The sequence below is a fragment of the Enterococcus mundtii genome, from assembly GCF_003957375.1.
Taxonomy (GTDB): Bacteria; Bacillota; Bacilli; order Lactobacillales; family Enterococcaceae; genus Enterococcus_B; species Enterococcus_B spodopteracolus.
Genome location: NZ_CP025473.1, coordinates 1,514,900 through 1,572,570, shown reverse-complemented (window position 1 = coordinate 1,572,570; position 57,671 = coordinate 1,514,900). Strand labels below are relative to the sequence as shown.

The window sequence follows — 57,671 nt, the reverse complement described above, 5'->3', positions numbered from 1 at the left end:
ATCCGTTTCTTTTTCTAATCCATGTGCTGCGATCACTAAGGTTTTTGCACCACGACTTTCAACTTCTTTTAAGTTGCCACGTGTATGAGCCCCTGTGATTTCCTCACTAATAATCCCAATCACTGGTGTGCCTTCTTCAATCAGTGCAATGGTACCGTGTTTCAATTCACCGGCAGCAAAACCTTCTGCTTGTATATAGCTGATTTCTTTTAGTTTCAAAGCAGCTTCTAAAGCGACATCGTGATCATTGCTACGACCGATATAAAAGGCGTTGCGCGTGTCATTCAAGAATTCAGCAGCTAGTTCTTGGAGTTCATCTTTTTGAGTAATTACTGTTTCCATCGCATTCGCTACCAAACTCAATTCGTGTGCTACATCAAATGTCAATGAACGTTTATTGCCTTTTTGATCACCGACTGCTTTTGCAAGTAAAGCCAGTACAGCGATTTGAGCAGTGTATGCTTTAGTTGAAGCAACAGCGATCTCCGGACCTGCATGTAGCAACAGAGTGAAGCCAGCTTCTCTTGATAACGTAGAACCAGCAACGTTCGTGATCGTCAATGAAGGATGACCTAATTGATTGATCTTGACTAACACCTGACGACTATCAGCGGTTTCGCCACTTTGACTTAAAAAGATGAAGAATGGTTTTTTCGATAATAAAGGCATGGTATAACCAAACTCACTGGCCAAATGGACTTCTACTGGAATGTCAGTCATTTGTTCGAAGGAATGCTTGCTCGCTAATCCCGCATGATAACTTGTGCCGCATGCCACGATGTAAATACGGTCACTTGCTAACAGTTCGTCCATCAATTTGTGATCTAAAGGAATTTCATTGTCCTCATTCACATAAGTTTGCGCGATTTTACGCATGATGATCGGCTGTTCGTCGATTTCTTTCAACATATAGTAAGGGTATGTTCCTTTTTCAATGTCAGAAGCATCTACTTGTGCTTCATAAGAATCACGTTCTATGATCGTACCAGTCATTGTTTGGATCGTGATATCTTCTGCTTGAACGATCACCATTTCTTGATCTTCAATTTCAATAAATTCTTTAGTGTAAGCAAGCATCGCCATCGCATCACTTGCGATCACATTGAATCCTTGGCCTTTACCGATCAATAAAGGGCTTTTGTTTTTGGCAACGAAAATTGTTTCAGGAGCTGTGCGATCCATCAAGGCAAAAGCGTAAGAACCTTCGATGACTTCTAGCGCTTTTCTAAATCCTTCTTGTGTCTCTTGCGCTTCTTCCACGAATTTTTCAATCAAATGAACAACGATTTCCGTATCTGTTTCGCCAATGAAATCATCAGTGGCTACGTATTGTTGTTTCAATTCTTCAAAATTTTCAATCACCCCATTATGGACTAAAACAAAACGTCCGCTTTGTGAGTGGTGGGGGTGCGCATTTTTCTCTGCGGGTTCCCCATGAGTTGCCCATCTTGTATGACCGATACCTGCTGTACCAGCTGTTTCTGAAGATAATTTATCTTTAAGGTTTTGGATTCTACCGCGTGCTTTGACTAAATGGTCCTGTTTTCCATTTGAGACAAAGATACCCGCCGAATCATACCCGCGATATTCTAATTTTTCTAAACCATTGATCAACCCTGGTGTCACGTTCTCTAATCCGATCATTCCAACAATTCCGCACATAAAAAAACATCCTACTTTCTGTTATAAACTTGATATTAGCGTTTCCAACTGCGTAAGAAACCTTTTGTTCTACCTTCACAGATAGTTTTTATGTTTCTTTTTAGGGTGCAGTCCCTAGGGCCATCCGCCGAATCCTTCGATCAACCCTTTCCTCGTCATCTGTGAAAACAGACCTGGCGCTATTCCGTATTGGTCTAATTATCCTCCTGTTATTATTTTCTTTGGAAACATCTAAAATCATAACGTTAATGTGTGAGGTTTGTCAATAAAAAAGACAAAAAAATAAATTGGTATATATCTAATTGGAATGAACAAAAGAAAATTATCAAATTCGACTATCATCTTTTCTTGTAGTTCGGTACAATAATTATAGATAGAAGGAGGATGAAAGATGGAAGAGAAGATAGAAATCATGACGTTGGGTATGTTAAAAAAACAAATTGCAGCATTTGAAAAAACAGAACACGTGACGGATGACACTAAAATCTTTTTGGATACCGGATGGGACAGTATTCAAGAAATCGCCCCTGATGCGTTCGAAATCGAACATGCGCAACAGTTTGTTGTTGAAGATGAATTGACCCACGAACAGTTTACTGGTTACACCCTTGAAGAAAAAGCAGGAAAGATGAATGCGATACCTGGTTCTGAAACGGTGATCGTGATTAGAAATCTATATTAGGAGAGTGTAAAATGAATAAGAAACGTTGGATAGCAGTACTGATTGCTGCCGGCTTATTGGTTATTTCGTTGGTATCATCAAGTTTGACGCAACCGCAAGAAGAGGTGCAGATGGGGAGCATCAATAGTTGGTTATATGGGGACGATGAAATGTCACCAGTGGTACTTGAAGAAGGCAGTGGCATGGAAAGAATCGCAAAATTGTCCGTTGATGGTGCCATAGCTAGCGGAGGCTCTTCTGGTTTATTTGCTACTGAGAGTTATAATCATGAAGATTTCTTGAAACAAATTGAAGCGATCGAGGCCGATGAACGCGTAAGTGGGATTTTATTGGAAGTCAATTCTCCGGGTGGCGGAGTTTATGAAAGTGCAGAAATTGCCAATTTACTCAACGAGGTCCGAACAGAACGTGATCTACCGATGTATGTCAGTATGAAAAATATGGCTGCCAGTGGTGGTTACTATATTTCCGCACAAGCAGATAAAATCTTTGCAACGGAAGAAACAGTGACTGGTTCAATCGGTGTGATCATGTCCGGACTCAACTATTCGGGCTTACTTGAAAAAATCGGTGTCGAAGATACAACAGTAAAGAGTGGCGCACTAAAAGATATGGGATCGGCTACTCGACCTGAAACTGAGCAAGATCATGCAGTATTACAAGCTTACATCGATAACGCCTATAATCGTTTTGTTAAAGTAGTTAGTGAAGGAAGAAACAAATCAGAAGATGAAGTGAAAAAAGTCGCAGATGGCCGTATTTACGATGGTGTACAAGCGAAAGAAGCAGGATTGGTGGACGAAATCGGCTATCCAACAGATGCTTTAGCTGCGATGAGAGAAGATCTTGATCTACAAGATGCTGAGTTGGTCGAATACTCAACTAGTTCTACTGGATTTGGCAATACTTGGTTTGGTGCAAAATTAGCAGAATTACAAGGGTTGCAAGCTTCTGAAACAAGTCAGATCTTGTCATTTCTTGAAAGTCTAGGGACAGCAGAATCTCCAAGAGCAATGTATCTATATGGAGGTGAGTAAGCATGAACGAGAAATCAACGAACGCGTCAACACCCGAAGAACGATCAAAGATCAATGAGGAACCGAAAGTAGCTGAACGTACGGAGATATCATCTAAACAAGTTTTTAAGGTAGAAGAAAATAAATTAGTAGATCCTACTAGTAGAAAACAAGATACAGTAGATGCTTCAGTTGCTACTAAAGACGAAATCACAGCTGACAAAAACACAAGTAGCTCGTTGGAAGAACTTGGGTTTGTAACACAAGCAAAAAATGACCAACCGGCTGTAGGACCAGATCCGGGATTTTCTCAAAAGGTGCTAAGTTCCTTTGAAGAAAAACCACTGTCAGAAACTGAGATCAAAGAAAATCAGAAAAAATGGAAAAAATATACAGAACAGAAAACCGATGAACCAAGTATCAATCGCTTTCCTTATTATTTCTTTGCCGGTTTTTGGGTTCGTTTTGCTGCGTTTTTAGTTGATCTGATTTGTATTGGGTCCATTACTCGCTTAACGTTAGGCATCGCAGTGAACCTAGGATGGCTTCAAGTTTCTGATTCATATTTGAGTATCTATGGTAGTTTGTCATTGGTCGCCTATTTAGCTTATTTTATTTTATTGACGAAATGGAATCACGGCCAGACGATCGGGAAAATGATTTTTGGTATTCGAGTGATCAGTTTTGATGAAGAGGAACTTTCATGGAGTACAGTATTAGTCCGTGAGGGCGCTTGTCGCTTCATTTTGAGATTTCCGTTACTTTATATCGGCTATCTCCCGGTCATCTTTAGTAAGAAAAAACAACACATCGGTGATTATTTTTCGAATACGAGTGTAGTAACCATCAATATGATCAAAGCATTTAATCAAGAGATGAATGCTTGATTCTTTAAATAGAGAAAATGGCTGAATATGGTTATTGTTCAATAAGTCGTGTCAGACAAATGATAAAACAGTGAAGGGAAGAACCTAAGTGAGACCGATCGATTTTCCTGATAAATACGACAATTTGATGCGTATTGGCCAACAGGCATTAACAGATCATCAGTACAGTCAAGCAAAAGAGCTGTTTGAACGTGCATATGAACTTGAAGCAACATTTGAAGCGAATACGTTATACGTGTTGGCACTATCAGAATTGGATATGTGGGAAGAGGCACTTCATCAAGCACTTTTGCATGAAAAACAGTATTTGATGAATGAAGAATTGGCTACTTTTTACTTTGATCTACTGATTACAGCAAAAGATTTTTTATATGCACGAAAATTGATTGCAAGTGCTGATTTCCCCGATGATTTTGAGCAAGCAGTTTTGTTGAAAATCCAACAATCAGAAGAATTAGTCGGACAGATGCGAAGACAGAAGATTCGTGAAATCTATCAACTGGTAGAAAAATTACCTTTTGAAAAACCAACTACCCAGTTGAGTTATATCCAAGAAATCGAACAACTGCCTTACCACGAATTTATCCAGACCGCTAGAAAGTTGCTCGTTTTAAAAACGGTCCATGTTCTTGTAAGGGCCAAGTTGCTTGAGTCGCTCGTTCAAGTCAAAGAAGCAGCACCAGTTGCATACTTGACGATCGAGGAAGAGTTGATCGAAGTGATACCAAAGAAAATGGTGCGTCCAGAAGAGCAAACTTCCTATCGACGAATCAAACAAATGGCGGAAGCGTATGAGCGAGAAGACGCCTTGATGAGTAAGAATTTAAAAGAAGAGTTTGCGATGCAATCGGCGATCGTTTATCCGATCTATGATAGCTACATTGGAAATCTTGACAAGTGGTTCAAACAAACAGTAGCAACCTATACGAATCAGCCGTGTGAGGATTTTTTGGCATCTGAACAACACGAATTCACTGAAAAAAGAAATAAAATAATGACAGAACTATTATTATTCAATACGTAAAAAAACAGAGGAAAAGATAAAAAAGTCATGAAAAACGTGGATTCCCCTCGTTCAATATGTTTACAATTTGGAAGGGTTAGTGTACTATTTAAAGGTATGCATGAAACGTTTTTGATGTATCAAAATGAATTTCTAAACTCGGAGGGAAATAAATGACTGCAACATTCGAAAAAAAAGGCACAAATGATGGTGTTTTAACATTTACGATCGGGCAAGATCAAATCCAAAAAGGATTGACAACTGCCTTTAATAAAGTAAAAGGAAACTTGAACGTTCCTGGATTCCGTAAAGGAAAAGTATCTCGTCAAGTATTCAACCGTATGTACGGAGAAGAAGCATTGTACGAAGATGCATTGAACGCTGTCTTACCTGAAGCATATGAAGCAGCTGTTAAAGAAGCAGCAATCGATCCGGTTTCTCAACCTAAGATTGATGTAGCAAGCATGGAAAAAGGTCAAGACTGGACGATCACAGCAGAAGTAACTGTAAAACCTGAAGTAAAATTAGGTGATTACAAAGACTTAGTGGTTGAAAAACAAGACCGTGAAGTAACAGAAGCAGACGTTGAAGAACGCATTAAACGTGAACAAGAAGCGCAAGCTGAATTAGTCATCAAAGAAGATGCTGCAGCTGAAAATGGCGACACTGTTGTCATCGATTTTGAAGGTTTCATCAACGATGAAGCATTCGAAAGTGGAAAAGGCGAAAACCATTCACTTGAATTAGGATCAGGTTCATTCATTCCTGGTTTTGAAGACCAATTAGTTGGCCATAAATCAGGTGAAAACTTAGATGTTACTGTGACATTCCCAGAAGATTATCAAGCAGAAGATCTTGCAGGTAAAGAAGCAGTCTTCAAAGTAACGATCCACGAAGTGAAAACAAAAGAAGTACCTGAACTAGATGATGAGTTCGCAAAAGATGTAGACGATGAAGTATCTACATTAGCAGAATTAAAAGAAAAATACATGAAAGAATTGACTGAAACGAAAGAAAAAGCTGCAGAAGATGCAAAAGATGAAGCAGCAATCAAATTGGCAGTCGAAAATGCGGAAATCGTTGATCTTCCACATGTCATGGTCCATGATGAAGTTCACCGTTCAATGGACGAATTCTTAAACAACATGCAACGTCAAGGGATCTCACCAGAAATGTACTACCAATTAACTGGTTCAACAGAAGAAGATTTGCACAAACAGTTTGAAGAAGAAGCAGAAATGCGTACAAAAACAAACCTTGTGATCGAAGCTGTAGCAGCTGCTGAAAACTTAGATGCAACAGAAGAAGAAATCACTGCAGAGATCCAAGAATTAGCAGAAACTTACAATATGCCGATTGACCAAATCAAACGTGTATTGACAGAAGATATGTTAAAACATGATGTGATCATGAAAAAAGCAATCGAATTGATTACAAGTACAGCAAAAGAAGCAGAATAAACGAATAGAATTATTGATCTGCATCTATATGAAAGAGTCCAGGCGCCTAGATGAAGCCTAGACTCTTTCGTTTTGTTTTAAACTTCTTTGATACTTTTGCTTTTTTTTAAATTATGGTATGATAGGGAAAGACTGTAAAGTCTTTGATAGTTTCTTGCGAATCAACGCAAGTTAAGGGGTGAAGACCATGTATGATAATCCAAGTGGTAATGAGACTGTACGCTGTTCTTTTTGTGGTAAAACACAAGAAGAAGTGAAGAAAATCGTAGCAGGTCCGGGGTCTACATCTGTAACGAATGTATCGACCTATGTAAAGAAATCATTGATGAAGAATTCTATGAAGAAGCAGTACGAGAGTTTACTGAAGTACCAAAACCTTCTGAGATTCTTGAAGTATTGGATAATTATGTGATTGGACAAGAACGTGCAAAACGTTCATTGGCTGTAGCTGTATACAATCACTATAAACGTGTCAATCAAGGAGCACAAGACAGTGATGATGTCGAATTGCAAAAAAGTAATATCTGCCTGATCGGTCCAACTGGTTCCGGTAAAACATTCTTAGCGCAAACATTAGCAAAAACATTGAATGTACCATTTGCCATTGCTGATGCAACAAGTTTGACAGAAGCTGGTTATGTAGGTGAAGATGTAGAAAATATCTTATTGAAACTTTTGCAATCTGCTGATTACAATGTTGAACGTGCGGAAAAAGGAATCATCTACATTGATGAGATCGACAAAATTGCACGTAAAAGCGAAAATGTATCGATCACACGCGATGTATCAGGGGAAGGCGTACAACAAGCCTTACTGAAAATCTTGGAAGGAACAGTTGCCAGTGTGCCGCCACAAGGTGGACGCAAACATCCTCATCAAGAATTCATCCAAATCGATACGACGAATGTGTTGTTCATTGTCGGTGGTGCGTTTGATGGTATCGAAACAATTGTAAAAAATCGTATGGGCGAGAAAACAATTGGTTTCGGTACACAAAACCAAAAGCTTTCAGAAAATGAAAGTGTCATGCAACATATCATTCCTGAAGATCTATTGAAGTTCGGCTTGATCCCAGAGTTTATCGGACGCTTACCTGTAATGGCTGCGTTAGAAAAACTAACAACCGACGATTTAGTTCGTATCTTGACGGAACCAAAAAATGCATTAGTGAAACAATACCAAAAATTACTTTCACTAGATGACACTGCTTTAGAATTTGAACCAGAAGCACTAAAAGCCATTGCGAAAAAAGCAATTGAGCGCAATACTGGTGCACGTGGGTTGCGTTCGATCATCGAAGAAATCATGATGGATGTCATGTTTGATATTCCTTCTGATGAAACGATCGAAAAAGTGATCATTACAAAAGAAGCTGCCGAACTTACCGGCAAACCAACAGTTATTTACAAAGACTCAGAAAAAAAAGCGGGATAAAATGAAAGGAGCAGTCGTGAAAGTTTTAGCAGCTTTTTCGACTACTCCTTTTTATTCTGTCGAAGAAAGTGGAGAGGGATTGAGCCACTTTACCGTTTTGAAGGAGAGAGAGCATATGAAAGTCCATCATGCGGATATTGTGATCAGTGCTGTGGCACCGAAACAATATCCAGAAACAGATCTACCAGAGATTGCCTTAGCAGGTCGCTCAAATGTCGGGAAATCTTCCTTTATCAATACGCTGATCGATCGAAAGAATCTCGCCCGTACATCAGGTAAACCCGGGAAAACACAAACCCTGAATTTTTATCTGATCGAAAATGCGCTGCATTTTGTCGATGTTCCAGGTTATGGTTACGCGAAAGTTTCTAAAACTGAGCGTGCGAAATGGGGAAAGATGATCGAAACTTATTTGACATCTAGAGAACAATTAAAAGCAGTGGTATCACTGGTGGATGTTCGCCATAAACCATCGCAAGAAGATATCCAAATGTATGAATTCTTAAAATACTATGATATCCCAGTGATCGTTGTTGCGACAAAAGCAGATAAGATCCCTCGTGGAAAATGGAACAAACACGAAAGCGAAATTAAAAAAGCGTTGAATTTCGATCGCAATGACACATTCATTTTATTTTCTTCTGTAACGAAACAAGGAAAAGAAGAAGCATGGAAAGCCATCGAAGAAGCGATCAGCGAGTAAACAAATAGACTTGATACTTAGGTTGAAAGGCAAACTTTCAAAAGCTAAGGTATCAAGTCTTTTTTGTTTATTTCTTTTTTTTGTCTTTTTTTGGGTCGCTTTTTGGTTTTAAAAAGCGATCAATGTCTTCTTTTGGAGCAACGGTCTTTTCCGGATCAACGCCAAAAGATTCAAATAGTTTGTCGAAATTATCTGTACGCTCAAATTTCAATCCCATGTTTCTCACCTCTTCCTTTATTTTAACATGCTACCCCACAATCCGTGGCATAAGACGAAAAGTTTTAGTTTTTTTTTATTATTCGTTATAATTTGATTATAAATAGATTTGAGAGAGGTGAGAAATATGGTGTCGAAAGAAAAAATGATGTTCCGTCTTGTCTTGACCAGAGATCGTACGAACGAAAAAGAAGAAGCCTATGATTGGTCCATGCTTACTCGTATCTTGCTTGCCCCTGACTTTTTTCAATCCTCTCGTCATACGAAAGAACCATATACCTTAAATGCACTAAAAAAAGCCTTAGAAGAAATCTCTGATGAAGAGATCGGTTGGTTTGAAATTTATCAGAATAAGCTTACTTGCCGTTTGGAATTTGGCTATCATCATCTCCAAATTGATTATCAGTTTTTGTGGCAGGTATTTCAAAAAAATGAATCGGTGATTCGAAACTATCTTCAAACAAAAATGCAAAAAAATGGTATTTTTGCTTATATGAGAAGTGTCGAAGAATATTTATATCATAATACGAAAGAAATCGAAAAGCGTTTATCCTTTGAATCTGCCGAGAACATCGAAAAGTTGCCTAAAATCAAAGGGCAAAATGGGCAGATTGTGGTAGATTGTAACCAGTTTCCCGGTTATGATCTAATCGTAGAAGGGCGTTGTTTTACTTCTTGTTGGGAAATGTATTATAGTCAATATTATTATCGACTGATCCCTAAAGAGATTTTTTTGGAAATGCAACAGGTGGAGGAAATCATCCAATACGAGAATCAAGTAATTGGTATCCAGTTGTATCGCGATCCATTTCGTTGGCAAAGTGAAGCGAATTTAAAATTTCAACAATACTATCGAGATCAATTAGGCTTTGATCATTTGTCGTGGGACAACGGCGTTGGTTTACTGAAAGAGCCATTTGTCGAATATGCCTATACCCAAGACTCCTTGCAAGCGGTCCAGTATCAAAATCATTTGATGCAACCAACAGAAAAGAAGAAAGCAACATTTTTCGTAACAAGAAGCTATGATTTTGCTACTTACGATTATAAAGAAAAAAGAGCGAGAGGTGTCCTTAATCGTCAAGCATTTTTTCCTTGGATTGATGAAAGCCATAGCCAGTTGATCTGTTATAAAGTGATCGATCCAACATTCATGTTAGACAAGGGAATCGATGCTTATAGTTATTATATTAATGAATACTTGAATGTCGAAGCCCCCGATGAAATGTACCAAGACTATTTGACCTCATTGCGCATTTACTTGCCGATTAAGTTTTTAGCTGATTTTCCTATCGAGGAGATCCGCAATCGATTATCAGAGATTCAATTCAAACGAATACGCAAGAGAAGAGGACGTTTAAGCTTTGATGCAGTTCAAGGAAAAAAACGTCTCCGGGTCGTCTTGATAGATCAAGCTGAATTGTCTGGTAATCTATTGATGCAGAAAAATTAGCTGATGTCAATCATTTCAAGAAAAGCTGGATCATACGGAGATGATCGGAAAAGTGAAATGGTAAAGTAGTTCAAAATCTAAAATATCAGAAGGCATCCACAAAAATTGAAGTATGATTTTGTGGATGCTTTCATACTTGTAGTTGAAGTTACGTGTGTATTCAAGATTTTTATCGTTTTTGAATGTTTTTGAATGAATATTGTTGAATGTTATATAAAAATATGCTAGAATCTATCGTGAGGTGATCGTGGAAATGCTTACAGAAGAACGTAAACAGAAAATTCTACAACTATTGGAACAACATAAAATTGTCAAATCCCAAGAGTTAGTAGTCTTGTTAGATGCTTCTGAATCAACGATTAGACGGGATCTTCAAGAGTTAGAAGATGAAGGTTTATTGCAACGTATCCATGGAGGAGCAAAAAAAGAGGATCTTTTAGGTTTTGAACAAAACATGAGTGAAAAAACGCTCAAAAACGTTCATGAAAAGCAGATGATTGCACGATTAGCAGCAGAACTGGTGAACGATGAAGAAGTCATTTATCTTGATGCAGGATCAACCACGTTAGAGATGATCCCTTTTTTAAAAGGTAAACAGATCACTGTTGTAACCAATTCAGTGAAACATGCTGCCGTGCTAGTTGATCTACAAATCTCAACGATCGTTTTAGGGGGGCAAGTGAAACTCTCAACGAATGCAGTATTAGGAGCTAATACACTTAGCCAATTACAGGATTACCATTTTAATAAAGCATTTATGGGAATGAATGGCGTTCATCTTGAACGTGGATTCACTACCCCAGATCCAGAAGAAGCTGCGGTCAAACGCTTAGCAATTAGAAATGCACAAGATAGTTATGTTTTACTTGACCATACGAAGTTCAATAAGCAAACCTTTGTTTCTGTTGCACCACTGCAAGATGCCACGATCATAACCGAGCGTTGTCCACTAGAATTTCTTGACGACTACAGTGAACGGACGACAATTAAGGAGGCAAATCAATGATTTATACAGTAACGCTTAATCCATCAATCGATTTTATCGTACGAGTAGATGGATTAAAACTCGGTGATTTAAATCGAATGACCGAAGATTTCAAAGTCCCTGGAGGAAAAGGGATTAATGTTTCCCGTATTTTGAAGCGCATCGATTCTGATTCGACCGCTTTAGGATTTCTTGGTGGTTTCACTGGGGATTTTATTTCTGACTGGTTGAAAGAAGAACAAATCGCAACAGCTTTCACACAAGTGGAAGAAGATACTCGGATCAACATCAAATTAAAATCTGATTCTGAAACAGAGATCAATGGACAAGGACCAACAATCTCAGATCAAGCCATTGAACGTTTGAAAGCAGAATTAGCGACAGTTGGAGCAGACGATATCGTGGTATTATCAGGAAGCGCACCTGCGAGTTTACGTGCTGGATTCTATCAAGAATTGATTGAGATCATCCGCGAAAAAGGTGCTGAGTTTGTGATCGATACTACCGGCGATGATTTGAAAGAAGCATTAAAAAAAGAACCGTTGTTGATCAAACCAAACAATCACGAATTAGCTGAATTGTATGATGTGACATTCCATTCCGTTGAAGATATCATTCCTTACGGCAAGAAATTATTGGCAACAGGAGTAAAAAATGTGTTGATTTCAATGGCTGGGGATGGTGCTTTATTGTTCACAAAAGAAGGAACCTACCGTTCCAATGTATTAGTTCGACCATTGAAAAATTCAGTGGGTGCCGGAGACTCGATGATTGCTGGTTTTATCGGTTCATATAGCAAACATAGAGATGCGGTAGAAGCGTTCAAGTGGGGCGTGGCATGTGGAAGTGCAACTGCTTTTTCGGATGATTTAGCGGTTCGCCCATTCATTGATGAATTGTTACCAGAAGTAGAAATAACAAAAATTGATTAATATCGTGGGGGATAAATCATGGAAATCAAAGACTTAATGATCAAAGATGCGATGATCATGGATCTACAGGCAACTGATAAAAAAGGCGCCATCGATGAAATGGTCCAAAAAATGTATGATGCAGGTCGTATCTCAGATATCGAAACTTATAAAAAAGGGATCTTAGCGCGTGAAGCTCAAACATCCACTGGGCTAGGTGATGGCATTGCAATGCCACATGCGAAGAATGCTGCTGTCAAAGAAGCAACAGTTTTGTTTGCGAAAAGCAATAAAGGCGTAGATTATGAAGCACTAGATGGTCAACCAACTTTCTTATTCTTTATGATCGCCGCACCAGAAGGAGCAAACGACACACATTTACAAGCATTAGCTGCCTTATCACGTTTATTGATCGATCCAGATTTTGTTGGAAAATTAAAAGAAGCAGGAACACCGGAAGAAGTCCAAGAATTGTTCCAAACAGCTGAACAACAAAAAGAAGCTGAAGCGGTAGCGGAACAAGAAGAAGCAGCACAAACAGCGACTTCTTCTAATAAAAAATTTGTTGTTGCAGTTACTGCATGTCCGACAGGGATTGCCCATACTTATATGGCTGAAGATGCGCTGAAGAAAAAAGCCAAAGAGATGGGTGTTGAGATCAAAGTTGAAACAAATGGTTCAGAAGGGATCAAAAACCGTTTAACTGCGGAGGATATTGCTCGTGCAGATGGCGTCATCATTGCGGCTGATAAAAAAGTCGAAATGAATCGTTTTGACGGGAAAGAATTAGTCAATCGTCCAGTAAGTGACGGTATTCGAAAAACTGAAGAATTGATCAACTTAGCTGTCAGCGGTTCAGCACCAGTTTTCCATGGTGATGGAAAAGAAAATTCTTCTGATGAAGGAAATGCAGATGGAACGATCGGCCAACGAATCTATAAAGATTTGATGAACGGTGTTTCTCACATGTTACCATTCGTTATCGGTGGTGGGATTGCCATTGCATTATCATTCATGGTCGACCAATTCATGGGTGTACCACAAGATCAATTAGCAAACCTTGGGAATTACAATCAAGCAGCAAGCTGGTTCAATCAAATTGGACAAGCCGCGTTTGGCTTTATGTTACCAGTTTTAGCAGGATTCATTGCTTCAAGTATTGGTGACCGTCCTGGGTTGATCGTTGGTTTTGCAGCGGGAGCATTAGCAAATGCTGGCGGTGCTGGGTTCTTAGGTGCCTTGATCGGTGGATTCTTAGCAGGTTATGTGATCGTCTTCTTGCGTAAATTGTTTAAAAACTTGCCTAAGTCACTGGAAGGAATCAAAACGATTCTATTCTATCCTGTTTTTGGATTGTTGATTACCGGTTTCTTGATGTTGATGGTCAATGTACCGATGAAAGCACTAAACGATGGTTTGAATAGCTTCTTATCTGGACTTAGCGGTTCAAATGCTGCATTATTAGGTGCGCTACTTGCTGGTATGATGGCTGCCGATCTTGGTGGACCAATCAATAAAGCAGCATATGTGTTCGGTACAGCAACATTAGCAACCACAGTTGCAACTGGTGGTAGTGTTGTGATGGCTTCCGTTATGGCGGGAGGAATGGTTCCACCATTAGCTATCTTCGTTGCAACACGTTTGTTTAAAAATAAATTCAGTAAAACAGACCAAGATGCTGGCTTGACAAACATTGTTATGGGGCTCTCCTTCGTAACCGAAGGATCAATTCCATTTGCCGCAGCTGATCCAATCAGAGCAATTCCAAGTTTCATTATTGGTTCTGCATTGACAGGTGGTTTAGTGGGAGCATTTGGTATCAAATTGCTAGCACCACATGGCGGGATTTTCGTTGTCTTCTTACTAAGTCATCCGATTATGTATCTTGTATTCATTGCAATTGGTGCAATTGTTTCTGGAGTAATTTATGGTGCTTTAAGAAAATCACCAGATGCAGTTGAAGTAGCCTAATCTTTAATAAAAATATAAAACATACTAAGATTAGTGGGTAAGGTATTCGACGGAATATCTTACCCACTATTTTCTTGTAATCAAGTATAGTGAGAGTGGAAGGAAGCGGGAACATGACCTCATGGACTTGAAGTCCGTGTAAGGGAAAGTCGAATCGGAATGAATCAGTGAAGATTTTTCAATCAAATAGTGAAGGAGGTTGGGACGGAAGGGTTTAGCCTTATTTCCGAAGAGGGGACTTTTGTTCCCGCCGTTTATTCGGTTATAGGCGTGGGGGAGAACTAATGTCCCACTCCTCTTTTTTTTACTTGTGTTAGTAGATAATCAAATCTGATTCTCTAAGATGTAATTGGTCTGGTATTCTCAATAGGTTGAAAAATTATTTCTAGTGACTGAAGAATAGTATCGCAAAAACGTTAAGTGACCCTTCATGTTGTCTCAAATTCTGGCTTTTTGCTGAAGTGATTCAACCATGCGTTAGACTAATCTTGAATCAATGACTAATGTGATGTTGAAGACGTTTTACAAGAAGATTCCCTTTATCGAATAGGGGGTTAATGCTATAATTAGAAGGATTGATAATAGAAAGGATGTTGTGAATGTCATCCAAAGAAAACTTATTAAAGGGAATGAACCCTCGTCAAAAAGAAGCGGTTCTACATACAGATGGCCCGCTTTTATTAATGGCTGGTGCCGGTAGTGGGAAAACACGTGTTTTGACTCATCGAATCGCTTATTTGATTGAAGAAAAAGAAGTGAATCCATGGAATATCTTGGCGATCACCTTTACCAATAAAGCGGCGAAGGAAATGAAAGAACGGGTCAATGCCATTTTAGAAACAGGTGGCGAAGATGTCTGGGTCTCTACCTTTCACTCGATGTGTGTCCGTATTTTAAGACGAGATGTGGATTATATCGGCTACAATCGAAACTTTACGATCATTGATTCTTCGGAACAATTATCATTGATGAAACGAATTTTGAAAGACTTGAATATCGATCCTAAAAAATACGATCCAAGAAGCTTGTTAGGATCGATCTCGCAAGCAAAAAATAGTTTGTTGTCACCAGAGGTTTTTGCCAAGATGCAAGGCAGTTACTATGAAGAAATTGTTGCAAAATGTTATGCAGCGTACCAGAAGGAACTCCTATACAACCAATGTATGGATTTTGATGATCTGATCATGAATACGATCCGTTTATTTGACGAGCATCCAGATTCATTGACGTATTATCAAAATAAATTCCATTACATCCATGTAGATGAATATCAAGATACGAACCACGCACAATATACGCTAGTTAATCTATTAGCTGGACGGTTCAGAAATCTTTGTGTAGTTGGGGATGCAGATCAAAGTATTTACGGCTGGCGTGGAGCAGATATGCAAAACATCTTGGATTTTGAAAAAGATTATCCAGATGCTGCGGTGATCTTGTTAGAACAAAATTATCGCTCGACGAAAACGATCTTGAATGCAGCGAATCAAGTCATCGAAAACAACCGCAATCGAAAACCCAAAAATCTTTGGACAGAAAACCAAGACGGTAATAAAATCACGTACTATCGAGCAGACAATGAACGTGACGAAACACGTTTTATTGTAGAAAGAATGCAAGAAGAGATCCAGACGAATCGTCGCAATTATGGAGACTTTGCTATTCTTTATCGAACAAATGCCCAATCGCGTGTCATGGAAGAAACCTTACTAAAAGCCAATATTCCGTACAAAATGGTTGGAGGTCACAAATTCTATGATCGAAAAGAAATCAAGGATGTTTTGGCGTATCTTAATGTGATGGCAAATCCTCAAGATTCATTGAGTTTTGAGCGGATCGTCAACTCACCAAAACGTGGGATTGGACCAGGATCGGTGGAAAAACTTCGTAGCTTTGCCACGATGCACGAATGGCCGTTGCTAGAGGCTGCAAGAAATGTTGAGTTAGCGAACATCGGCGGAAAAGCAGGAACACAGTTAGGCTCTTTTGGCGAGATGATGCATCAATTGACTGAAATGATCCCTTATTTGACCGTTACAGAGTTAACCAAAGAAGTCTTAGAACGTAGTGGCTATTTGGATGATCTAAAAATCCAAAATACGTTAGAATCCCAAGCACGTATAGAAAACTTGGAAGAGTTTTTGACGGTGACTCAAGAATTTGATAAACAATTTGAAAAAGAGGGGCTAGAGAGTGCTGATTCGCCAGAGGACAAACTGGTCGTCTTTTTAAATGACCTTGCACTTGTATCAGATATCGATAGCTTAGAAGAAGAAACGAAGCAAGTGACATTGATGACCTTACATGCTGCTAAGGGTCTAGAGTTTCCAGTCGTTTTTTTGATTGGTCTAGAAGAAGGTGTCTTTCCACTTTCTCGTGCATTGATGGAGGAAAGTGAACTGGAAGAGGAACGCCGTTTGGCCTATGTAGGGATCACTAGGGCGGAAGAAGCATTATTTATGACCAATGCTTTTTCACGGACCTTATATGGTCGTACGCAATATAATCGACCTTCACGATTTTTAGAAGAAATCGATCAAGAATTATTAGATATCCATGGAATGCGTCCAAGCTCCAATACCTCTCAACCGTCGCCTTTTCGTGCGAATAATGCGACACCTAAGTACCAACAACCGACAAAAGCAGGCGTATCAGCAAAAGTCGCTACAGGTGGCGAAACAGGTGGTTGGAAGCCAGGAGATAAAGTCAAACATAAAAAATGGGGACCTGGTACAGTAGTTAGAGTTAGTGGTGATGCAAAAGACCTTGAGCTTGATATTGCATTTCCAAGTCAAGGAGTCAAGCGTGTATTAGCTGCTTTTGCACCAATCGAAAAAGTTTAGTTCAATAGGGGGAGAAAAAGATGGAACACGAAATGACGATCGATGAAGCGACAAAAAAAGCAGAAGAACTCAGAATGCAGTTAGATCGTTGGTCTCGTGAGTATTATGTGTTGGACCAGCCAACGGTAGAAGATTATATCTACGACAAAACCTATGCCGAATTAGTGGCGATCGAAGAACAATATCCAGATCTGATCACCGCAGATTCACCGACCCAACGAGTAGGTGGAAAGATTCTTTCCTCATTTGAAAAAGTCACACATGACATTCCATTATATAGTTTGAACGATGTCTTCAATAAAGAAGAACTGTTAGCATTTGATCAACGCGTCCAAAAAGCAATCGGCCGTCCAGTCGATTATTGTTGTGAATTGAAAATCGATGGTTTATCAGTATCTTTGCGATATGAGAATGGTGAGTTTGTACGGGGAGCGACTCGGGGAGATGGTTCGGTCGGCGAAAATATCACAGAAAACTTAAAAACGGTGCGTTCTGTTCCAATCAAATTAAAAGAACCGATGAGTATCGAAGTACGTGGTGAATGTTTTATGCCGAAACGTTCATTCGTTAAATTGAACCAAAAAAATGAAGAAGAAGGCAAACCAGTTTTTGCCAATCCACGTAATGCTGCAGCAGGTTCATTGCGCCAGTTAGATTCCAAGATCACAGCGAAAAGAAATCTTGATACGTTCTTATATACCGTAGCAGATTTTGGACCGATGCAAGCCTCTACGCAATACGAAGCGTTAGAAGAATTAGACAAGATCGGTTTCCATACGAACCATGAAAAACGTCTTTGTCATTCAATCGACGAAGTTTGGGCGTTCATTGAAGAATACCATGAAAAACGAAAAGATTTGCCTTACGAGATTGATGGGATCGTTATTAAAGTCAATGATTTTTCATTGCAAGACCAATTAGGTTTTACGGTCAAAGCCCCACGTTGGGCGACTGCCTATAAGTTTCCGCCTGAAGAAGTAGAGACGGTCATCGAAGAAATCGAATGGACGGTCGGCAGAACGGGTGTAGTGACACCGACAGCGATCATGACACCGGTACGTGTCGCTGGAACGACAGTCAGTCGCGCCAGTTTGCATAATGGCGATTATATCCAAATGAAAGATATCCGCTTGAATGATACTGTCCAAATCTACAAGGCAGGGGATATCATCCCTGAAGTCGCACAAGTCATTTTAGATAAACGTCCAAAAGACAGCGAGCCTTATAAAATGCCTAAACATTGCCCTGTCTGTCACAGTGAGTTGGTTCATTTAGATGAAGAAGTTGCCTTGCGTTGCATCAATCCGAAGTGTCCCGCACAAATGAAAGAAGGACTGAATCATTTCGTTTCTCGAAATGCGATGAACATCGATGGCTTAGGCCCAAGAGTCTTGGAACAGATGTACGAGAAGAAACTAGTCGCGGATGTTGCTGATCTCTATAAACTAACAGAAGAAGAATTATTGACGTTAGATAAAATCAAAGAAAAATCAGCGAATAATATTTTAACAGCGATCGACAAAAGCAAAGAGAACTCGGTAGAACGTTTGATCTTTGGTTTAGGTATCCGTCACGTTGGTGCAAAAGCAGCGAAAATCTTAGCGGAGCATTTTGGCGATTTAGAAACGTTGAGTCGCAGTGATTTTGAATCGATCATCCAATTAGATACAATCGGTGATATCATTGCAGATAGTGTAGTGACTTATTTTGATAACGAAGAAGTCCACGAGTTGATGGAAGAACTTAAACAAGCAGGTGTCAATCTTGAATACAAAGGCATTCGTTCGACACAGCTGAAAGAAGTAGAATCGCCGTTCAAAAACAAGACGATCGTGTTAACGGGGAAACTAACTCGATTCACAAGAGAAGAAGCCAAAGAAACGATTGAAAACCTTGGTGGGAAAGTCACTGGCAGCGTCTCTAAAAAAACGGATATCGTTGTCGCTGGCGAAGATGCCGGTAGTAAATTAACGAAAGCCCAAGAGTTAGGGGTCGAGGTTTGGACGGAAGATCAGATGGCTGAAGCGTTAGCAGAGAGTCATCCTGCCCAAGAAACAGAATAATTTTTCAGATAAATTTCAAGAAAGAATTTCAGAATGCGAATTTCTTATGTTAAAATAAGAAGCAAAGTTTTCATTTAGGAAAGAAGGGGTACTATGGCGATTAGTGAAGAACAAGTAAAACATGTAGCGAAGTTAGCCAAATTGAAATTTGGCGACGAAGAGCGCGCAGGTTTTACTGATCAATTAGGAAAAATCATTGACATGGTAGAAATGCTGGAAGAAGTAGACACAGAAGGCGTACCATTTACATCAAACGTCGTTGAGACTGTCAACGTCATGCGACAAGACCGTGCACAACTAGGTTGGAGCAGAGAAGAATTATTAAAAAATGTACCTGAAAAAGAAGATGGTTTCATCAAAGTACCAGCAATCATCGATAATGGGGAGGCTGGCGCATAATGACAGAATTATACAATCGTTCATTAGAAGAACTACACGATTTATTAGTGTCAAAAGAAATCACTGCACAAGACTTAGTGAGAGCTACATTTGATCGCATCAAGGAAACAGAACCCGCGATCGATGCATTCATCACATTAAATCAAGAGAAAGCTTTAGCCCAAGCAAAAGCTTTAGATGAAAAAGGCATCGATGAGAATAATGTCCTCTCTGGTATCCCAATCGGTATCAAAGACAACATCGTGACAAAAGATCTTTTAACGACAGCAGCTTCAAAGATCCTTTATAATTTTGAACCGATCTACGATGCGACAGTCATGGAAAAAGTATACGAAGCAGACATGATCCCTGTTGGTAAATTGAACATGGATGAATTTGCAATGGGCGGAAGTACCGAAACTTCTTACTTCAAAAAAACAAAGAATGCTTGGGATCAAACAAAAGTTCCTGGTGGATCTTCTGGTGGTTCAGCAGCTGCAGTTGCCTCAGGCCAAGTTCCAGTTTCTCTAGGTAGTGACACTGGTGGAAGTATCCGTCAACCAGCCGCTTTCAATGGAATCGTAGGAATGAAACCAACTTATGGTCGTGTTTCCCGTTTCGGTTTGATTGCATTTGCTTCATCATTAGACCAAATCGGTCCAATGACTCGGACAGTCAAAGATAACGCATTAGCATTGACCGCAATCAGTGGCTACGACGAAAAAGACGGCACTTCATCTGGCGTATCTGTCCCTAACTTTGCAGAAGGCTTGTCTGGCGATATTAAAGGAATGAAGATTGCTTTACCTAAAGAATACTTAGGTGAAGGTGTCGATGAAGGCGTGAAAGAATCAATTCTTAAAGCAGCTGAAACATTTCGTTCATTAGGTGCAACAGTTGAAGAAGTCAGCTTACCTCATTCAAAATATGGCGTGGCTGTCTACTATATCATTGCTTCATCTGAAGCAAGTTCGAACTTGCAACGTTTTGACGGTATTCGTTATGGGTATCGTTCAGAAGATATCAAGAACCTGGATGACGTTTATGTCAATTCACGTTCTGAAGGTTTCGGAGAAGAAGTAAAACGCCGGATCATGTTAGGAACGTTCTCATTGAGTGCAGGTTACTATGACGCGCATTTCAAAAAAGCAGGCCAAGTCCGTACCTTGATCAAGCGTGACTTTGAAAAAGTTTTTGCGGATTATGATTTGATCATCGGTCCTTCTTCACCCACAGTGGCGTTCGGTCTTGGTGAAAATATCAACGACCCAATCACGATGTATATGAGTGATATCTTGACGATCCCAGTGAACTTGGCAGGACTACCTGGTATGTCAGTGCCTGCAGGCTTATCGGAAGGGTTACCAGTTGGCTTACAGATTATCGGTAATTATTTCGAAGAGAAAACAATGTATCAAGCAGCTTATGCGTTTGAGCAAGCGACAGAGTTCCATCGTCAACGACCAGCTATTTTAGGAGGGAAAGCCGAATGAATTTTGAAACAGTCATTGGACTTGAAGTCCATGTGGAATTAAAAACCAACTCAAAAATTTTCTCTCCAGCTCCTGCGCATTTTGGTGCTGAACCAAACAGCAACACCAATGTGATCGACTGGGGATACCCTGGAGTTTTACCAGTAATGAATAAAGCAGCGCTAGAATTTGGGATGCGTGCAGCGTTAGCATTGAATTGCGAAATTTCGAAAGATACTCATTTTGACCGCAAAAACTATTTCTATCCAGACAATCCCAAAGCTTACCAAATCTCACAATTCGATCAACCAATCGGTCATGACGGCTGGATCGAGATCGAAGTTGAAGGTAAAAAGAAAAAAATTCGCATTGAACGTGTGCATTTAGAAGAAGATGCAGGGAAAAACATGCACGGCATCGGTGGTTACTCTTATGTCGATCTAAACAGACAAGGAACACCATTGATCGAGATTGTTTCAGAAGCAGACATGCGTTCACCAGAAGAAGCGTATGCTTATTTAGAAGCTTTACGTTCTGTGATCCAATTTACTGAAGTCAGTGACGTGAAATTAGAAGAAGGTTCAATGCGTTGTGATGCGAACATTTCTTTACGCCCTTATGGACAGGAAGAATTTGGGACAAAAGCAGAATTGAAAAACTTGAACTCCCTTTCTTTTGTCAAAAAAGGTTTAGCATTTGAAGAAAAACGCCAAGCAAAAGTATTGTTATCTGGTGGAGAGATCCAACAAGAAACTCGTCGCTTTGATGAAACGACAAATAAGACGATCTTGATGCGTGTCAAAGAAGGGTCAAGTGACTATCGTTACTTCCCAGAACCTGATATTCCAAGATTCGTGATCGATGACGAATGGATCCAACGAGTGAAAGCAAGCTTACCAGAAATGCCAGCTTCTCGTCGTGTACGCTACATCAGCGAATTAGGCTTACCAGAGTATGATGCGAAAGTATTGACGCTATCAAAAGAAATGTCTGATTTCTTTGAAGCGACATTGGAAAACGGAGCAGATGCGAAACAAGCTTCCAACTGGTTGATGGGCGAAGTATCAGCATACTTAAACAGTGAGAAATTGGAATTAGCTGAAACGAAGCTAACACCTGAAAACTTAGCGGGTATGATTCTTTTAATCGCAGATGGTACGATCAGCTCTAAAATTGCGAAAAAAGTCTTTCGTGAGTTGATCATGAATGGCGGAGATGCACAAAGTGTTGTTGAAGCAAACGGTTGGGTACAATTATCTGACCCAGCGAAGTTATTACCGATCATCAATGAAATCTTAGATAACAATCAACAATCTGTTGATGATTTTAAAAACGGAAAAGACCGTGCAGTCGGTTTCTTAGTTGGACAAATCATGAAAGCTACTAAAGGACAAGCAAACCCAGGTGTGGTCAACAAATTGCTAAATGAAGAATTAGCGAAACGATAGAGGGATGCTATGAAAAAAGCGCGTGTGATCTATAATCCGGTCTCAGGTAAAGAATTGTTAAAACGTAATCTTGCCGACATCCTCCAAGCTTTGGAGGAGTCGGGCTATGAAGCAAGTGCTTATGCAACGACTCCGGAAGAGGACTCGGCAAAAAATGAAGCACGACGAGTCGCTGAGTTAGGTTTTGATCTTGTCGTTGCTGCTGGTGGCGATGGGACCATCAATGAAGTCGTTAATGGTATCGCCTCATTGAAAGTTAGACCTAAAATGGCGATCATTCCAGCGGGAACGACCAATGACTATGCTCGCGCCTTGAAGATTCCTCGAGATAATATCAAGGCAGCAGCAGAAGTCATCAAAAAGAATCAAACAGTCAAAATGGATATCGGTCAATCTGATAATAGCTATTTCATCAATATTGCAGCTGGTGGCTACTTGACAGAATTGACCTACGAAGTTCCTTCCGAATTGAAAAGTATTTTTGGCTATCTTGCATATTTGGCAAAAGGAGCAGAAATGTTACCACGTGTCAAACCGATCAAGATGCGCTTGAAGTATGACGAAGGAGAATATAATGGCAATGCTTCGATGTTCTTTTTAGGGTTGACGAATTCCGTTGGTGGGTTTGAACAAATTGCGCCTGATGCAAAGCTAGATGATGGAAAATTCTCTTTGATCATCGTCAAAACGGCGAATATTTTTGAGATTCTACACATTGCTGCCCTAATGCTCAATGGCGGGAAGCATGTCGATGATCCAAGGGTCATCTATACGAAAACAAGTTCTCTTTATGTTGAAACCGAAGACAATGCGAATCGCCCTGTCATGATCAATTTAGATGGCGAATACGGTGGGAATGCTCCGATGCATTTTCAAAATCTTCATCAGCATATCGAATTTTATGCAAACACAGATCAAATTCCAGATGAGGCAATCACTGGTTTTGAGGAAGAAGAACTAGAAGAAGTTAGCAAAGAATTCGTCAAAGAAGTAGAACGCTTGACGGATGAAGATATCGATGGCGATGGTAAAATTGCTGACAAGGATCAGAACTGAGCAGGATTGGACGACTATTCGAAGGAAAAAGCAAAGATCATAGAATTACTTGTTTTTTTCAATAGACTGAAGAAAAAAGGGCTGGGAATGAATGGATCTCCCAGCTCTTTCCTTTGTTGAACGGACAAAATTAGAAACCATTCAAAAGAATAGGAGTAATGAAATGACACAAACAATTAATAAAAATGAACGGTATACTGTTGATATCATCGATTTAAGTTACGAGGGGTTAGGTGTTGCGAAAATTGATGGCTATCCATTATTTATTGAAAATGCTTTGCCAGGTGAACAAGTGGAGATCCTTGTCGTAAAAGCAGGCAATAAATTTGGCTATGGTAAGGTTGAAAACTGGTTGACGACGTCACCAGACCGTCAAGAAATCACTAGTAATGTTTTATTGCGTACAGGAATCGCTCCTTTAGCTCATTTAAGTTATGAGCAACAATTAATATTCAAACAAAAACAAGTCGAACATGTCTTAGCTAAAATCGCTAAAATGCCTGAAGTCACGGTGCAACCAACGATCGGTATGGAAGAGCCTACAGGATATCGGAATAAAGCACAGATTCCTGTTCGTCGCGTCGAAGGCGAATTGGTGACTGGTTTTTACAAGAAAAATAGTCATGACTTAGTGGAAATAGAAGATTTCTTCATCCAAGACCCACAAATCGATCAAGCCATCATTAAAGTAAGAGACATCTTGCAACGTTTCCGAGTGCGTGGCTACAATGAAGAAAAAAATGAAGGACAAATTCGTCATATCATTGTTCGTAGAGGTCATTACACGCATCAAATGATGGTGGTTTTAGTCACTCGAAAAGAAAAATTCTTCAAATCGAAAGAAATCGCTGAAGCCATCCATGAAGCTTTGCCGGAAGTAGTGTCAGTGATCCAAAATATCAACGAAGAAAAAACGAATGTCATTTTAGGAGAAAAAGAAAAAGTTCTTTTTGGCCAATCGTATATTGAAGACCAGTTACTTGGTAAGACCTATCGTATTTCTTCTAAATCCTTTTATCAGGTCAATACATTACAAACCGAAGTATTGTATCAAAAAGCGATTGAATTTGCTGAATTGAAAAAAGACGATGTCGTGATTGATGCGTATTCAGGAATTGGAACGATTGGTTTATCTATAGCGGATCAAGTAGGAAATGTTTATGGAATGGAAATCGTACCAGCAGCGATTGAAGATGCGCAGTTCAACGCATTGACAAATAAAATCGAAAATGCGTATTATGAAGTTGGAAAAGCTGAAATAGTCATGAAAAAATGGCAAGAAAAAGGAATCAAACCAACTGTTTTAGTTGTCGATCCTCCAAGAAAAGGCTTAGATGCACGCTTTATTGATTCAGCAATCGAGATGGCTCCTGAACGAATCGTTTATATCTCCTGCAATCCTGCAACCTTTGCTAGGGATGTGAAGTTGTTTGCAGAACATGGTTATAAGTTGGAAAAAGTTCAACCGGTTGATTTATTCCCGCAAACACATCATGTGGAATGTGTCGGGTTACTGCGTAAAAATTAATTCAGAGTAAAAGACGTTTCTGTCATAGTAAGCGTCTTTTTCTTTATTTATAAAGTATTTAAAAGAGTATAACAATAGTTAAAGATAGTTATCATAAAAATAACATCTATCTTTTAAGATTCTTCCTGTAAAATATATATTTTGTAAAAAAAGAAAATAATTTTTAATTCAACTATCCACTATAAAAGAACATGAAATAACACGGAGCGCATGTTTAAGCAAACATCCAAGAGAAGTACCCTAATAATTGTATTGTACAAAATTCGGAAACAGAGAATCCTACTGCTAGCAATAATGAGCGACGTATAAGTCATAAAGCATTTTATCTTAGAAGAAATGGCTATCAAGAAGACCATCGCATTGTAAGGATGGGTGGAGAAAAGTTAGGGATTCTTTCTACAAAATAGATGTTTGATTTTGAAAAATATGAAAAGATTTTCAAAAAATTTTTGGGACCAATCTTTTATCTGGTGGCAAGGCCGAAATTTGATAAAAAGTGATATCTTTTAATGTTATTTTTTCTTAAAGTGAGTTGCAACATGGTAAGTAAAATACCTATATTTATTTACTAAAATATATTCGTAAGAAAATTTTATAGGTAGAGTTAATTAAATTTTTCTATCCGTAATCAATTCCAATGTAAAAACTTCACAAAAATATTAAATGAGAGCGACTATATCTGTTAAAACCATAAAGAAATCGATAAAGTTGAAAATATCAAGAAAAAATATGTTACAATAACCAAGTGTTTATCACGCTAGCGAAATAGTGAATAGAGTAAATGAGGGAAACTGATGAATTCAAAAGAAAAAATGCTTGAGATAATCAAGAAAAAGCAAGGTGGCGGCAGAGTGGAGAAAATGGCAGAGCCAAAGAATGATCGCCGTAATATGCGAAAAGGACCGAAAATTTATAACAAATAATCGCATTTCTTAAAAAACGATGTGTGCAACAGTTCGAACCACATGGTCAACCGATGAGCGTCAAAAGCCGAAAATCGCTTTTGACGCTTATTTTTTGCTGAACTTTGTTCTATTGGATATATCTTTCAAAATAGTAAAAATCAAAAGAGGGAATGATGGATGGAGCGTTCAATCAATTGTTTTTGTAAAAACAACCATTCTTCTTTGGTAGGCACTTGAGCGATTTGGATTACGTCGCACGATAACGTTCCATCCAAGTCATAGTTACTGACGACAAGAGATGCATGTAACTCACTGATCTTTAACTGTGTAACTACTTGATCAATTAGAAAATGAGCATCGTATTGTTTTGGTAGCCATTTTTGGATCATCGTGATCAAAAAATTATCATAGCCAGCATCACCATGGAAAGCAAAAATGATTTGTTGTTTCTTTGTTTCTTTTTGGGACTGAGTAGAAAATTGGATTAGACTCAAAGATAATGCAACCTCTTTTGTGTGAGTGAGTGGAAGGAGTTCTTGCCAGTCCCACTGAATCAAGCGATTTTCCCATGAGAGGTGAAGATTTTGAAAACGGTGATCCACCAAATGATTGATAGATAGAGAATACTTTTCAAATTGGTCTGTAAGGTTTCTTAGCAAGTGGAGATTGGCTAAATAGGCGCTCATCTGCTCGATGCCTTCGCTATTTGTCCCATAAATAAGTGGTTCTTCCAATAATCGTTGCTTGATCAAGCTTTTCATTTCTGCTTCTTCTTGATAGTGAAGCGCTGTGCGAGTCGTTGATTCGCGCCACTGTGATGAGCTGTAGGAAATACAATGCAAAACAATTAAATAGATCCAAGCAAGTTCGTTCGTAGAAAGCTGTTGGATACCAAGCATCTTTTTTAAAAATGGCCCGATCTTTTTTTCAAATTTTTTGAAACTTTTTCTAGACTGGATCGTAGTCAAGGTATTCTCAGGAATCTCCCCTTTTTTTCTGCGTAACCAGCGTTCTTTTAAGATGGACAACCATAACATTGCACGAAAATTACTAATATGTAAGTGAGATTGAAATGCTTGTTGCAATTCAGCAAACATGACCTTATGTGTTGCTGGAGAGAATATATATGTATGATCGGCGATAATGCTTCGGCGAAAGCACATGTAGAAATAAAAAAAGAAGAAGCGAATATCATTTTCTTTGCCGAGTAAATCCCCATTTTTAGGCGAAAATTGTATTCGATAATTGATTAATCCAAGATTCATGTGTCGGATGATTTTCCGTAAGGCAGAACTTGATAAATGATACTCTAAGCGCATTGCTTCAAACGATTGAAGAGAACCACGAAAGCTACGATCAATCAGCTTATAAGTAATCGTTTCTCTAGCAAGAAATAAAAGAAAAGTATCCAATGTTTCTCCATCAGAAATCTTTAACTGATAACCGATCATTTTGATTGACAGCAATTTAATCGTCGGCGGTAGCTTAGTACGTAAGGCCTGAATATCTGTACGTAGGGTGGGAGGTGTACAGCCTATTTCTTGAGCTAATTCTGTTATTGAAATAATCTCATTTCTTTTTCTTAAATACGCAAGAATCTTGATTTGGCGATGCAATTGTTTACTTTCATGTAGCTTAAAAAAAATGTCCATTCGGTACTCCTTTCGTATGCATGATTCTCATTTGATTGTTTTATTTTAACTTGCTTGTTTAGTAAAGACAAACCTCTTTTCAAATTTTTTTTTCAAAAAAAAAAAATAAAAAATTTTCTATGCTGAAATAAGTTAGTATTTAGTTAGATGTTTTTTTATCTTTCTAAATTAAAGGAGTTGAATAAGCAATGGACCACAGAAAAATATTAAAAGTGACAGCTTCGATGTTATTACTCATGAACGTATCCCAACAGAGTATCCTCACATTTGCTGATCACTTAGATAGTGGACAAATAACAGAAGAGGTAGCCAGTTCGTCGCTTGAAGAACAAGCAGAAGACATCACTATGGAAGCAACAGAAAGTGAAGAGATGAAAGAACAGCAAGCAACTGAACTCCAAGAATCCTCAAGCTCTGTTCCGTCAGAAATTCCTACAGAACCAACGACGGAAGCGACAACAGATGTAACCACCGAGACAGAGCAATCGACTACGGATTCAACTGTTGAAGAAGAAGTCACTGAAGCTTCGAATGAAGCAGTAAACCCAGATCCAGATGCTCGCACAGTTTGCGAGATACAGGAGGTAGATGATCAAGTTGTCTCTGGCGTATTCGGTACCAGCCAATGGCGGATCGACCAAGAAGGTATATTGTACATAGACTCAGGAACTTTAGGGGAAACAACGATGGCTGCTCGAGCACCTTGGTTTTCTAACCGCTCACTCATCAAAAAAGTTATTTTTACAGGGCCAGTAGTTGCAAATGCTGAGTCATTAGGGTTATTTTTTGACTTGAATCAGCTAACGACGATCGAAAATCTATCTTATTTAGATACTAGTCAAGTTATGAATATGGATTATTTCTTTGCATGGTGTCACCAACTGACCTCATTAGATCTCTCCAATTTCAATACGCAAAATGTTCGCTCAATGAATTATATGTTCAATGGCTTGTCATCTATGACGACATTGGATTTGATTAGTTTTAATACAGCGAATGTTAGTGATATGAGTCATATGTTTTATGGTATGTCTGCATTGACTTCATTAGATTTATCCAGCTTTGCTACGTCGAATGTTACGAACATGAGTTACATGTTTTACGATTGTTCTGCTTTAACGACACTAGATGTGAAAGGCTTTCAAACAGAAAGCGTGACGAATTTCGGTCATATGTTTCGTGGCTGCTCTAAATTGAGCCAACTTGATTTGTCGAGTTTTGTGACGAGTCAAGCGACAGATATGTCATTTATGTTTCATGGCTGTTCAGGATTACAGACATTGGATGTGAGTCATTTTGATACGAGCAATGTGGTATTCATGCATTATATGTTCCATGGCTGTTCCGGTTTGGCGGCATTAGATGTCAGTCAATTCAATACGGAGAACGTGACTTCCATGTATTATCTGTTCTTTGGCTGTTCCGGTTTGACAGAATTAGACGTTTCAAACTTTTCGACCATCAATGTGACGACGATGAGTTTTATGTTTGCAGAATGTCTCAATTTGCGGGCAATCGATGTGAGTGGTTTCGATACAGAAAATATCCAATTCATGCGAGGAATGTTTAGAAATTGTCAAAATATCACTGAGCTAGATTTATCACATTTTAAAACTGGCAAGGTGCAATGGCAGCAAGAGATGTTTGCTGGTGCCAATTCATTGTCTAAAATTTCTTTAGGTCTCCAATTTTATTCTCTAAATGATACCAATATCCCAGAGTTGTTAGCAACGGATGATTATACAGGTTATTGGCAAAATGTGGGCACTGGTACAGAAGAGATACCATTAGGTGACCATATATTAAGTTCCTCTTCATTGATGACGACTTATCAAAATAGTATGGCAGATACCTATGTATGGCAACCGATCGCTAGTGAATCGATCCGAGTGATCGACTCAACGATCTATGTCGGTGACAACTGGGAGCCAATCGACAACTTTGTATTAGCTACAGACGAAATTGGTGAATCAATCCCATTCGATGAAATCATGGTCAGCGGCTCAGTCGATACCAAAACAGCAGGTATCTATCCGGTGATTTATACCAATGGTTCTGCTAGTCAAGAAATCAATGTCACGGTTGAAGAAAATCAGGAATCTCTTCAAGTCGTTGATTCAACGATCATCGTTGGCGATAGTTGGAATCCAAGTGATAATTTTGTCTCAGCGACTGATAAAGCTGGGACTAATGTTCCTTTTGATGAAAGTATGGTCAGTGGCTCAGTTGATACGACTCAAGAAGGTGAATACAAGATCACCTATACACATGGGACGATCAGCCATGTGATCACCGTGATAGTCGTTGCGAGCCAAGAAGCGATCAACGCAACTGATTCAAGAATACATACAGGTGATGTTTGGCATCCTCGCGATAATTTTGTTTCAGCAACGAACAGAGCCGGTGAGAATTTGCCATTTGACGAAAGTATGGTGTCAGGCACCGTTGACACTGGAAGAACAGGAAACTTTGTCATTACCTATACGAATGGAGAAGCCTCTCAACGAATCACAGTAACCGTCGTTGAAAATCGAGAAACGATTCAAGCACAAAACGGTAGCATCTATGTTGGCGATACATGGGATCCAAGTGATCAATTTGTGTCTGCCACGAATAAAGACGGTGAGACGCTCACTTTTGAAAAAAGGATGGTGACTGGTACTGTTGATACAACAAAGGCAGGCGATTATCCACTTACCTATACCAACGGTCGAGCGACAGAGGAAGTAATGGTCGTTGTGAAAGAAAACGGAGAAACGATGGTGACAAAAGACCTCCAGCTATATGTCGGTGATACATGGAAGCCGATCGATGGTTTCGTTTCTGCGACAAATCGTGCAGGTTTCACCCTTGCATTTGATGAAAGCATGGTAACAGGATCCGTTGATACCAACAAAGAAGGAACGTACACGATCACTTATACGAATGGTTCAGTTTCAGAAACCAGTCAAGTGACAGTGAGTAAACGAGGAACTGCAGGAGAAAATGCCAACACAGGCGGAGGGAATACTCAGCAAAAGAAAACAGCCACTACCTCTGCGACACAACAAAAACAAGCCCAAGGAAATGCAGCAAAAAGCTTGCCAAAAACGGGTGAGATCCAATCTAGTGCAGCGGTTCTTGGCTTAGCCCTCGTTGGTGGGGCAATTGGAACTTTTATCTACAATAAAAAGAAAAATCGTAAAGATTGATTATTCTATAAGAGAAAAAAGCCAACTTAGTTTCGGAATGAAGCTAAGTTGGCTTTTTTCTGGCTCAACTATTTTGAAATTGGCTATTGTATAAGCTTGCATAAAGTGTCGGTTTTTGCAGTAGTTCTGTATGCGTACCTGTTTCAATGATGTCTCCATTTTGCATCACTATGATCATATCCGCATGTTCGATCGTTGACAGACGATGGGCAATCACGAAGCTGGTCCGGTTTTTAGTTAAAGCATCCATAGCTTCTTGGATCAACGCTTCCGTACGTGTATCGACACTTGATGTTGCTTCATCTAAAATGACGACTGCAGGATTAGCTAAAATGACTCGTGCAATGGTTAAGAGCTGTTGTTGTCCTTGAGAGATTGCCCCATTTTCGCTTGAAATAATGGTGTCATAACTTTGTGGCAATGTACGGATAAAATGATCACATTGAGCAATTTTAGCTGCTTGAATGATTTCATCTCTGGTTGCCTCTTTTTTGCCGTAAGCAATATTTTCTGCAACAGTACCTTCGAATAACCAAGTATTTTGAAGTACCATACCAAATAGATTCCGTAATTCTTGGCGTGGCAAATCGGTGATGTTATGACCGTCGAACAAAATCTGTCCGTCATTGATTTCATAAAAGCGCATTAAAAGATTGACAAGTGTTGTTTTTCCAGCTCCAGTTGGCCCTACGATAGCAATAGTTTGTTGTGGCTTGACGGAAAAATTAACATCTTTCATTAACGGTTTTTCTGGTGTATAACCAAAACGAACATGTTTGAATTCAATAGCTCCTTGGGGGCAATAATTGGATTTTCTATTGCACGATCAATGGCTTCTTCTGGCTCATCCATGATCTCGAAAATTCGTTCGATGGACGCCATGGCAGATTGTACGGAGTTAATGACATATGACGCAGTGGAGATGGGTTCTGAGATTTGATTGATATACTGCAAATATGCCTGCAAGAAACCAATCGTGATACCTCCAGACAAAACGGATATTGCCCCAATGACTGCACTAGCGATAAACGCTAATTGATTGATCAAACGGATCGCTGGATAAATTGCAAAATTCATGAATTGTGCTTTTTTGAAAGCTTTCGATTGCTTTTCATTCACTTTATTGACTTCTTCAATCGCTAGTGCTTGTTGATTGAAGGCTTTGATCACCAAATTACCAGTCAAGTATTCTTCCGCTTTATTGTTCATATCTCCCAGTTCTTCTTGATTATTGTCAGAAATTTGTTTATTTTTGTTTGCAAATTTTGTTGTGACAACTGTGCTGATCGTAATTAAAACAAGAACAAGTAAAGTCAATTTTATATCGATATAAAACAACATGATACCAGCTAAGAGGATCGTTACTAGAGAAGTGAAAAATTGGTTGATCCCAGTTAACAATACTTGGGACAATTGATTCAACCCAGTAGTTGTGCGACTAATGATATCGCCGACTTGATGGCGGTCATAAAAAGCCATCGGTAGAGCTTTGAATTTTTTCGTGACTTCTTTTCGGACATGTAAGGTCACTCGTTCACTTAATGAAGCCATCGCTCGTTCTTGGATAAAGGAAGTGATACTACTTAATAATGAAAAGAGTATCAACAGGATCACAGGTAAAAGTAAGGTTTCTCTTACATCTGTTATTGTCATGTTGCTAAGTCCGACATCTTTGATCCGTCCGAGTAGTTGATCGATCCCAATCCCCATGACTAGCGGCATAGCAACGACTAATGTATTACCGATCAAGCTACAAAGTAAGGAACCATAAAATATCTTATGTTCGGATTGGATCATTCGCCAGAAACGTTTCAAGCCTTGTTTTTTTGTCGTTGTTTTAGTCATTTCCATGGAATTCCTCCTTTAACACACCTTGTGATTTCGCAAATTCTTGATACGAACGATTATTTTTTAATAATTCTTCATGAGTGCCTTGTCCCACGATCCGCCCTTCATCTAAAACGATAATATTGTCAGCATTTATGATGGTACTAAGACGTTGTGCAATGATAATCAGTGTTTTATCTGCCATTTCTCGATGTAGCGCACGGCGTAAATTAGCATCTGTCCGATAATCCAATGCAGAGAAACTATCGTCAAAGACATAAATTTCAGCAGGTTTGACTAACGCTCTAGCGATACACATCCTTTGTTTTTGTCCGCCAGAATAATTCTCTCCCCCTTGTGCAACAAAGCTGTCCATTTGATCCGGTAGATTTTCTAAGACTTCATTCAATTGTGCGACACGAACTGCTTTGGCTAATTCTTCATCTGTCGCATGCTCATTACCCATCAGTAGATTACTACGAATCGTTCCACTAAATAGAAAAGCTTTCTGAGGAACATAACTAATATAACTTCGAAGTGTTTCTTGGTTCATTTGTGTGATGGGGATACCTGCGAATTTGATTTGTCCACTTGACACATCATTTAAACGTAGCAGTAATTTCGCAATCGTGCTTTTTCCTGAACCTGTTCCACCAACAATAGCTGTGGTTTTTCCTTTTGGGACGACAAAATCAATGTTTTCTAACACTGGATCAGCGTTTTTGTTATAACGAAACGTGACATTCTTAAAGGATAGGAAAGTATCATCGACTGAATCGAAGGATAAAATTTCTGGTTGGTCGGGATCTTTGATTTCGATTTCAGCGTGTAATACTTCTTCAATCCGTTCAAGACAAGCAATTGATTTTGGTACGATAACAAAAACCATTGCGGCAATCATTAAATAGGCAAGTGTCAACATCGAATATTCCACAATGGCAGTTACTGTACCGATTTGTAAGCTACCATTAGCCACCAAATCGCCGCCAAACCACAAAATTGAAGCATAAACGATGCCCATCAATAAAAAGGCAATGGGTGTGACCCAAGCAAAGATCCGATTGACACGAATCATCTGTTGCGCATAATTTTCAAAGGTCTCATTTGTTCTTTTTTCTTCATAGTCCTGATTGTTGAAGGCACGAATCATATTGACACCTGTAAAGAATTCGCGCAACGTTGTCGTGACACGATCCATCTTTGGTTGGATACTCAAAGATAAAGGTGTTCCTTTTTTCATCAAATAATACGTGATTAGAGCATAGACGAAGATCGATCCTAACGTAATCAATGTCAACTTGACGGAATGCTCCAACATCATCAGAATCGTAAATAATGAAATAATAGGTGCTGGGATGATCATCTGACAAAACATGACGATCATTTGTTGGACGTTATCTACGTCATTGGTTATTCTAGTCAAAAGAGATCCAGTGTTAAATTGATCAACATCTTTCATTGATAATTGTTGGAATTTTTGAAAAAAACTTGCTCGTGTCTGATAGCCAAATCGAGAAGCTAACAAAGCAGAACAGTAGCTTGAGGCAACTGCGGCAAAAGATCCTAATAAGGCAACGATCAACATTTGAATTCCGATTTGTCGGATTTCTTTCACTTCGCCACTTGCAATCCCTGTGTCTATGAGATCAGCTACTAACTTTGGCACACCAAGTGTCCCTAGAAGTTGTAAACAGATGAATAAAAAAGTAAGTAAGGTAACTCGTTTATTATTTTTTATAGATCTTTTTAATAATGTCATAGTGTTTCCTCCTTTTCCCGACAAATACGCATTCTACACCTTAAAGTTACTTGAAGGTCAAGGGGAAAAAGCTTAAACTAAAGTTGAGGTGAAATCTATGAAAACAATGTATTCAATTGGAGAAGTAGCAGAATTATTAGATATCCCTAGATCAACGATTCGTTATTGGGATGCAGAAGGGTTAATCCATACAGCGCGAGAAGAGGAAAACGGGTATCGTTTGTTTGATATCGATGCCATCTTTCAAGTATATGACATCAATTTTTATCGAAAGTTAGGTATTCCCATCAAGCAGATGAAAAATCTATATAGTAAATCATTAAATGAGTTGTATCATACTTTAAATGAAACGGAGCAGCGATTGGATCATGAGAAAAAAATTTTGGAACAAAAGCATAAAGAAGTATTATCAAGAAAAAATCAACTGAAAGAAATGATCGATAGTCCGCCAAATAAATTTCCTGAAGAAGAAATTCCCTTCCAAAAAATCGTCGTGGCAGCATCTGATGATATTTTATATTCGAAGGAGTATCTAAAAAATTATTCAAGTTTTGTGATATATTTTCCAGAAAATACGCAGAACGGTATTTATGGCTTCTGTACGGAGGAACACACAAAAGAACTTCCAGGCTCACAGACAATCTGGCAGAATGATCTTACGAAAAAATACGTGCGATTTCTATTAAAAGTACAAGTAAACTACACAGAGAATAATAATCTATCTGAAGTAAAAGACAGGTTGCAGGAGCAAGGCTACCGATTAGGACAAACGATTGGTCAATACTTGTTGACCCATACGACAAAAGAAAATGTCTCCTTTGAATATTATCGAACATGGATCGAAGTAAGTCAGGGTGAGTAGAATCAGTTGACATTCTAAAGTAAACATGGGATAGTAATTGACAATATCAAAGCGTAGAAGAGAAGAGTAACTAATGGTGGAAGGTAAAAAGAGACTCCGGAGGGTGAAAAAGGAGACCTAAAACCTTAGTGAAGATGAACTTGGAGCTTGTTTTACTAGTAAGTGAGTAAAACCGGATCGCGACCGTTAACTCGCCGGATATCTGATGGTATCGTTGAGGCATTATTTGTGAGGATAATGCAAATAAGGGTGGTAACACGACGCATTCGTCCCTTTTGTCAAGACTTGGCAAAAGAGATGAGTGTTTTTTTGTTTTCATCTGACTCTTATCAACTACGTAATCGAAGGAGGAATTTATTATGACTACTCAAACAACATCCCTATTCCGCTATGACATCGTCGGCAGTTTCTTGAGGCCTGAGAAACTGAAACAAGCACGAAAAGCGTATAATGAATCGATTATTTCTGCTACTGATTTGAAAAAGATAGAAGATGAAACCATTATCGATCTGATCAAAAAACAAGAAGCTGCTGGCTTACATGCGGTGACAGATGGGGAGTTTCGTCGGAGTTGGTGGCATTTGGACTTTTTCTTTGGTTTACAAGGTATCGAATTTTTTGTACCTGAGCGTGGTTACCAGTTTCACGGAGAAGAGACACGTCCAGGAACGGTCATTGTAACAGAAAAAATTACAGGAAAGAGTCATCCTTTTGTGGACCATTTTCGGTTTACACGTACCCATACGACCGAGGGCATTGAAGTAAAGCAAACCATTCCAGCCCCAGCTCAATTGTTAGTGGAGTTGTTACGTCCAGACATTTTGCCTCATGTTCGTACCATCTATCCGACAAACGAAGAACTTTTTCAAGATATTGTAACAGCTTATCGGCAAGTGATTGCGGATTTATATGAAGCAGGCGCCAGAACGATCCAATTGGATGATTGTACGTGGGGCGTACTCGTTGCACCATTACCAGAAGGTTTTTTGGCTGATATTGAGAAAGAAGAAAGTGAGGTACGGCAAGATTTAGCACAGATCTATGTACAGATCAATAATGCCGTTCTAGATAAACAACCTCAGGATCTGATTTTGAATACGCATGTCTGTCGTGGTAATTATCACTCCACTTGGGCGGCAGCTGGCGGATATGATGCTGTAGCTGAACCACTATTTACGGAAGAAAATGTTAATGCCTATTATTTAGAATATGACAACGAACGTTCAGGAGGTTTTGAACCACTGGCGAAAGTTAGCGGGGAAAAACTTGTAGTATTAGGATTGATAACCTCAAAATCTGGCGTACTTGAAGATCGTCAAAAAATCATTGAGCGAATTTATGAAGCCACTCGTTACATTCCTTTAGATCGATTGTTTCTAAGCCCGCAATGCGGGTTCGCCTCCACTGAAGAAGGGAATATCTTGACAGAAGAAGCACAATGGCAGAAAATCGCGTTGATCAAGAGCATAGCCGAAGAGGTCTGGAATTAAGTAATCACCGACAAACCAAGTATTCAGAAAAACCATTAAGAACAACTCAGTTGTTCTTAATGGTTTTTTTTGCTGAAAAAAACGATTATGAGAGCTGATATTCAACACTAAGCAAAAAAATCTAAAAATATGAAGCGCTATTTTCCAATTTTCTATCTTACTGCTCAGGTCAAAGCGCTTTTTTCACAACCTCTTTGGCACAAAGCTTTCTCTTACCACTAACCGGGTGGGATAGGTTAGGATGATTGGTTCGTTGCGAATTTGATCGATTCTTTCGACAGCTAAGCGAACGGCGGCTTTACCGATGGATTTGGCATTGATTTGTACGGTGGTTAATCCGGGAGTTAATTTACTGGCTGCTTCAATGTTATCGAAACTTGCAATCACGATGTCTTTACCGATATCAACTTGATTTTTTTTCATCGTGCGATAAACTCCGATCGCCATTGGATCGCTTCCAACAAGTAGAGCGGTTGGAAGCGGATCGTCACTTTGGATCAATTCTTCTGCTAAACGTTCGCCGTCTTCTTCTGTCCAATTTCCGAGATAGTGCGTACTGTAGTCTTGTAGCTGATGATCGGCCATGAAATGTAAATAGGCACGTACTCGTTTTTCATCTTGATTGATTGTTTTACCTCCTCGTTCATCCATATCGACTTGATAGCCTCCGATATAAGCAATTCGTCGGTGGCCATTTTCTAAAAATAGTTCTAAAACAGCTTTAGTCATTCGTTCCAGATCGCCATAAACCATATCAACTTCTTGTTGGATATCGGGATTATCAACAACAATCAAATGCTGATTTTGTGCCAATAGATCAGTGATCGATTGCTTCGTCACTGTTCCAACTACGATGATCGCTCCTAGTTGATCTAAGTCTTTCCATTCCTTGGGATTGTCAGAGAGATTGTAGATGCGATTCATGCCAATATGCAGGCGGTTTGCTTCTTCTTCTAATCCCATACGTAATTCTTTGTAATAGACATCTTGGGCTTCACTTGCCTTACTGATCGTCGAGATCACACCGATCGATGGCATTCGTTTTTTGATATATTTTCGTTTATTGATATCATAGTTCAATTTTTCTGCAACTTCAAAAATCCGTTTCTTTGTTTCTGGTGCGACATGGATTGTCTTATCTTGATTCAATACGCGTGAAACAGTTGCAGGAGAGACATTCGCTTTTCGAGCGACATCACGAATCCCTACCATAAAATCACTCCTTTAAGAAATATTAAAAAAGTTATTGACAAATATGTTTAGTAAACAGTATACAGGAGTTAGTTAAAAAGTAAACGGTTTCTAAAAATTTGTGAGGTGAAGAAATGAAAAGACAATCGTTGATTGCATTCGATTCGGAAACAAATGTTTTTCATTTGTCGAATCCATTGATTTCTTATGTGATGAAAATTGAAGAATCTGGTGTGTTGACCCATGTTCATTTTGGTAAAAAAGTGAATAACTATACCGATAACAAAAAATATCCAAGAAGAGATCGCGGTTTTTCAGGAAATGTTCCTTTGCATGATGAGCGAGCATTTTCAAAAGATACGCTACCACAAGAATTTTCGGGACACGGAAGTATGGATTATCGCATTCCAGCTACGATCATCACACGTGAGAATGGCTCTAGCTTGCTTGATTTAAGATATGAAACATATCAAATCATCCAAGGTAAACCAAAGCTTTCAGGATTACCACAAACCTATATATTGAAGGAACAGGAAGCACAAACGTTGTGTATCACCTTGAAAGACCGAGTTTTACCGATCTATGTGGATCTTTTTTATACGATTTACGAAAAACGAGGGGTCATTATCCGCTCCGCTAAGTATCGTAATCAAACGAAGCAAATGATCTTGTTAGATAAAGCAGCTTCTTTTCAATTAGATTTGACGAATTCGGGCAGATTTACTGAAGTGATCGCCTTACCTGGAGCCCATGCTAGAGAGCGTTTGATTTCGAGACAACGGATCACTGAGGGGGTGAAATCATTTGAAAGTCGACGAGGAAGCAGTAGTCACCAAATGAATAATTTTATCGCTTTGACACATACACATACGACGGAAAGTCTTGGAGAAGCCATCGGTCTACAGTTTATCTATTCTGGCAATCATGCGTTCGAGATCGAAAAAGATCAAATCGATCAACTAAGAATCGTTGGTGGCATCAATGCGTATCAGTTCCAATGGCAACTTTCAACCGATGAAGCGTTTCAAACGCCAGAAATGATCCTTTCTTATTCAGACGAAGGATTAAATGGCATGAGCCACATACATCATGAGCTGTTGCGAGAACGTGTGGCACGTGGGAAGTATCAGTACGAACCACGTCCGATCTTGGTCAATAATTGGGAAGCGACTTATTTTGACTTTACTAGCAAAAAAATCGAAGCACTGATCGATGAAGCAGCAGCGTTAGGTATGGAAATGTTCGTCTTAGATGACGGCTGGTTTGGGAAAAGAGATGCAGATACTTCTTCTTTAGGAGACTGGTTTGAATATGAAGGGAAATTGGCGAATGGATTGAAGGGAATTGCAGAGTATGCTCATGAAAGAGGCCTCAAATTTGGGCTATGGGTGGAGCCTGAAATGATTTCGATCGATTCTGAATTGTATCGTCAGGCGTCTGATTATTTGATGCAAGAACCAGCACGCACGCCTGCAGCATCTCGGTCGCAATTTGTTTTGGATTTTACACGAAAAGAAGTGCGAGATTCGATCAGTCAGCAATTACGAAAGATTTTGGATAAGGTACCGATCGATTATGTGAAATGGGATATGAATCGCTCCTTATCAGATGTTTACTCTGCTTACGTGGAGAATCAAGGAGAGGTCTATCACCGGTATGTTTTAGGATTATATAACCTTTTAGAAGAGTTGATCACAGCTTACCCAGATATCTTATGGGAAGGATGCTCAGGTGGGGGTGGCCGTTTTGACGCAGGAATTCTTTACTATATGCCACAATCCTGGACAAGTGACAATACCGATGCAATGGAACGGATCGACATCCAATATGGCACGAGTCTCGGCTATCCCATCTCATCCATGGGTGCCCATGTCTCTGCATCGCCTAACCATCAAAGTGGACGTGTGACAGATTTAAAGACACGCGGGGATGTAGCGATGAGCGGGGTATTTGGTTATGAACTAGATTTGACCGCATTAGACGAACAAGAAAAGAAAATCATCAAAGAACAGATCAGCACGTATAAAGAAATTCGTCAAACAATCCAACAAGGAAAATTTGACCGCTTAGAAAATCCCTTTGAACAAAACATTGCGGCGTGGCAATTTGTTTCTCCAAATAAAAAGGAGATCGTGGTCTTTATGGCACGACGATTAACTTCTGGACAACCGCCTTTTCATGAGATCCGCTTGATTGGTTTGGAGGAAGGGATGTATCGTGAACGTAAAAGTTCATTGATTTATTCAGGCTCGGAGTTAATGACGATGGGGTTTTATCTCCCTGATTTTCACGGAGATTTTCAAACAGAAATTTTTCACTTTGAGAAAATAGTTACAGGAGAGGAAGAAGAACATGCAGGCATCAATTGATTGGTTAGATGATCCACAAGTTTTTCGTGTGAATCAGCGAAAGGCACACAGTGATCATACGGTCTACGGTTCAAAAGAAGAAATAAGAAGTCAAAGTTCCCGACTACAGTCGCTAAATGGTGAATGGCGCTTTTGTTTTTCTGAAAATGCAGAAAAGCGCCCCAAAGAGTTTTTTGAACAAGATTTTGATGATCGTTCATTCGACACGATCCATGTGCCTGGCCACATTGAACTAAGTGATTTTGATAAGATCCATTACATCAACACGATGTATCCTTGGGAAGGTCATGAGTTTCGTCGTCCCGCTTATACAACTGCTTCAGAAAAGGAAATGGCAGGGATGTTCTCTCAAGCTGAAGAAAATCCAGTAGGGTCCTATGTCACGACTTTCCAATTAGCAGAGGGATTGAAGGGAAAAGATGTCACGATTCGTTTTGAAGGTGTCGAACAAGCCATGTATGTGTGGTTGAATGGTCATTTCGTCGGTTATGCAGAAGATTCATTTACACCGTCCGAATTTGATTTGTCCCCTTATCTTGAAGAAGAGAATCGTTTGGCAGTCGAAGTCCACAAACGTAGCACAGCTGCCTTTTTAGAAGACCAAGATTTTTTCCGTTTCTTTGGGATTTTTCGAAATGTCGTCTTAGTTGCTCGTGGCAAGAATCATTTAGAAGACTTGTGGTTACGTCCTCAATTAGATGACACGTACCAAAAAGGAAAATTGGATGTGTCCTTATCTTTTGAAAATCTTACAGCTGAAAGCGACTTACAGGTACGGGTCCTTGATTTAGACAGACAAACGATCTATGAAGAAAAGCAAGCGATAGGCGAAACAGTGCAGCTCAGTATTGATTTAGGTGAAGTGGTATTATGGGATCATTTTGCGCCGAATCTCTATACGTTTGAAATTGAAACCAGGGACCGTGACGGAGTGACTGAATATGTCGAGTATCCATTCGGGTTTCGCAAGATCGAGTTAAAAGATAAAGTGATGTATCTGAATGGAAAACGCTTGATCATCAATGGAGTCAATCGTCATGAGTGGAGTGAAAAAACAGGACGTGCGATCACCTTAGATGACATGGAAAAGGATTTGGCAGTGATTAAAAATGCCAATATCAATGGCGTCCGGACCTCACATTATCCCAACCAGATTCCTTGGTATTTCCTCTGCGATCGAGCAGGTATCCACGTGATGGCAGAAACCAATTTAGAATCACATGGGTCATGGCAAAAAATGGGTGCTTTTGAGCCATCCTATAATGTACCAAGAGGCATTCTGCAATGGCGAGAAGTGGTGCTAGATCGAGCAAAAACCCATTTTGAAACGTTCAAGAACCATACAAGTATCTTGTTCTGGTCCTTAGGCAATGAGTCCTATGTAGGGGAGAATATTCGGTTGATGAATGAATACTTCAAGAAGGTTGATCCAGACCGGTTTGTTCACTATGAGGGGAATTATGTTGATCCCACATTTGAAGCTTCTGTTTCGGATATGAAAAGTAGTATGTACGCAACACCTGCGGCGGTCGCTGATTATCTAGAGAATCAGGCAGATAAACCATATATCTTGTGCGAGTACATGCACGATATGGGAAATTCTTTAGGTGGATTAGGTTCTTATATGGCATTATTAGATGAATACGAGATGTATCAAGGCGGATATATTTGGGATTTTAAAGATCAAGCACTTGAGGTACTTGATCCAGTGACCAATCGAAAAGTCATGCGTTACGGCGGGGATTTTGATGATCGTCCAAGTGATTATGAGTTTTCCGGAAACGGCATCGTTTTTGCAAATGGACAAGAAAAACCAGCATTACAGGAGGTAAGATACTATTATGGCAAATACAGATCCTAAATTGAGAATCATTTATGGCGACTGCACTTTAGGAATCAAAACAAAAGAAAAACATTATATTTTCTCTTATACCAGAGGTGGTTTGGAATCACTCAAAAAGAATGGAAAAGAATGGCTTTATCGTGAAACGCAACCGACTTTTTGGCGAGCATTGACAGATAATGATCGAGGAAATGGCTTTGGGTATCGCTCTAGTATGTGGCTTGGCGCAGGGTTGTATCTAAAAGTGGAAGCAATCCATGTTGCAATAAACGACCAAGCCATCGAACTGCCGATCGCACCAGTCAACAATCGTTATAGTAACCAAGAGTATGCAAATACAGTCGAGATCACTTTCACATTGGCAGTCAACACAACCCCACAAACGACCGTCGATATGACGTATCGTGTCAACGAACAAGGGGATCTACACGTGAACATGTACTATCATGGCAAGCAAGGATTACCCGAGCTGCCAGTATTAGGATTTCGCATGATCATGCCAACAAAAGCCACTCATTTCGATTATGAAGGCCTGTCAGGTGAAACTTATCCGGATCGTAAAGCTGGTGGCGCACCAGGGGTCTATCATGTGGAGGGCTTGCCAATCCCACCTTATTTAGTGCCACAAGATTGTGGCGTCCATATGGATACCAAGTGGTTAGAGATTACGCGCAAGACAACCTTGAATAATGCAGATAAAAGTCAGGAAGAGTTTTCCTTAAGATTTGAACAAAAGGATTCGCCATTTGCTTTTGCGGCATTACCATTCAAAGCAGAAGAATTAGAACAGGCGACACACATGGAGGAACTACCACCGGAACGGCGAACGGTTGTCACGATGTTGGCGAAAGTCCGAGGAGTCGGAGGTATTGATTCATGGGGAGCGGATGTAGAAGAAGCCTATCATATTAGTGGTGAAGAAGACCACGAATTTAGTTTTATCATTAAATAATGTAAATTGGAACATCAAAAATAGGACCCACGAAAGATCCGCAGAATGGATTTTTAGTGGGTTCTATGAGTTGCGGTTGATACTTAAAGGTCATGAAAGAAGTAGTTCGCCTGATTTTCTGAATGGATTGTTTCTGTCTCCACGTTCATTCAGTATTACTCTCTTTTTTTTATGATCGGTAACGTAATCGTTACCGATGTACCCACACCAACTACTGAATCAATGTGTAAGCCATAATCTTCACCATAAAGTAATTGGATTCGTTCATGAACATTTTTGCTACCGATACCTGAAAAATAGTCTCTGTTTTTCGTTGGCTGTTCCGTATCAAAGCCATCACCTGTATCCATGACTTCAAACGTCAATTTATTTTCTCGGATCATCCCATACAAAGTGATGTAGCCAGTTTTCTTCGTTTGGAACGCATGCAAATAAGCATTTTCGATGATCGGTTGGATAATCATATTGGGCATATATAAAGAATAAAGTTCCTCTGGTACCATGATTTTGGTTGAGATCGCATCACCGTAACGCAGTGTCAAGATCGCAATATAACTTCTCACACTGTTCAGTTCTTCTTCTACAGGGATAATTTCATTTTTATTGCCAATCGTACTGCGCAAAAGGTCGATAAAACTATCGATGCCTGCGACTGCTTTTTCATTTTCTTGTTGCCACACTAAAAATTTGAGGCTAGTTAACGTATTATATATAAAATGAGGCTGGATCTGTGCTTGCATCGCTTGTATCTCTAATGTCCGTTTTTTCTTTTCATTTTGTAAAGATTGCGTATGATTGTCACTGATCGTTGTTAGCAGCTGATTGATCGTAGTAGCGAGTGTTCGGATCTCATATGTTCCTTGGATCGGAACAGTAGCTGCTACTGGTTCTTTGATTTGGTTCAATGAATCTACTAATTGATAGATGGAGCGAGTGTTGCGATTTAAATAGATCGCCACTAAGATACCGCCTAAAATCAGCGTTCCAATATTATAAAGGATGATCGGAATAATGACATTCATTTGATCGGCGATCGAGTGGACATTGACCTCACTGACCAAAGCCGAGTTTTGTCGGTAAAGTGGTAAACGAGTGATCCGCTGATTGGCTTTGGTCAACGTCTCGTGTTCGACTAACTCATCAAATGAATCAAACGTCGTTCCGATCCGGTTCTGAACATTTGAAGCAAAGATTTTTTTCTCATCTGTCACAAAATCGATTTGCGTGATTTCCGGATCGACCGATTGGCTGAATATTTTTGCCAACTCATCAGAAGTGATGGCTACGACAGCGTAACCATAAGTTTGGTTCAAAGTAGATCTAAGCTTTTTGATAAACAAGACACTTGGTGAATGTTTATCGCGTTTCGTCAGTCCGAACTGAGTAAAGACCATTTGTGTCGCTGTTGGATTCTCATTGACTTTCTGGATCAACTCTAATTGGAAAAAGTCATCAGCAGTGAGATCACTCACCATGTCATTACTAATGAACATCCGACCATTTTCCCCAAAAAGAAAAATATCATCTTTGATGTTTGGAAAGATCGGTGCCAATGAATCATTCATTTTTTGCACCGTACGTAGTTGATTGATTTTCTCCAAAGTCGTTTGTTGGCCTTCTTTGAAATACCCCTCTACAGCAGAGCTTTCAGCCAATAATGTCAACGTGTTCTCTATATTGTCATTCAATGTTTCAAAATCATGTTGGATCTTTTGTAAGGTCATTCGATTGGATTGATCGAATTGTTGGATGTAGGCGTCTCTTGAGCGTTGATAAATAAACAAAGAAATCGTCGCTGCTTGAGTGAATAAAGCAATAAAAAGAATGATCAAAAGTTTGGTCAAAAGCTCGTGTTCTCTCAGCTTTTTAATCATACGGTCAGTATTCCTTTACGATATTGTGAAGGAGTCAATCCAGTTTCTTCTTTGAATACCCGAGAAAAATAACCAAGTTCAGTAAATCCAGTTTGCTGACCAATATCACTTAACGAAAGATTCGATTCTTTCAACAATAGTTTTGCCTGGTTTATACGGACTTTTTTTAAGTACTTCGTAAAATTGATCCCATACTTTTCTGTAAAGATCGTTGATAAATAACTATAAGAAAAATGATATTTTTCGGATAGCGTTTGTAGACTGATGTCTTGATGATAATTCTCTTGGACATACTCATAGATCAACGTCAACACATCTGAGTTGTCTTTTCTGAATGTAGTGGTGACTTCACGTAATAACTTCGTCGTGTTATTGACGATCAAAACCAGATCATCCCACCGTTCTGTTTGCGTGATCTGTGCTGGAATTGTGATTTTTAGTGTCATGATTTCTTCTCTTTTTTCATGTTCGTCCGCGATCGCATTGATCAAGGCATAGAGTCGATTGATGATCTCGTGTTTCAGATAGCTTGGTTGCAAACGTTGATCAAGCACCTTACTCATGTAATTGTCCAATTCTTCGATGGCAGACGTAAAATCTTTGTTCATGATCTTGGTCAAATAACTTTTTGTTTGTTGTTCATAAGAAGAGAGTAGGGAAGATAATAGCTTTTCACAAATAACGCAGTGATCTGTCAGATAAAAGTGCTGTCCGCTACTTTTTTGCTTTAATGTAAGGAATTCAGAATAAAAGTTTTCAAAATCCAGAACATCAGATAGAACATAGAGACAAGAATCTGTCTGGTGTTCTTGCTGAAATCGTTCAATCAGCTGATCGAATGCCTTCTTCGAAGCGACATTGATAAAATAACCAATATCATTTGCTGTCGTAGAAAAAGGGAAGACAGAGGCGAGCTGATTTGTATATTGTGGTGCTTCTGCAATCAATTGTTCACTTCGACGCAGTTTTTCCGATTGCTTTTCTTCACAATAGACTAAATAAAAGTAGTCATGTGGGAATTGTTTGCGTGATATACCTAAATCAAGAGAAGTTCCGGACAAATAATTGCTGAGTAGCTGACTCATTTTTTCGAGTTCTGTCAAACGTGGTTTCTTTACTTCTGTAGATTGTTCCACCAGACTCTTTAAAGAAGCTAAAAACTCACTAGGATTCAATTTTGGCTTAAGTAAATAATCTGAAACGCCTTCTTTGAATGAATCTTTGACCAATTGAAAGTCATCATAGCTAGATAAAACTAAGATTTTTGCTTCAGGTTGTTCCTTCTTGATCAATCGAGAAAGTTCGATACCATTTAAATCTGGCATCATCAAATCCGTTACGACGATATCAAGAGGCTGATGCTTAATAAATTCGAGCGCTTCTAGTGGTTTTGAAAAGGCCCCTTTGAGATGGAAGTCGTGCGCTGGCCAATCGATCAGGGTACTTAGACCAGAGAGAATGGTCTGTTCATCATCGATCAATACGATATTTTTCAATGTTTTTCCCCCTATTCCTTTGTTACGTAAGTTAAAAATACTGGGAAACGTTTACAAATGCAAGTCTAAAATTTCATTTACTAAATCAAAAGATGACAAAATTGTACTTTTTTCTTATTTTAGGATATTTTTCTTGAGAACGATCATCAATGAAGAAAACGTTTGCAAGTCTGTTATGATAAGCATGTAAGAAAAAAACAAACACTAAAAAGGGTGGGTATAAAAATGAAAATAAAACAAATTTTAGCTAGTGCTTTCGTCCTAACAGCAGCAGTTACACTTTTTGCCGGGTGTGGCAATTCTTCCAGTGATGCTTCGGGAAACGAAGATAAAGTAACGGTCTGGGCATGGGATGAAGCCTTTAATATCAAAGCCGTCAATGAAGCCAAAGAGTTTTACGAAAATGAGGATGTTGACGTAGAAGTAGTAACGATGTCTCAAGATGATATCGTACAAAAACTGAATACGGCATTAGCTAGCGGAAATACCGATGGTTTACCAAATGTTGTGTTGATCGAAGACTACCGTATCCAAGGGTATCTGACCTCTTACCCAGATGCGTTTGCTGATTTGACAGGTATTGTGGATGAAAATAACTTTGCCGCATATAAATTTGCAGTCAACAAAGTTGACGATAAAATTTACGGTGTACCTTTTGACTCAGGTGTGACAGCCAATTTCTATCGGACAGATATCTTAGAAGAAGCTGGTTATTCAGAGGAAGATATAAAGAACTTAACATGGGATGATTATTTACAAGTTGCACGAGATGTCAAAGAAAAAACAGGAAAAAAAATCTCTGAAGTCAATCCTTCCGATTTAGGTCGTGTGCGCATGATCATGCAACAAGCCGGAGAATGGTATACCTCGGAAGATGGAGAAACAGTGACGATCGAAAATAATGAATCATTAAAATATGGGTTAGAACTCTTTGCTACCTTGCTTAAAGAAGATCTAGTCGAACAAACATCTGACTGGAATGCTGGGGTTACGGCGGTTCAATCAGGAGCTGTTGCTTCTACACCAACTGGTGCTTGGTATTCTTCAACCATTCAAGGGGCAGAAGATCAATCAGGTAAGTGGAAGATCGCACCGATTCCAGCTCTACCTGCTAACATGCAAAAAGCACAAGCTTCCAACTTGGGTGGTGCCGGCTGGTATGTGATCAAGGGCGTAGCTGGTGAAGAAAATGCGAAAGATTTCTTGGAAAAGACATTCGCAACGAATGAAGAATTGATGGGCAAATTAGCAGAAGAGATCGGTTTAGTATCGACTATGTTGAGCGCGAATGACCAAGAAGCTTATCAACAGCCGTCTGAGTTCTATAGTAATCAAAAAGTATTCGATGACTTTTCAAAATGGACAGCAGAAATCCCTGAAGTGAACTATGGTCATGAAACTTATGCCATTGAATCTGTTGTGGCGGAATCCTTGAGCCGAATCATCAATGGTGAATCAGCAGACAAAGTTTTGGCAGATACGCAAAAACAAGTCGAAGCTCAATTAGCCAATTAAGTCATATCCAGCGTCAACAGTAAACCTATGATGAATGGAATAACAAAGAAATAAGTGGCGATCTCTTCAAACGGATCAACGAGAGTATTGTTCTTTCGTTTGAAGGTATCGTTTATAGAATAAGCAATTAATTGAAATGTCGATAGGGGACATTCGCACCGTTAGCTATCCTGTATAACTTTAGCAATGGTATTCGAAAAAATAAGAAGTTCCACTCGTTTGCTATTCTCTGTCCGATGGAACTAATCATTGAGGCAGTGGTAAAAAGCTTAGAAGAAAATAACTAGCAATTTTGTCTGACTTTCTGTGAGGCATGTATTTCTTCAACATATGTGTAATGAAAGTAGGGAATAATATGAAACAAAAGGATTTATTTAAAAATGGCAACGCGTTTTTAGTCCTTCCAGTGATCATGATCTCAATTTTAGTTTTTATACCAATGGGGTTAGCGCTGATCACCTCTTTTCAAAGTGGACCTCCGGTAAACATGACATTCAACGGATTAGGAAATTATCAACGAATGTTAGGAGATTCAACTTTCCGTAAAGCATTTTTCAATACCTTTTTATACTTATTAGTACAGGTTCCTGTCATGTTGTTTTTGGCATTGTTTATTTCCAATCTATTGAATGATAAAAAATTGAAGTTCAAAGGATTGTTCAGAACAGCGATCTTCTTGCCATGTATTACCTCAATGGTCAGCTATTCTTTGATCATGAAAAGTTTATTTTCCCAATCAGGTTTAATCAATAACCTTTTAGTTGGAATTGGCTTGATTGATAACCCGATCGGTTGGTTGACTCATCCATTCTGGGCAAAAGTATTGATCATTATTTCCATCACATGGCGTTGGACAGGGTATAATATGATTTTCTTTTTATCTGGTATGCAAAACATCGATCCAGAAATATACGAAGCTGCTGATATTGATGGCGCATCAAGGTGGCAACAGTTCATTAAAATCACGATACCTAACTTGAAACCAATCATTTTGTTTACGTCGATCACTTCAACGATCGGTACCTTGCAATTATTTGATGAGGTACAAAATATCACTGGTGGTGGGCCAGCAAATGCAACAACGACATTGTCACAATATATCTATAATTTGAGTTATAAATTCACCCCGAATTTTGGTTATGCCGCAGCTGTTTCTTTCGTTATCGTACTATTTATTGTCTTGTTATCAGTGATTCAAACTAAAATAGGGAGTGAGAGCAAATGAGAGAAATGACAAGTAGTCAACCCCGGTCAATTACAAAAAAGCAAGTGAGTATCGGACAGTTACTCTTAAGCATTTTTAAATATACCTCTTTAGTCATCGTTTCCTTTATTTCAATTTTCCCGTTTGTTTGGATGATTTTAGGGATGACAAATACAGCAGTCGATATTAGTTCAGGTAAACTGATGATCGGTGAAAATTTAGTGATCAATTTCCAAAATCTCTTTTCGAATGACTTGAATTTTTCACGCTCTCTACTTAATTCTGCAATGATCGCTGTGGTTACAACGATTTTTGCTTTATTGATCTCCTCCATGGCAGGTTATGGCTTTGAGATCTATAAGAGTAAAAGAAAAGAAGTCGTCTTTAATATTTTGTTATTATCGATGATGGTCCCTTTTGCGGCATTGATGATCCCGCTATATCGGATGTTTTCACAATTGAATGGTACGATATTAGGAATCAATAGTTTTCTAGTCGTCATCTTACCTTCAGTAAGTACCGCTTTTTTGATTTTCTTTTTCCGCCAAAACGCGAAATCCTTTCCTAAGGACCTAGTAGAGGCGGCACGTTTAGACGGTCTTAAAGAATTAAGTATTTTCTTTCGTGTCTATTTACCAACAGCTAAAAATACGTATGCCGCAGCGGCGATCATCACGTTTATGAGTAGTTGGAACAATTACCTCTGGCCTTTAGTGGCGTTACAATCTCCAGATAAACGAACAGTTCCATTAGTATTATCAGCCATGGGGGCATCCTATACACCAGACTATGGTATGATCATGAGTGGACTGGTGATTGCGACCTTACCAACTGCACTCGTGTTTTTCGTTTTACAAAAACAATTTGTTCAAGGGATGATTGGTTCTGTCAAATAGACAGACATAAGCCTGAAATTTCATGTTCAGGTACTATCGCTTGAATGATCAAAAATATGAAAAACGTCACCTTCAGATTTACAATATGAGGATAACTTTTGTTATAAAATAAACTTATTTAAAATAAGCGGTAAAAGCCAGAAATAGTTTATCTATTTCTGGCTTTTATTGCTTATATCATGTATTTTAGCCTTTTTTTGCATAGATATAAAACAATATTTGTCGATTTTTTTTGATGCTCTAGTTAGTTTTTTTGCTGTTTTTTTTCCCGTTTTTACATAAAAATGGTATCGCTTACTGTTTTTCCTCGTAAACTTACTTTTAATCAGGTAAACTAGAAGTAAAGGAGGAGGATACATGAGAAAAAATTTTAAAGAAGTAATCATTGCGATCATGCCCATGACGATATTGATCGTTATCCTGACCTTTGTATTTGCACCATTAGATGTTGAAAGTATGGGAAGATTCATTTTAGGAGCAATCATGATGATGGTTGGTATGAGTCTCTTTTTGTTTGGTGCGGATTATTCGATGATGGAAGTTGGTGATTTAGTCGGTAAATATATGATCAAAAAGAAAAGTCTACCAATCGTTATTAGTTTGGGTTTTCTGATTGGAATCGTGATCACGATTGCCGAACCGTCTGTACAAGTATTAGGTCAACAAGTATTTGATATTTCGGATGGAGAGATTGGTCGAGTCTTATTGATCGGTATAGTCAGTGTGGGAACTGGTGTATTTTTAGCTTTTGCCTTACTAAGAGTCGTATTTAAACTGTCGTATTATCGATTGATGGTGATCGGTTATCTTGCGGTACTCATCGCTTCCTTTTTCACAAGTAACGAATTTATGCCGATTGCTTTTGATGCAGGTGGAGTCACAACCGGCCCAGTGACTGTTCCGTTTATTCTAGCCTTGGCTGGTGGAATGACAAGCATGATCCGCCAAGGGAAAAATGAAAATGATAGCTTTGGAATGGTTGGTATTGCCTCACTTGGTCCTATCTTGGCTGTCATGATCTTGGGGGTGATCTTCCAATGAATTTTTTGGTCACTTTTTTTACAGGTATTGGACAAGTCGGATATGAAGTCATCCTTGCGGTGGCACCAATCGTGATCTTATTTGTACTGATGAACTTTCTTTCATTTAAATTAAGAAAAAAACGTTTTTTTGATATCATGAAAGGTTTTTTGATCACAACTATCGGATTAATTCTATTTTTACATGGTGTAAATATTGCTTATGTACCAGTGGGACAACACCTGGGGAGTGCAATTGCTTCTTTAGCGAATAATCAGATCCTGATTCCTTTAGGGTTTGTTATGGGATTTTTAGTAGGTTTTGCAGAGCCAGCCATCCATGTGATGGTCAAACAAGTCGAAGAATTAAGTGAAGGTCGGATTCATGCAAAAGTAATGTTAGCAGTGATCTCGATTGGGATCGGTTTAGCAGTCGGTCTGTCCATGTGGCGCTTATTAGCTGGTTTTTCTCTTTATTATTTCTTGGTCCCTGGATATGGTTTAGCATTTGTCTTAGGTGCAAAAGTTGACAAGATTTTTCTATCGATGGCTTTTGATAACGGTGGCGTCGCCACAGGACCGATGTGTTCTACCTTTATTTTGTCTATGAGTGTGGCAATCGCCACACAGATCGACGGTCGAGATCCAATTATTGATGGATTTGGTGTGGTGGCAATGATCGCATTGACACCGATACTATCGACATTAGTCTTAGGGTTCATATATAAACAAAAAGGCAAAAAAGATCAGAAAAACAAAGAAAAATTACAACAAATGGAGGAACAACAATGAATGATTTAGTCGCACTAAATCTCGAGATGATCGTCACGATCGTGGATGGTGGTATTGGGGAAGATGTGATCGATTACTCAAAGAAGGCTGGCGCATCTGGGGGACGATTTTACATGGACGTGGTTCTGGAGTCCATGACACAGGAAAATTCTTAGGGTTGGATATCTCACCGGAAAAGGATATCGTTCTGACATTAGTACCAGATACTTTGACAAATGAAGTGATGGATGCGATCGGAAAAGGTATCAAGATCGATGTTCCGGGCAATGGTATTTGTTTTAGTATTGATATCGATAAAGTGATTGGTATTACGAAAATCCATCAATATCGCGAAGTCGTTGACATGAAAGATTTGTTAGAAGATAATTGAAACTCATCCAAATGCAAGTTGCTAAATTCGGAATAGCACTTACCTTGAAATATACTAAAATTTGATAATCTTATTTTGACAATAAGTCGAAAAAAACAAAATAGACCTTGTGCTATTTTAAGTTTTTTACGGCTTTTTCTTTTACCAAAAATCCTTGTCTATTTTGCTGGATCAGTATTTTTTAGGTTATAACTTAAAATTATGAATAAAGAAAGTTTTGATTAGATAAACTTTAGATGATTTGGGATTGATGATTTCAGAGACAGGTAGAACCTATATCAAGAGTTTGTCCCAGAATTCCCATCTTCTGTAATTAGTGATGAAGCTAAATTAAGAGAGCTAATTACTTCAGCGATTAAAGGGGATTTCCCCGAAGATTCAAATCCGAATTATCGTGTATTTTCTGGTATCGATATCACTAAAGCGCTAGAATCACTCAAACGATTTCTAGAATAATTTACTGTAGAGTTTAAAAATGCGCAGGAAGATTTCCAGAAATTTATAGAGAAGGAACTATCAAAAGAAGAGACTCCTGCAACTACGCCTGCGGGAGCTTAATTAATCGAAAGGTTTAGATGAGGTGATGCAGAAAATTAAGAACAAATATAAAAAAAATTATGAAGCGCTTGTTATCAGTTGAAAAAAAGTGCACAGCTTCTTCAACAAATAGAGGATTTTAATTTTAAAAATATTTGGCTTGTTTCTACTGATTTACTGCATGATGAGGTGACAAAGAATCACTACTCACAAATTAAAGGATTCATGAGTGCACATGCGTTTGTCATGCGGTTTGCCCCTGAATGTCGAATTATTTTCATCCTTGATAGTTTTTCATGTGGATCTAGCTACTAGACCAAGGATTCAAGTGCAGCCAAGTCCCAAAGATACTCTTATGCACGAAGTGACCCATATTGTCGCATCATCGGACGATTTGATAAGTTATCTAAGGAGTCCGATAGGTTTCAGGAATAGTGGAGAAGATCTTCGAAAGAGATACGAAAAAATTTCTGAAGCTAATTCATGGCGAGGGGGTTAATTCTTTTGTGGAAAATGTAAGTGACATGTTAAAATTGCCGGCTGTCACAAAATAAGCTGTCTTGAATGCTGTACTGACTGACAAAATGTTAAAAGCAAACCTTCAAATAACCGATGCTGAGATGCTAATGGCTTGTATTCTTGATAATTGGATTAGGACGAAACTTTTTTGAGCGCGCACCCATGAAAAGAAGTCTAGCTGACCAACTAGGAAACGGCGACCTATTGTTTGTTCTTGCTGTGATGAAAGTAGTTAATGTGGAGAATTTAATATATGAGCATCCATTGGAAACTACCTTAGAAAACGCGGAAATAACGACAGCAATCAACGTCTCACAGCTTACACAGGCCCCTTCGGGAAATAGCATTTTTTCAACAATTAAAAATATAGGTAAAACAAATAGTAATGATACGAATACAAGGCTTATTAACGAGCAAAAAATCAGAAGGCGCGCCGAAATGAATCTATAAGTTGTCAGACACCTTTAGATTCAGATACTCGGTAACGGTTATCGAATCTCCCAAATATCAAATACATGAATAAAAAAACTAATAGAGCCATGAAAAAGTTTTTTATATGCGCATAAAATTCAAAGAATAAGATTTTATGAAATCTTCAGCATATTTGCACACAAACAGTTGAAAATATGCTATTTTGTAGTAGAAAAAAGGGGGAAAAGAATGAATTTTTTAGTTGTTTTAAAAGATACGATTCTCAAACGGTCGACATTCATCTATACGCAAATCGATGAACAAAAAACAGTCTTGCATTTTTCGCCGGAGTTTCATTTAGAAGGGTTGACGATTGGGGAAATTTATGAACAAGGTGGCATTCAAGCTGCGAAGCAATTTTTTGTTCAAGAACTTCAACTGCCATTGAATGACTATCTTGAAGTATCATTAAATGAGTGGGACAAAGCAATTTCAGAACTTTTCCCTCAAGGAATCAACGTAGAGTCGGGTACCACTGAAGTACATCTATCGGTGAAAGATCTACAACGTCAGATGCGTTACCAGATCGATGAAGAAGGCTCTCTTTCAATCTTTCAGCGGCAGCAAAAGATATTAAAAAGTTTTTTAAAACAAATCAGCCGAAAAAGAAATTTGTTTAAAACAACGCAGTTACTAAAAAAATATCCAGAATTATTACACACATCGATCCAGTTTCCACAATTGCTCTCGTTGATCCGTCGTTTTGTACGCTTGAAGGAAATCCAATCTAAGAAGTTAACATTCCCTTTACAAGATACCTTTCGAGTAGTAAAACGTGAAGATGAAAAAAAACTGATCGTGATCGATTTTATGAGGAACCGTCATGTGTTACAACAAATGACGATGGAAAAGGCCAACTAAGGCTTTTTCTTTTTGAATAAAAGAGAAATGGAGAAAAAAATGGGACCTATTTGGATACAACGTATAATGAAAGCTCAACAAAAATATCAACAAGTCATGAAAGGAAGATATGCGCGTCTTGATCCATTGAATCGTTTATTTTTAGTTTTAGGATTATTTTTCTTTGTCGTTAGATATTGGTTGCCTTTCAGTTTAGGCTATCTACTCTTCTTCGTTTTTATCGCTTTGACCATCGCTCGATTTAGTTCAAAGAAAATCTATGTTCGTTCAAACGAAAATCAAGCGTATTTACAAAAAACAGTTGCGATCAAAAGCTGGTTTACGAAAATGAAAAATAAACTGAAACGTCAACCCGAACAACAAGCTAGCGCTACCTACACGATTTTTTCATGTCCAACTTGTCAACTCAAGCAAAGGGCGCCGAAAGGCAAGGGTGAGATTCGAGTGACTTGCAAAAAGTGCGGCACGCAATTCACAACAAAGGTATAAAAAAATATTAGTCAAATGTCTAGTGAAATGAGTAAAGAAGGAGTAAAAGAATGATTAAAAATTACATTTGGGATTTTGATGGGACTTTGTTCGATACGTATCCGGCGATGGTTGAAGGAGTATCTCAAGCATTACAAGATTTTGGTATCGAACGACCAAAAAAGGAAATATATCGCGTGATGAAGCAAGAATCGGTGAGAAAATTACGAGAAAGTTACCAATTAGAAGAAGTCTCCTTCAATCAATTATTTCATCAATATGAAGAACAATATCAAGAACTCTCAGTACCATTCAAAGAGACTGAAATGGTTTTACGTCGTTTAAAACAGAATGGAGCAAAACATTATATTTTAACACATCGTGTAACGGCTTCTACTTGGAAACTTTTAAAAGTCTTTGATCTAGCAGATTTGATCGAAGAAGTGATTGGTATCGACCAAGGCTTTGCCAGAAAACCAGCACCTGATGCAATCAATCACTTGATCGATCGTTATCATTTAGATCCAGATAAAACGATGATGGTAGGGGATCGAAGATTAGATATTGAAGCGGGGGTCAATGCAAAGATCCACACTTGCCTATATGATATTGATCATTTCTTAGGGGAGATTCCTGCCGATCATATTGTGGCAAATCTAGCGGATATTTTAGCAATCGAAAAGAATGCAGAATAAGTATCCCCTTTCAACTTTAGTTATGCTATAATTTAAACAGAGGAGTGATAAAATGGAGATTAGAAGACAAAAAGAAGTAGTAGAAGCTTTTCATTATGATTTTTTAAAACCTGATCAAGAGGTACAAACTGACTTAAAAGTAGGTTTTTCACCACTAAAAGAGACAATTGAAAACTATCCGAAAGAACATAGCATCGTTGGTGCCCGTTTAGAATTTCGTTTAGTATTTGATACATATGTGTTATCTGGAAGCGTTAGTCAAATCAACCACATCTTGAATCGCAAAGTCCAAGATCAAAATGATGTGACGCAAGAAGAGGTCGATGAATTAGTGGCCCCACTTTTTGAAATGGTCAAACGTCTGGCCTATGAAGTAACAGAGATCGCCTTGGATGCGCCAGGTGTGAAATTGAACTTCCAATCAGAAAAAGAAGAAAAAACCAAAGAATAAAATTAAGAAAAAACACCAGTGATAGTTATTAGCTATCACTGGTGTTTTTTTCTATTACTAATTGTAAGCAAAAGTAAGGAAAAATTTCGGAAAATAGTCTAGAATGAATAAGTCACTGAAAAAAATATTTTCAGGAGAAGAGCTGAAGAGTTCTTCTCGGGAACCTTTACTTCCTTAGATGGACTTGTCATTACAAATTAAGAGGAGGATGAAAATGACAACACTCATCACAGTTTTAGTGGTTCTAGTTTTTGCGGCATTATTATATGTGTTTTATCGTATGCAAAAGCGCCATGCAAAATTTTCAACGCGGGTTTACACTGCGCTAGCTGCCGGTATCGTATTCGGGGGCGCGTTGCAACTGATTTTTGGAGTAGAAAACGAGGTTATTACGCAATCCATGGATTGGATCAGTATTGTTGGGAACGGCTACGTTAGTTTCTTACAAATGTTGATCATGCCTTTAGTCTTTGTTTCAATCGTTGCGGCTTTTACAAAAATGAAAGTATCAGAAAAATTAGGTAAAATCAGTGCAACGGTGCTGACCACTTTATTAGCAACAACGGCTATTTCCGCATTGATTGGGATCGGTGTGACGATCGCATTTGGTCTTCAAGGTGCCGAATTTACGCAAGGAGCGGCCGAAACTGCTCGTATTTCTGAGTTAGCGACACGACAAGAAACAGTGGAAGGATTAAGTATCCCACAACAAATCTTGTCATTTATTCCTAAAAATATTTTTGCAGACCTTGCCGGAACTCGTGCAACAAGTACGATTGCTGTCGTGATCTTTGCGGCATTTGTTGGGGTTGCTTACTTAGGAATCAAACGAAAAGCACCAAAAGAAGCATCATTCTTTGCTGATATGATCGATAGCTTGTACCGTATCGTGATGCGTATCGTGACGTTAGTCTTGCGTTTGACACCTTATGGCGTGTTCGCATTGATGACGAACGTGATGGCAACAAGTGATTTTGATGCCATTTTGAACTTAGGTAAATTTGTGTTAGCGTCTTATCTTGCATTGTTTGCAGTGATGATCGTTCATTTCTTGATTTTGATCGGTGTGAAAGTCAGCCCGATCGACTACTTGAAAAAAACATTTCCAGTACTAAGTTTTGCATTTACTTCACGTTCAAGTGCGGGTGCTTTGCCATTGAATATCGAAACACAAACAAAAGCGCTTGGTGTGGATGAAGCCACAGCAAACTTTGCTGCCAGCTTTGGTTTATCGATCGGTCAAAATGGCTGTGCGGGTGTTTACCCAGCCATGCTAGCGACAATCGTTGCA

41 protein-coding genes, 4 pseudogenes and 1 other annotated feature (2 of these 46 running past the window's edge) are annotated in these 57,671 nt (G+C 38.9%); of the genes and pseudogenes, 37 read left to right on the top strand and 8 right to left on the bottom strand.

The genetic code is table 11. The features are described from left to right. Nucleotides 1-1,662, bottom strand: the 5' portion of a protein-coding gene (glmS, locus tag CYK55_RS07750; RefSeq protein ID WP_034689592.1) for a glutamine--fructose-6-phosphate transaminase (isomerizing). 147 nt of this gene lie to the left of the window's left edge; the window shows 1,662 of its 1,809 coding nt (coding positions 1-1,662); its start codon is at nt 1,660-1,662; its stop codon lies off the left edge, out of view. Nucleotides 1,663-2,053: 391 nt separating this feature from the next. On the opposite strand from glmS, the gene CYK55_RS07745 reads away from it, so the two are divergent. The 7 genes and pseudogenes from CYK55_RS07745 (at nt 2,054) to yihA (ending at nt 8,847) form a co-directional block, all read left to right on the top strand. Further along, nucleotides 2,054-2,344 (top strand): hypothetical protein, encoded by a 291-nt coding sequence (locus CYK55_RS07745; protein ID WP_034689591.1) that lies wholly within the window; start codon nt 2,054-2,056, stop codon nt 2,342-2,344. Nucleotides 2,345-2,355: 11 nt separating this feature from the next. Further along, nucleotides 2,356-3,381 carry a signal peptide peptidase SppA gene (gene sppA / locus CYK55_RS07740; RefSeq protein WP_126134143.1) on the top strand — a complete coding sequence of 342 codons (1,026 nt, stop codon included), beginning with the start codon at nt 2,356-2,358 and terminating at the stop codon, nt 3,379-3,381. Between the two features lie 218 nt (nt 3,382-3,599). Continuing rightward, complete coding sequence (locus CYK55_RS07735) at nt 3,600-4,247, top strand: RDD family protein (protein WP_126134430.1); 648 nt, start codon at nt 3,600-3,602, stop codon at nt 4,245-4,247. A gap of 88 nt (nt 4,248-4,335) precedes the next feature. Continuing rightward, nucleotides 4,336-5,271, top strand: coding sequence for a hypothetical protein (locus CYK55_RS07730; protein ID WP_126134142.1), 936 nt, complete (start codon nt 4,336-4,338; stop codon nt 5,269-5,271). Nucleotides 5,272-5,423: 152 nt separating this feature from the next. After that, nucleotides 5,424-6,710 (top strand): trigger factor, encoded by a 1,287-nt coding sequence (gene tig, locus CYK55_RS07725; RefSeq protein ID WP_126134141.1) that lies wholly within the window; start codon nt 5,424-5,426, stop codon nt 6,708-6,710. Nucleotides 6,711-6,897: 187 nt separating this feature from the next. Beyond that, nucleotides 6,898-8,144, top strand: a pseudogene (gene clpX, locus CYK55_RS07720) (ATP-dependent Clp protease ATP-binding subunit ClpX). A 115-nt stretch (nt 8,145-8,259) separates the two neighbouring features. Next, nucleotides 8,260-8,847: a ribosome biogenesis GTP-binding protein YihA/YsxC gene (gene yihA, locus CYK55_RS07715; protein ID WP_034689623.1), complete on the top strand. Its 588-nt coding sequence runs from the start codon at nt 8,260-8,262 to the stop codon at nt 8,845-8,847. Nucleotides 8,848-8,914: 67 nt separating this feature from the next. Here yihA and CYK55_RS13480 read toward each other — a convergent pair whose 3' ends face one another. Beyond that, a complete protein-coding gene (locus CYK55_RS13480; RefSeq protein ID WP_010735255.1) occupies nt 8,915-9,064 on the bottom strand; it encodes an SPJ_0845 family protein in 150 nt (49 codons plus the stop codon). Between the two features lie 126 nt (nt 9,065-9,190). On the opposite strand from CYK55_RS13480, the gene CYK55_RS07710 reads away from it, so the two are divergent. The 12 genes from CYK55_RS07710 to CYK55_RS13955 all read left to right on the top strand — a co-directional run bounded on the left by CYK55_RS07710 (nt 9,191) and on the right by CYK55_RS13955 (nt 26,094). Then, the gene (locus CYK55_RS07710) at nt 9,191-10,516 is read left to right on the top strand and encodes a hypothetical protein (RefSeq protein ID WP_126134140.1); all 1,326 of its coding nucleotides are present in this window, start codon (nt 9,191-9,193) and stop codon (nt 10,514-10,516) included. A 253-nt stretch (nt 10,517-10,769) separates the two neighbouring features. Then, the gene (locus CYK55_RS07705) at nt 10,770-11,522 is read left to right on the top strand and encodes a DeoR/GlpR family DNA-binding transcription regulator (RefSeq protein WP_034689586.1); all 753 of its coding nucleotides are present in this window, start codon (nt 10,770-10,772) and stop codon (nt 11,520-11,522) included. Beyond that, nucleotides 11,519-12,433 (top strand): 1-phosphofructokinase, encoded by a 915-nt coding sequence (gene pfkB, locus CYK55_RS07700; protein ID WP_034689585.1) that lies wholly within the window; start codon nt 11,519-11,521, stop codon nt 12,431-12,433. The genes CYK55_RS07705 and pfkB overlap by 4 nt, the downstream gene beginning before the upstream one ends. Before the next feature lie 18 nt (nt 12,434-12,451). Then, the gene (locus tag CYK55_RS07695; RefSeq protein WP_034689584.1) at nt 12,452-14,383 is read left to right on the top strand and encodes a PTS fructose transporter subunit IIABC; all 1,932 of its coding nucleotides are present in this window, start codon (nt 12,452-12,454) and stop codon (nt 14,381-14,383) included. 599 nt (nt 14,384-14,982) lie between these two features. After that, nucleotides 14,983-17,226, top strand: coding sequence for a DNA helicase PcrA (gene pcrA / locus CYK55_RS07690; RefSeq protein WP_034689583.1), 2,244 nt, complete (start codon nt 14,983-14,985; stop codon nt 17,224-17,226). Between the two features lie 20 nt (nt 17,227-17,246). Continuing rightward, nucleotides 17,247-19,289 carry an NAD-dependent DNA ligase LigA gene (ligA, locus tag CYK55_RS07685; RefSeq protein ID WP_126134139.1) on the top strand — a complete coding sequence of 681 codons (2,043 nt, stop codon included), beginning with the start codon at nt 17,247-17,249 and terminating at the stop codon, nt 19,287-19,289. Nucleotides 19,290-19,382: 93 nt separating this feature from the next. Further along, complete coding sequence (gatC, locus tag CYK55_RS07680; RefSeq protein ID WP_034689581.1) at nt 19,383-19,688, top strand: Asp-tRNA(Asn)/Glu-tRNA(Gln) amidotransferase subunit GatC; 306 nt, start codon at nt 19,383-19,385, stop codon at nt 19,686-19,688. Beyond that, nucleotides 19,688-21,160 (top strand): Asp-tRNA(Asn)/Glu-tRNA(Gln) amidotransferase subunit GatA, encoded by a 1,473-nt coding sequence (gene gatA / locus CYK55_RS07675; RefSeq protein ID WP_034689580.1) that lies wholly within the window; start codon nt 19,688-19,690, stop codon nt 21,158-21,160. Before gatC ends, gatA begins: the two co-directional genes overlap by 1 nt. After that, complete coding sequence (gene gatB / locus CYK55_RS07670; protein ID WP_010735264.1) at nt 21,157-22,587, top strand: Asp-tRNA(Asn)/Glu-tRNA(Gln) amidotransferase subunit GatB; 1,431 nt, start codon at nt 21,157-21,159, stop codon at nt 22,585-22,587. Before gatA ends, gatB begins: the two co-directional genes overlap by 4 nt. A gap of 9 nt (nt 22,588-22,596) precedes the next feature. Further along, nucleotides 22,597-23,643, top strand: coding sequence for a diacylglycerol kinase (locus CYK55_RS07665; protein WP_034689577.1), 1,047 nt, complete (start codon nt 22,597-22,599; stop codon nt 23,641-23,643). A gap of 163 nt (nt 23,644-23,806) precedes the next feature. Then, nucleotides 23,807-25,171 (top strand): 23S rRNA (uracil(1939)-C(5))-methyltransferase RlmD, encoded by a 1,365-nt coding sequence (rlmD, locus tag CYK55_RS07660; protein WP_034689574.1) that lies wholly within the window; start codon nt 23,807-23,809, stop codon nt 25,169-25,171. Between the two features lie 794 nt (nt 25,172-25,965). Beyond that, nucleotides 25,966-26,094 (top strand): hypothetical protein, encoded by a 129-nt coding sequence (locus CYK55_RS13955; RefSeq protein WP_034689573.1) that lies wholly within the window; start codon nt 25,966-25,968, stop codon nt 26,092-26,094. A gap of 140 nt (nt 26,095-26,234) precedes the next feature. Here the strand turns inward: CYK55_RS13955 and CYK55_RS07655 are convergent, their stop codons facing one another. Further along, the gene (locus tag CYK55_RS07655) at nt 26,235-27,728 is read right to left on the bottom strand and encodes a helix-turn-helix domain containing protein (RefSeq protein WP_034689570.1); all 1,494 of its coding nucleotides are present in this window, start codon (nt 27,726-27,728) and stop codon (nt 26,235-26,237) included. A 188-nt stretch (nt 27,729-27,916) separates the two neighbouring features. Between CYK55_RS07655 and CYK55_RS07650 the strand changes: the two genes are divergently transcribed. After that, on the top strand, nt 27,917-30,919 hold the full coding sequence (locus CYK55_RS07650) for a bacterial Ig-like domain-containing protein (protein ID WP_126134138.1): 3,003 nt from the start codon (nt 27,917-27,919) through the stop codon (nt 30,917-30,919). A 64-nt stretch (nt 30,920-30,983) separates the two neighbouring features. Here the strand turns inward: CYK55_RS07650 and CYK55_RS07645 are convergent. Then, nucleotides 30,984-32,770, bottom strand: a pseudogene (locus tag CYK55_RS07645) (ABC transporter ATP-binding protein). Continuing rightward, nucleotides 32,757-34,505: an ABC transporter ATP-binding protein gene (locus CYK55_RS07640; RefSeq protein ID WP_126134137.1), complete on the bottom strand. Its 1,749-nt coding sequence runs from the start codon at nt 34,503-34,505 to the stop codon at nt 32,757-32,759. Before CYK55_RS07640 ends, CYK55_RS07645 begins: the two are co-directional and overlap by 14 nt. A gap of 97 nt (nt 34,506-34,602) precedes the next feature. On the opposite strand from CYK55_RS07640, the gene CYK55_RS07635 reads away from it, so the two are divergent. After that, a complete protein-coding gene (locus CYK55_RS07635; protein ID WP_126134136.1) occupies nt 34,603-35,367 on the top strand; it encodes a MerR family transcriptional regulator in 765 nt (254 codons plus the stop codon). A 45-nt stretch (nt 35,368-35,412) separates the two neighbouring features. Continuing rightward, nucleotides 35,413-35,644, top strand: a binding site (T-box leader). An 82-nt stretch (nt 35,645-35,726) separates the two neighbouring features. Continuing rightward, nucleotides 35,727-36,857: a 5-methyltetrahydropteroyltriglutamate--homocysteine S-methyltransferase gene (locus tag CYK55_RS07630; protein WP_126134135.1), complete on the top strand. Its 1,131-nt coding sequence runs from the start codon at nt 35,727-35,729 to the stop codon at nt 36,855-36,857. Nucleotides 36,858-37,040: 183 nt separating this feature from the next. Here CYK55_RS07630 and CYK55_RS07625 read toward each other — a convergent pair whose 3' ends face one another. After that, the gene (locus tag CYK55_RS07625) at nt 37,041-38,069 is read right to left on the bottom strand and encodes a LacI family DNA-binding transcriptional regulator (protein WP_034688805.1); all 1,029 of its coding nucleotides are present in this window, start codon (nt 38,067-38,069) and stop codon (nt 37,041-37,043) included. A 113-nt stretch (nt 38,070-38,182) separates the two neighbouring features. Between CYK55_RS07625 and CYK55_RS07620 the strand changes: the two genes are divergently transcribed. Genes CYK55_RS07620 through CYK55_RS07610 form a run of 3 tightly spaced genes read left to right on the top strand, consistent with a single transcriptional unit; the run spans nt 38,183 to nt 43,212 of the window. Then, nucleotides 38,183-40,417, top strand: coding sequence for an alpha-galactosidase (locus CYK55_RS07620; protein ID WP_034688804.1), 2,235 nt, complete (start codon nt 38,183-38,185; stop codon nt 40,415-40,417). Then, the gene (locus CYK55_RS07615) at nt 40,401-42,278 is read left to right on the top strand and encodes a glycoside hydrolase family 2 TIM barrel-domain containing protein (protein ID WP_126134134.1); all 1,878 of its coding nucleotides are present in this window, start codon (nt 40,401-40,403) and stop codon (nt 42,276-42,278) included. The genes CYK55_RS07620 and CYK55_RS07615 overlap by 17 nt, the downstream gene beginning before the upstream one ends. Next, the gene (locus tag CYK55_RS07610; RefSeq protein ID WP_034688801.1) at nt 42,259-43,212 is read left to right on the top strand and encodes a beta-galactosidase small subunit; all 954 of its coding nucleotides are present in this window, start codon (nt 42,259-42,261) and stop codon (nt 43,210-43,212) included. Before CYK55_RS07615 ends, CYK55_RS07610 begins: the two co-directional genes overlap by 20 nt. Before the next feature lie 155 nt (nt 43,213-43,367). Here the strand turns inward: CYK55_RS07610 and CYK55_RS07605 are convergent, their stop codons facing one another. Both CYK55_RS07605 and CYK55_RS07600 read right to left on the bottom strand, forming a co-directional pair. Continuing rightward, on the bottom strand, nt 43,368-45,086 hold the full coding sequence (locus CYK55_RS07605; protein WP_126134133.1) for a cache domain-containing sensor histidine kinase: 1,719 nt from the start codon (nt 45,084-45,086) through the stop codon (nt 43,368-43,370). Continuing rightward, complete coding sequence (locus tag CYK55_RS07600) at nt 45,083-46,582, bottom strand: response regulator transcription factor (protein WP_034688798.1); 1,500 nt, start codon at nt 46,580-46,582, stop codon at nt 45,083-45,085. The genes CYK55_RS07605 and CYK55_RS07600 overlap by 4 nt, the downstream gene beginning before the upstream one ends. A 225-nt stretch (nt 46,583-46,807) precedes the next feature. Between CYK55_RS07600 and CYK55_RS07595 the strand changes: the two genes are divergently transcribed. The 12 genes and pseudogenes from CYK55_RS07595 to CYK55_RS07540 all read left to right on the top strand — a co-directional run. After that, complete coding sequence (locus CYK55_RS07595) at nt 46,808-48,097, top strand: ABC transporter substrate-binding protein (RefSeq protein WP_126134132.1); 1,290 nt, start codon at nt 46,808-46,810, stop codon at nt 48,095-48,097. Between the two features lie 355 nt (nt 48,098-48,452). Beyond that, on the top strand, nt 48,453-49,322 hold the full coding sequence (locus CYK55_RS07590) for a carbohydrate ABC transporter permease (RefSeq protein WP_010735284.1): 870 nt from the start codon (nt 48,453-48,455) through the stop codon (nt 49,320-49,322). 68 nt (nt 49,323-49,390) lie between these two features. Further along, a pseudogene (locus CYK55_RS07585) lies at nt 49,391-50,197 on the top strand (carbohydrate ABC transporter permease); the annotation flags it as partial. Nucleotides 50,198-50,554: 357 nt separating this feature from the next. After that, the gene (locus CYK55_RS07580) at nt 50,555-51,238 is read left to right on the top strand and encodes a DUF1538 domain-containing protein (RefSeq protein WP_010735286.1); all 684 of its coding nucleotides are present in this window, start codon (nt 50,555-50,557) and stop codon (nt 51,236-51,238) included. Further along, nucleotides 51,235-52,008 (top strand): DUF1538 domain-containing protein, encoded by a 774-nt coding sequence (locus CYK55_RS07575; RefSeq protein ID WP_034688794.1) that lies wholly within the window; start codon nt 51,235-51,237, stop codon nt 52,006-52,008. Before CYK55_RS07580 ends, CYK55_RS07575 begins: the two co-directional genes overlap by 4 nt. Continuing rightward, nucleotides 52,005-52,378: pseudogene (locus tag CYK55_RS07570) on the top strand (P-II family nitrogen regulator). Before CYK55_RS07575 ends, CYK55_RS07570 begins: the two are co-directional and overlap by 4 nt. 1,218 nt (nt 52,379-53,596) lie before the next feature. Further along, nucleotides 53,597-53,884, top strand: coding sequence for a hypothetical protein (locus CYK55_RS07565; RefSeq protein WP_010735290.1), 288 nt, complete (start codon nt 53,597-53,599; stop codon nt 53,882-53,884). A 210-nt stretch (nt 53,885-54,094) separates the two neighbouring features. Then, nucleotides 54,095-54,766 carry a hypothetical protein gene (locus CYK55_RS07560; protein WP_010735291.1) on the top strand — a complete coding sequence of 224 codons (672 nt, stop codon included), beginning with the start codon at nt 54,095-54,097 and terminating at the stop codon, nt 54,764-54,766. A 66-nt stretch (nt 54,767-54,832) separates the two neighbouring features. Next, nucleotides 54,833-55,255: a hypothetical protein gene (locus CYK55_RS07555; RefSeq protein WP_318036062.1), complete on the top strand. Its 423-nt coding sequence runs from the start codon at nt 54,833-54,835 to the stop codon at nt 55,253-55,255. A gap of 53 nt (nt 55,256-55,308) precedes the next feature. Further along, nucleotides 55,309-55,929, top strand: coding sequence for an HAD-IA family hydrolase (locus CYK55_RS07550; RefSeq protein WP_206437479.1), 621 nt, complete (start codon nt 55,309-55,311; stop codon nt 55,927-55,929). A 52-nt stretch (nt 55,930-55,981) separates the two neighbouring features. Next, nucleotides 55,982-56,380, top strand: a complete 399-nt coding sequence (locus tag CYK55_RS07545; RefSeq protein ID WP_010735294.1) for a DUF1149 family protein — start codon at nt 55,982-55,984, stop codon at nt 56,378-56,380. 214 nt (nt 56,381-56,594) lie between these two features. Beyond that, on the top strand, nt 56,595-57,671 hold the 5' portion of the coding sequence (locus CYK55_RS07540; protein ID WP_019724480.1) for an L-cystine transporter. 315 nt of this gene lie beyond the right edge of the window; the window shows 1,077 of its 1,392 coding nt (coding positions 1-1,077); its start codon is at nt 56,595-56,597; its stop codon lies off the right edge, out of view.

Excerpts from the sequence above, each read along its gene's own strand:
- CYK55_RS07745 (WP_034689591.1), top strand. The coding sequence starts at position 2,054 with ATGGAAGAGAAGATAGAAATCATGACGTTGGGTATGTTAAAAAAACAA.
- sppA (WP_126134143.1), top strand. The coding sequence starts at position 2,356 with ATGAATAAGAAACGTTGGATAGCAGTACTGATTGCTGCCGGCTTATTG.
- tig (WP_126134141.1), top strand. The coding sequence starts at position 5,424 with ATGACTGCAACATTCGAAAAAAAAGGCACAAATGATGGTGTTTTAACA.
- yihA (WP_034689623.1), top strand. The coding sequence starts at position 8,260 with ATGAAAGTCCATCATGCGGATATTGTGATCAGTGCTGTGGCACCGAAA.
- CYK55_RS13480 (WP_010735255.1), bottom strand. The coding sequence starts at position 9,064 with ATGGGATTGAAATTTGAGCGTACAGATAATTTCGACAAACTATTTGAA.
- CYK55_RS07710 (WP_126134140.1), top strand. The coding sequence starts at position 9,191 with ATGGTGTCGAAAGAAAAAATGATGTTCCGTCTTGTCTTGACCAGAGAT.
- CYK55_RS07705 (WP_034689586.1), top strand. The coding sequence starts at position 10,770 with ATGCTTACAGAAGAACGTAAACAGAAAATTCTACAACTATTGGAACAA.
- pfkB (WP_034689585.1), top strand. The coding sequence starts at position 11,519 with ATGATTTATACAGTAACGCTTAATCCATCAATCGATTTTATCGTACGA.
- CYK55_RS07695 (WP_034689584.1), top strand. The coding sequence starts at position 12,452 with ATGGAAATCAAAGACTTAATGATCAAAGATGCGATGATCATGGATCTA.
- pcrA (WP_034689583.1), top strand. The coding sequence starts at position 14,983 with ATGTCATCCAAAGAAAACTTATTAAAGGGAATGAACCCTCGTCAAAAA.
- ligA (WP_126134139.1), top strand. The coding sequence starts at position 17,247 with ATGGAACACGAAATGACGATCGATGAAGCGACAAAAAAAGCAGAAGAA.
- gatC (WP_034689581.1), top strand. The coding sequence starts at position 19,383 with ATGGCGATTAGTGAAGAACAAGTAAAACATGTAGCGAAGTTAGCCAAA.
- gatA (WP_034689580.1), top strand. The coding sequence starts at position 19,688 with ATGACAGAATTATACAATCGTTCATTAGAAGAACTACACGATTTATTA.
- gatB (WP_010735264.1), top strand. The coding sequence starts at position 21,157 with ATGAATTTTGAAACAGTCATTGGACTTGAAGTCCATGTGGAATTAAAA.
- CYK55_RS07665 (WP_034689577.1), top strand. The coding sequence starts at position 22,597 with ATGAAAAAAGCGCGTGTGATCTATAATCCGGTCTCAGGTAAAGAATTG.
- rlmD (WP_034689574.1), top strand. The coding sequence starts at position 23,807 with ATGACACAAACAATTAATAAAAATGAACGGTATACTGTTGATATCATC.
- CYK55_RS13955 (WP_034689573.1), top strand. The coding sequence starts at position 25,966 with ATGAATTCAAAAGAAAAAATGCTTGAGATAATCAAGAAAAAGCAAGGT.
- CYK55_RS07655 (WP_034689570.1), bottom strand. The coding sequence starts at position 27,728 with ATGGACATTTTTTTTAAGCTACATGAAAGTAAACAATTGCATCGCCAA.
- CYK55_RS07650 (WP_126134138.1), top strand. The coding sequence starts at position 27,917 with ATGGACCACAGAAAAATATTAAAAGTGACAGCTTCGATGTTATTACTC.
- CYK55_RS07640 (WP_126134137.1), bottom strand. The coding sequence starts at position 34,505 with ATGACATTATTAAAAAGATCTATAAAAAATAATAAACGAGTTACCTTA.
- CYK55_RS07635 (WP_126134136.1), top strand. The coding sequence starts at position 34,603 with ATGAAAACAATGTATTCAATTGGAGAAGTAGCAGAATTATTAGATATC.
- CYK55_RS07630 (WP_126134135.1), top strand. The coding sequence starts at position 35,727 with ATGACTACTCAAACAACATCCCTATTCCGCTATGACATCGTCGGCAGT.
- CYK55_RS07625 (WP_034688805.1), bottom strand. The coding sequence starts at position 38,069 with ATGGTAGGGATTCGTGATGTCGCTCGAAAAGCGAATGTCTCTCCTGCA.
- CYK55_RS07620 (WP_034688804.1), top strand. The coding sequence starts at position 38,183 with ATGAAAAGACAATCGTTGATTGCATTCGATTCGGAAACAAATGTTTTT.
- CYK55_RS07615 (WP_126134134.1), top strand. The coding sequence starts at position 40,401 with ATGCAGGCATCAATTGATTGGTTAGATGATCCACAAGTTTTTCGTGTG.
- CYK55_RS07610 (WP_034688801.1), top strand. The coding sequence starts at position 42,259 with ATGGCAAATACAGATCCTAAATTGAGAATCATTTATGGCGACTGCACT.
- CYK55_RS07605 (WP_126134133.1), bottom strand. The coding sequence starts at position 45,086 with ATGATTAAAAAGCTGAGAGAACACGAGCTTTTGACCAAACTTTTGATC.
- CYK55_RS07595 (WP_126134132.1), top strand. The coding sequence starts at position 46,808 with ATGAAAATAAAACAAATTTTAGCTAGTGCTTTCGTCCTAACAGCAGCA.
- CYK55_RS07590 (WP_010735284.1), top strand. The coding sequence starts at position 48,453 with ATGAAACAAAAGGATTTATTTAAAAATGGCAACGCGTTTTTAGTCCTT.
- CYK55_RS07580 (WP_010735286.1), top strand. The coding sequence starts at position 50,555 with ATGAGAAAAAATTTTAAAGAAGTAATCATTGCGATCATGCCCATGACG.
- CYK55_RS07575 (WP_034688794.1), top strand. The coding sequence starts at position 51,235 with ATGAATTTTTTGGTCACTTTTTTTACAGGTATTGGACAAGTCGGATAT.
- CYK55_RS07565 (WP_010735290.1), top strand. The coding sequence starts at position 53,597 with ATGAAAAGAAGTCTAGCTGACCAACTAGGAAACGGCGACCTATTGTTT.
- CYK55_RS07560 (WP_010735291.1), top strand. The coding sequence starts at position 54,095 with ATGAATTTTTTAGTTGTTTTAAAAGATACGATTCTCAAACGGTCGACA.
- CYK55_RS07555 (WP_318036062.1), top strand. The coding sequence starts at position 54,833 with ATGAAAGCTCAACAAAAATATCAACAAGTCATGAAAGGAAGATATGCG.
- CYK55_RS07545 (WP_010735294.1), top strand. The coding sequence starts at position 55,982 with ATGGAGATTAGAAGACAAAAAGAAGTAGTAGAAGCTTTTCATTATGAT.